The sequence below is a fragment of the Streptococcus sp. 1001283B150225_161107_H12 genome (assembly GCF_015552665.1).
Classification (GTDB): Bacteria; Bacillota; Bacilli; order Lactobacillales; family Streptococcaceae; genus Streptococcus.
This window is the reverse complement of the sequence record NZ_JADNFC010000006.1, coordinates 1-57671: the sequence shown is the minus strand read 5'-3', so window position 1 is coordinate 57671 and position 57671 is coordinate 1. Positions and strand designations below refer to the sequence as shown.

At 43.7% G+C, this 57671-nt stretch carries 57 protein-coding genes and 2 tRNA genes (1 of these 59 running past the window's edge); 8 read left to right on the top strand and 51 right to left on the bottom strand.

Going from position 1 to position 57671, the window contains the following annotated elements:
• The 7 genes from I2C87_RS08565 to I2C87_RS08535 form a co-directional block, all read right to left on the bottom strand.
• Positions 1-632: the 5' portion of a GNAT family N-acetyltransferase gene (locus tag I2C87_RS08565; RefSeq protein WP_195324634.1), read on the bottom strand. Its footprint begins 73 nt before the window's first position; only the first 632 of its 705 coding nucleotides appear in the window; its start codon is at positions 630-632; its stop codon lies off the left edge, out of view.
• Positions 629-949, bottom strand: coding sequence for a V-type ATP synthase subunit F (locus I2C87_RS08560; protein WP_023027501.1), 321 nt, complete (start codon positions 947-949; stop codon positions 629-631). The genes I2C87_RS08565 and I2C87_RS08560 overlap by 4 nt, the downstream gene beginning before the upstream one ends.
• The gene (locus tag I2C87_RS08555; RefSeq protein WP_061564592.1) at positions 939-1949 is read right to left on the bottom strand and encodes a V-type ATPase subunit; all 1011 of its coding nucleotides are present in this window, start codon (positions 1947-1949) and stop codon (positions 939-941) included. Before I2C87_RS08555 ends, I2C87_RS08560 begins: the two co-directional genes overlap by 11 nt.
• An 8-nt stretch (positions 1950-1957) precedes the next feature.
• The gene (locus I2C87_RS08550; protein ID WP_061564591.1) at positions 1958-2548 is read right to left on the bottom strand and encodes a hypothetical protein; all 591 of its coding nucleotides are present in this window, start codon (positions 2546-2548) and stop codon (positions 1958-1960) included.
• Between the two features lie 85 nt (positions 2549-2633).
• Positions 2634-3113 (bottom strand): V-type ATP synthase subunit K, encoded by a 480-nt coding sequence (locus I2C87_RS08545; RefSeq protein ID WP_023024938.1) that lies wholly within the window; start codon positions 3111-3113, stop codon positions 2634-2636.
• Between the two features lie 41 nt (positions 3114-3154).
• Positions 3155-5104, bottom strand: coding sequence for a V-type ATP synthase subunit I (locus I2C87_RS08540; protein WP_061564590.1), 1950 nt, complete (start codon positions 5102-5104; stop codon positions 3155-3157).
• Entirely contained in the window at positions 5094-5417 is a 324-nt protein-coding gene (locus tag I2C87_RS08535) for a hypothetical protein (protein WP_061564589.1), read from the bottom strand. The genes I2C87_RS08540 and I2C87_RS08535 overlap by 11 nt, the downstream gene beginning before the upstream one ends.
• 267 nt (positions 5418-5684) lie before the next feature.
• Here I2C87_RS08535 and I2C87_RS08530 point away from each other — a divergent pair, with 267 nt between their 5' ends.
• Positions 5685-6524 (top strand): MurR/RpiR family transcriptional regulator, encoded by an 840-nt coding sequence (locus I2C87_RS08530; RefSeq protein WP_048690723.1) that lies wholly within the window; start codon positions 5685-5687, stop codon positions 6522-6524.
• A gap of 256 nt (positions 6525-6780) precedes the next feature.
• Here I2C87_RS08530 and I2C87_RS08525 read toward each other — a convergent pair whose 3' ends face one another.
• The 8 genes from I2C87_RS08525 to I2C87_RS08490 all read right to left on the bottom strand — a co-directional run bounded on the left by I2C87_RS08525 (position 6781) and on the right by I2C87_RS08490 (position 14057).
• Complete coding sequence (locus tag I2C87_RS08525; protein ID WP_195324632.1) at positions 6781-7674, bottom strand: ROK family protein; 894 nt, start codon at positions 7672-7674, stop codon at positions 6781-6783.
• 30 nt (positions 7675-7704) lie between these two features.
• Complete coding sequence (locus I2C87_RS08520) at positions 7705-8622, bottom strand: dihydrodipicolinate synthase family protein (RefSeq protein ID WP_048687819.1); 918 nt, start codon at positions 8620-8622, stop codon at positions 7705-7707.
• A 45-nt stretch (positions 8623-8667) separates the two neighbouring features.
• Positions 8668-9315, bottom strand: a complete 648-nt coding sequence (locus tag I2C87_RS08515; RefSeq protein ID WP_061564587.1) for a YesL family protein — start codon at positions 9313-9315, stop codon at positions 8668-8670.
• A 21-nt stretch (positions 9316-9336) separates the two neighbouring features.
• Positions 9337-9789, bottom strand: a complete 453-nt coding sequence (locus I2C87_RS08510; RefSeq protein WP_061564586.1) for a YhcH/YjgK/YiaL family protein — start codon at positions 9787-9789, stop codon at positions 9337-9339.
• Between the two features lie 163 nt (positions 9790-9952).
• Positions 9953-10792, bottom strand: a complete 840-nt coding sequence (locus I2C87_RS08505; protein WP_048788695.1) for a carbohydrate ABC transporter permease — start codon at positions 10790-10792, stop codon at positions 9953-9955.
• A 15-nt stretch (positions 10793-10807) separates the two neighbouring features.
• On the bottom strand, positions 10808-11695 hold the full coding sequence (locus I2C87_RS08500; RefSeq protein ID WP_048788696.1) for a carbohydrate ABC transporter permease: 888 nt from the start codon (positions 11693-11695) through the stop codon (positions 10808-10810).
• A gap of 203 nt (positions 11696-11898) precedes the next feature.
• Positions 11899-13215, bottom strand: coding sequence for an extracellular solute-binding protein (locus I2C87_RS08495; protein WP_048717102.1), 1317 nt, complete (start codon positions 13213-13215; stop codon positions 11899-11901).
• A 143-nt stretch (positions 13216-13358) separates the two neighbouring features.
• Positions 13359-14057 carry an N-acetylmannosamine-6-phosphate 2-epimerase gene (locus I2C87_RS08490; RefSeq protein WP_129270548.1) on the bottom strand — a complete coding sequence of 233 codons (699 nt, stop codon included), beginning with the start codon at positions 14055-14057 and terminating at the stop codon, positions 13359-13361.
• 723 nt (positions 14058-14780) lie between these two features.
• Here I2C87_RS08490 and I2C87_RS08485 point away from each other — a divergent pair.
• Genes I2C87_RS08485 through I2C87_RS08465 form a run of 5 tightly spaced genes read left to right on the top strand, consistent with a single transcriptional unit; the run spans position 14781 to position 15676 of the window.
• Positions 14781-14954, top strand: a complete 174-nt coding sequence (locus I2C87_RS08485) for a Blp family class II bacteriocin (protein ID WP_117745137.1) — start codon at positions 14781-14783, stop codon at positions 14952-14954.
• 21 nt (positions 14955-14975) lie between these two features.
• The gene (locus I2C87_RS08480) at positions 14976-15143 is read left to right on the top strand and encodes a class IIb bacteriocin, lactobin A/cerein 7B family (protein ID WP_006595269.1); all 168 of its coding nucleotides are present in this window, start codon (positions 14976-14978) and stop codon (positions 15141-15143) included.
• 12 nt (positions 15144-15155) lie between these two features.
• On the top strand, positions 15156-15323 hold the full coding sequence (locus tag I2C87_RS08475; RefSeq protein WP_006595270.1) for a hypothetical protein: 168 nt from the start codon (positions 15156-15158) through the stop codon (positions 15321-15323).
• A gap of 11 nt (positions 15324-15334) precedes the next feature.
• Positions 15335-15502, top strand: coding sequence for an alcohol dehydrogenase (locus I2C87_RS08470; protein WP_129270552.1), 168 nt, complete (start codon positions 15335-15337; stop codon positions 15500-15502).
• A gap of 12 nt (positions 15503-15514) precedes the next feature.
• Complete coding sequence (locus I2C87_RS08465) at positions 15515-15676, top strand: hypothetical protein (protein WP_006595272.1); 162 nt, start codon at positions 15515-15517, stop codon at positions 15674-15676.
• A 315-nt stretch (positions 15677-15991) separates the two neighbouring features.
• Here I2C87_RS08465 and I2C87_RS08460 read toward each other — a convergent pair whose 3' ends face one another.
• The 14 genes from I2C87_RS08460 to I2C87_RS08395 form a co-directional block, all read right to left on the bottom strand.
• On the bottom strand, positions 15992-17041 hold the full coding sequence (locus I2C87_RS08460) for a zinc-dependent alcohol dehydrogenase family protein (protein ID WP_195324630.1): 1050 nt from the start codon (positions 17039-17041) through the stop codon (positions 15992-15994).
• A 220-nt stretch (positions 17042-17261) separates the two neighbouring features.
• Positions 17262-19913, bottom strand: a complete 2652-nt coding sequence (gene adhE, locus I2C87_RS08455; RefSeq protein ID WP_195324629.1) for a bifunctional acetaldehyde-CoA/alcohol dehydrogenase — start codon at positions 19911-19913, stop codon at positions 17262-17264.
• A 358-nt stretch (positions 19914-20271) separates the two neighbouring features.
• Complete coding sequence (locus I2C87_RS08450) at positions 20272-22089, bottom strand: acyltransferase family protein (protein ID WP_195324627.1); 1818 nt, start codon at positions 22087-22089, stop codon at positions 20272-20274.
• Positions 22079-22492 carry a hypothetical protein gene (locus I2C87_RS08445; protein ID WP_195324625.1) on the bottom strand — a complete coding sequence of 138 codons (414 nt, stop codon included), beginning with the start codon at positions 22490-22492 and terminating at the stop codon, positions 22079-22081. The genes I2C87_RS08450 and I2C87_RS08445 overlap by 11 nt, the downstream gene beginning before the upstream one ends.
• 57 nt (positions 22493-22549) lie before the next feature.
• A complete protein-coding gene (locus I2C87_RS08440; protein ID WP_129270557.1) occupies positions 22550-22972 on the bottom strand; it encodes a low molecular weight protein-tyrosine-phosphatase in 423 nt (140 codons plus the stop codon).
• Between the two features lie 118 nt (positions 22973-23090).
• The gene (locus I2C87_RS08435) at positions 23091-23657 is read right to left on the bottom strand and encodes a nucleotidyltransferase family protein (protein WP_195324623.1); all 567 of its coding nucleotides are present in this window, start codon (positions 23655-23657) and stop codon (positions 23091-23093) included.
• A 6-nt stretch (positions 23658-23663) separates the two neighbouring features.
• Positions 23664-24662 (bottom strand): Holliday junction branch migration DNA helicase RuvB, encoded by a 999-nt coding sequence (gene ruvB, locus I2C87_RS08430; RefSeq protein ID WP_045760104.1) that lies wholly within the window; start codon positions 24660-24662, stop codon positions 23664-23666.
• Between the two features lie 545 nt (positions 24663-25207).
• Entirely contained in the window at positions 25208-26248 is a 1041-nt protein-coding gene (locus I2C87_RS08425; RefSeq protein ID WP_195324621.1) for an aldose epimerase family protein, read from the bottom strand.
• Between the two features lie 27 nt (positions 26249-26275).
• Complete coding sequence (locus I2C87_RS08420) at positions 26276-27439, bottom strand: SIS domain-containing protein (RefSeq protein ID WP_195324619.1); 1164 nt, start codon at positions 27437-27439, stop codon at positions 26276-26278.
• Positions 27440-27536: 97 nt separating this feature from the next.
• Positions 27537-27941, bottom strand: a complete 405-nt coding sequence (locus I2C87_RS08415) for a PTS sugar transporter subunit IIA (protein WP_195324608.1) — start codon at positions 27939-27941, stop codon at positions 27537-27539.
• An 11-nt stretch (positions 27942-27952) separates the two neighbouring features.
• Positions 27953-28774 carry a PTS system mannose/fructose/sorbose family transporter subunit IID gene (locus I2C87_RS08410; protein ID WP_195324606.1) on the bottom strand — a complete coding sequence of 274 codons (822 nt, stop codon included), beginning with the start codon at positions 28772-28774 and terminating at the stop codon, positions 27953-27955.
• The gene (locus tag I2C87_RS08405; RefSeq protein WP_195324604.1) at positions 28761-29675 is read right to left on the bottom strand and encodes a PTS mannose/fructose/sorbose/N-acetylgalactosamine transporter subunit IIC; all 915 of its coding nucleotides are present in this window, start codon (positions 29673-29675) and stop codon (positions 28761-28763) included. The genes I2C87_RS08410 and I2C87_RS08405 overlap by 14 nt, the downstream gene beginning before the upstream one ends.
• A 39-nt stretch (positions 29676-29714) precedes the next feature.
• Positions 29715-30191: a PTS system mannose/fructose/N-acetylgalactosamine-transporter subunit IIB gene (locus tag I2C87_RS08400; RefSeq protein ID WP_023027469.1), complete on the bottom strand. Its 477-nt coding sequence runs from the start codon at positions 30189-30191 to the stop codon at positions 29715-29717.
• On the bottom strand, positions 30188-31975 hold the full coding sequence (locus I2C87_RS08395; RefSeq protein WP_195324601.1) for a glycoside hydrolase family 35 protein: 1788 nt from the start codon (positions 31973-31975) through the stop codon (positions 30188-30190). Before I2C87_RS08395 ends, I2C87_RS08400 begins: the two co-directional genes overlap by 4 nt.
• A gap of 132 nt (positions 31976-32107) precedes the next feature.
• Between I2C87_RS08395 and I2C87_RS08390 the strand changes: the two genes are divergently transcribed.
• Positions 32108-32824, top strand: a complete 717-nt coding sequence (locus I2C87_RS08390) for a GntR family transcriptional regulator (RefSeq protein ID WP_006595289.1) — start codon at positions 32108-32110, stop codon at positions 32822-32824.
• A gap of 237 nt (positions 32825-33061) precedes the next feature.
• On the opposite strand, the gene purB is transcribed toward I2C87_RS08390, so the two are convergent.
• From purB to purD, 6 genes are all read right to left on the bottom strand, one after another.
• Entirely contained in the window at positions 33062-34360 is a 1299-nt protein-coding gene (gene purB, locus I2C87_RS08385) for an adenylosuccinate lyase (protein ID WP_003002393.1), read from the bottom strand.
• A 160-nt stretch (positions 34361-34520) separates the two neighbouring features.
• Complete coding sequence (locus I2C87_RS08380) at positions 34521-34748, bottom strand: hypothetical protein (RefSeq protein ID WP_024054861.1); 228 nt, start codon at positions 34746-34748, stop codon at positions 34521-34523.
• An 8-nt stretch (positions 34749-34756) separates the two neighbouring features.
• The gene (locus I2C87_RS08375) at positions 34757-35707 is read right to left on the bottom strand and encodes a ketopantoate reductase family protein (protein ID WP_195324599.1); all 951 of its coding nucleotides are present in this window, start codon (positions 35705-35707) and stop codon (positions 34757-34759) included.
• On the bottom strand, positions 35708-36799 hold the full coding sequence (gene purK, locus I2C87_RS08370; protein ID WP_195324597.1) for a 5-(carboxyamino)imidazole ribonucleotide synthase: 1092 nt from the start codon (positions 36797-36799) through the stop codon (positions 35708-35710). It lies immediately after the preceding gene.
• Positions 36786-37274 carry a 5-(carboxyamino)imidazole ribonucleotide mutase gene (purE, locus tag I2C87_RS08365; RefSeq protein WP_195324593.1) on the bottom strand — a complete coding sequence of 163 codons (489 nt, stop codon included), beginning with the start codon at positions 37272-37274 and terminating at the stop codon, positions 36786-36788. Before purE ends, purK begins: the two co-directional genes overlap by 14 nt.
• Before the next feature lie 194 nt (positions 37275-37468).
• On the bottom strand, positions 37469-38731 hold the full coding sequence (gene purD, locus I2C87_RS08360) for a phosphoribosylamine--glycine ligase (protein ID WP_195324591.1): 1263 nt from the start codon (positions 38729-38731) through the stop codon (positions 37469-37471).
• A 185-nt stretch (positions 38732-38916) separates the two neighbouring features.
• On the opposite strand from purD, the gene I2C87_RS08355 reads away from it, so the two are divergent.
• The gene (locus I2C87_RS08355) at positions 38917-39930 is read left to right on the top strand and encodes a GBS Bsp-like repeat-containing protein (RefSeq protein WP_195324589.1); all 1014 of its coding nucleotides are present in this window, start codon (positions 38917-38919) and stop codon (positions 39928-39930) included.
• Positions 39931-39984: 54 nt separating this feature from the next.
• Here I2C87_RS08355 and purH read toward each other — a convergent pair whose 3' ends face one another.
• The 16 genes from purH to I2C87_RS08275 form a co-directional block, all read right to left on the bottom strand.
• Positions 39985-41532, bottom strand: coding sequence for a bifunctional phosphoribosylaminoimidazolecarboxamide formyltransferase/IMP cyclohydrolase (gene purH / locus I2C87_RS08350; protein ID WP_195324587.1), 1548 nt, complete (start codon positions 41530-41532; stop codon positions 39985-39987).
• Positions 41533-41607: 75 nt separating this feature from the next.
• Positions 41608-42162, bottom strand: coding sequence for a phosphoribosylglycinamide formyltransferase (gene purN, locus I2C87_RS08345; RefSeq protein ID WP_195324586.1), 555 nt, complete (start codon positions 42160-42162; stop codon positions 41608-41610).
• Entirely contained in the window at positions 42162-43184 is a 1023-nt protein-coding gene (gene purM / locus I2C87_RS08340; protein ID WP_195324584.1) for a phosphoribosylformylglycinamidine cyclo-ligase, read from the bottom strand. Before purM ends, purN begins: the two co-directional genes overlap by 1 nt.
• 245 nt (positions 43185-43429) lie before the next feature.
• Complete coding sequence (purF, locus tag I2C87_RS08335; RefSeq protein ID WP_195324581.1) at positions 43430-44869, bottom strand: amidophosphoribosyltransferase; 1440 nt, start codon at positions 44867-44869, stop codon at positions 43430-43432.
• 12 nt (positions 44870-44881) lie between these two features.
• Positions 44882-48607 (bottom strand): phosphoribosylformylglycinamidine synthase, encoded by a 3726-nt coding sequence (locus tag I2C87_RS08330; RefSeq protein WP_195324579.1) that lies wholly within the window; start codon positions 48605-48607, stop codon positions 44882-44884.
• 208 nt (positions 48608-48815) lie between these two features.
• Entirely contained in the window at positions 48816-49523 is a 708-nt protein-coding gene (gene purC, locus I2C87_RS08325) for a phosphoribosylaminoimidazolesuccinocarboxamide synthase (protein WP_195324577.1), read from the bottom strand.
• 169 nt (positions 49524-49692) lie between these two features.
• Positions 49693-49938 carry a phosphopantetheine-binding protein gene (locus tag I2C87_RS08320; RefSeq protein WP_195324575.1) on the bottom strand — a complete coding sequence of 82 codons (246 nt, stop codon included), beginning with the start codon at positions 49936-49938 and terminating at the stop codon, positions 49693-49695.
• Positions 49935-50939 carry a phosphate acyltransferase PlsX gene (gene plsX / locus I2C87_RS08315; protein WP_048687892.1) on the bottom strand — a complete coding sequence of 335 codons (1005 nt, stop codon included), beginning with the start codon at positions 50937-50939 and terminating at the stop codon, positions 49935-49937. Before plsX ends, I2C87_RS08320 begins: the two co-directional genes overlap by 4 nt.
• On the bottom strand, positions 50936-51715 hold the full coding sequence (recO, locus tag I2C87_RS08310; RefSeq protein WP_120701422.1) for a DNA repair protein RecO: 780 nt from the start codon (positions 51713-51715) through the stop codon (positions 50936-50938). Before recO ends, plsX begins: the two co-directional genes overlap by 4 nt.
• Entirely contained in the window at positions 51699-52880 is a 1182-nt protein-coding gene (locus I2C87_RS08305) for a pyridoxal phosphate-dependent aminotransferase (protein ID WP_195324573.1), read from the bottom strand. Before I2C87_RS08305 ends, recO begins: the two co-directional genes overlap by 17 nt.
• Before the next feature lie 166 nt (positions 52881-53046).
• Positions 53047-53901 (bottom strand): class B sortase, LPKTxAVK-specific, encoded by an 855-nt coding sequence (srtB, locus tag I2C87_RS08300; RefSeq protein WP_195324571.1) that lies wholly within the window; start codon positions 53899-53901, stop codon positions 53047-53049.
• Positions 53902-53994: 93 nt separating this feature from the next.
• On the bottom strand, positions 53995-54600 hold the full coding sequence (gene abpA / locus I2C87_RS08295) for an amylase-binding adhesin AbpA (protein ID WP_195324569.1): 606 nt from the start codon (positions 54598-54600) through the stop codon (positions 53995-53997).
• 380 nt (positions 54601-54980) lie between these two features.
• On the bottom strand, positions 54981-55955 hold the full coding sequence (locus I2C87_RS08290) for a ribose-phosphate diphosphokinase (RefSeq protein ID WP_048717045.1): 975 nt from the start codon (positions 55953-55955) through the stop codon (positions 54981-54983).
• Between the two features lie 160 nt (positions 55956-56115).
• Positions 56116-57363, bottom strand: coding sequence for a peptidoglycan hydrolase PcsB (gene pcsB, locus I2C87_RS08285; RefSeq protein ID WP_195324567.1), 1248 nt, complete (start codon positions 57361-57363; stop codon positions 56116-56118).
• Positions 57364-57506: 143 nt separating this feature from the next.
• Positions 57507-57594, bottom strand: a tRNA-Ser gene (locus I2C87_RS08280).
• 4 nt (positions 57595-57598) lie between these two features.
• Positions 57599-57671, bottom strand: a tRNA-Ile gene (locus I2C87_RS08275).

Below are 57671 nucleotides of genomic sequence, written 5' to 3'. Positions count from 1 at the left end.
GCTTCGAAACGCTCTTTGATAGCTGGCCATTCTTGGTCAATGATAGATAACCAATCTGTGTCTCGAGTCCGACCTTTATAGACAACAGCCTGACGGAAACACCCTTCATAGGTGAACCCCAAGCGCTCAGCTGCTTTGCGAGAAGCTTGGTTTAAGGCATCGCATTTCCACTCATAGCGGCGGTAGCCTAAATCCTCAAACACGTAGCGCGCTAACAGATACTGGGCTTCCGTAGCCATGCGAGTCTTCTGGAGCGCTGGTGAGTAGGTCACTGCTCCGACTTCGATCACCCGGTTGGCTGGATCGATCCGCATGAGAGAGAAAGTCCCCAGAGCCTTGCCGGATTCTTTGTCTACAATCGCATAGTAAAAGCGACCTTGATCTGTCATGAGATCATCCAATAAGTGGTCCCACTCCTCTTCATTGTGGGCAGGGCCTTTGAACAGATAGGTCCACATCGCTGCTGGGGAGGCTGGCCCGTAGACCTGATAAAGATCCGCCCCGTGTTTTTCTTTTGACAGGCGCTCAATTATGGTATAGCGACCCTCAATCCGCTCAATAGCTGGCAAGCGCCCCGGTGTAAAATCCGGCAGTGCATCTCCAATCGCTTGACCAAATTCATTTGTTCTCATAAAATATCCTGTCCTACTGCTTTTTCGACATTATCGCGAATGCGTTGCCGTCCCAGTCCAGTCGAGCCCTTATGAGTAGGAATCAAGATGACGGCTGGGGTTACTTGCCGATCGTAGTGGGCAATGGTATCTGGGATTTCCTGAGCCATATCCTCCGTCAGATAGATGATGCCAAAATCTTCTTGGCTCAAGTGACGTAAGGTATTGATGGTTTCCTGAGCCTCTGCTACGGGAAAGGTCTGAAAGCCAATCATCTGAAAAGGAAGGATGGCATCTCGGTTTCCTACAACGGCAATTTTTTGCGTTTTACTGGCCATAGATCGGTCTCATCCTTTCTTTTATTTTGTCAATCGGAAGCTGATTATCTAGCCCCGTTAAGACCAAACGAAGATTCTTCACCTCCAGCTCTTTTCCGAAGAGATAGCGAGCTAAAGGCAAGGGGCCATCTGTCTCAAAGGAAGCTTGTTCCAAAATTCGGTACTTGATCACATGCTCCAAGTATTCCACTGTCTCGGCAGTTACTCTACCAGCTCGCATCTGCTCTTCGTACTGTGTCAATTCCACATCATAAGGCAAGGGATTGACTTGTTGGAACCAACTGATGAGGTTGCCCTGCTCCACACACTGGATGACTTCTCTTGCTGAGAGGGTCCCTGCATCGGACAAGAGTTGCTTCATAAAGCTGTTCGGCTTTTTCAAACTGAGGGCTCGTTCAACTGTGATGACATTGTAACAATCAATGGTCAAGGTGACCAAGGATTTTAAAAGTGGATGGTCCAGGTCTTTCGCCAAGCGTTTGAGATGATCAAAGTAAGCCAGATCCATGCCGATCTCCAGAACCCGAATATCCTGATAGTCGACATATTCCTGCCAGGTCGATGCTACTTCTTGAGCCATAAATTCTGGGCAGTTCTCTGAAGAAAAGGTCTTAGCTACTTGTTCAAGAACTGCTAAGGAATAGGGACCTGCATCCAATAATAGGAAGTTCAAATCCCGCCCCGTTGCTCGCTCTTTCAAAAAGACCTTGAGATTGTGATAGGTGTACTTGAGGGCAAAGAGGTCGACTACCGCAGGGTTCGGAGCTACCTGATAAACCCAATCGTACTCTGCTAGAAGGTGCTTCATCAAGGCTTGCTCGACCACTTGGACTTGACGCAGTTGATCTGCCTCCAAGGCATAGGCCGTCCCTTGCAAGAGATTAGCACGCGCTTCTGCATCGGAGCTATTCAGAAGGGCATCAAACTGAGCCGGGCTCAAAAAACTAGCTTCACGTACACTAATCCCGGTATTTACTTGAGAATACGTCCGTTCACTCATAGCCCCTCCTAGTTTTTCTCTTCTTTAAAAATGCTGGCTGCCATATGGAAGCTTTGCTCCTCCCGCACAGCATCAACCAAATCACGGTAGAGGTAGCTGGCATCCACTTTGCCAAAGGAAAGGACAAAACCAGCCTCTTGGGCAAGTGTTTCTTTTGCTAATTGAAGCTGTGGATAGGCCTCTATCAAATCCTGAAGATCTTGATCTGTCAATTTTTCTGCCGTCACAGCACCAAACGTTAAGACCATTGCTTGATCTGCATAGCGAGAAAGAACGCGATGCAGAAATGCGAGCTCTTCTTGGCGTGACCAAGTCGCCATTTTCTGGTAGGCATCCGCAAACAACTCTTTTAAAACCCGTTGCTTAGTGACCAGTGTCGATTGGCGCTTTTGATTTTCAATTTGTTGGCTTTCACGTTGCAAGTGGCGCTCAATCGTCTGCAATTGAACCGCCCGTTGGTGTAACTTTTCTTCTACCAAACGAGCTTCCTGCAACTGGGACTCTTCTTGAACCTTGACCGTCGCTTCCGCTACTAATTTCCGGCCTTTTTCATGGGCCTGTTCAAGGATGGAATCCTTTAATTGGGAATAATCCGTCATTGTTTTTATTTCCTCCTTTGGAGTTCTTCACCACCGATAATAGACGAAGAGAAGCCTCCTCATCTTTGACTTAGGTGTGTCTAGATTAGCCGACGCGAAGAGTCAAAAGGAAGGACACAACGAAGGCCAAGATAGCATAGGTTTCAACCATGGCCGCAAGGATAACCCCTTTCATCATGTCTTCTGGGCGTTTTGCCAAGATTTGCATCCCAGCCGTTGCGACATTCCCTTGGTGTTTCGCTGAGAAATAGCCGACAATCGCTACTGGAAGGGCTGTGAAGAAGTAAGCGACTCCAGTTTCGAGAGCCATATCTGGCTTAATTTGTAACCAGATCAAGATCCCGATAACGAAACCATACAAACCTTGTGTACCTGGCAACAATTGCAAAATCAAGGCTTGGGCAAATTTTTCGGGTTGTTCTTTCAAGAGTGCGGCAGCAGCCTGACCGGTCTTACCAACACCGAGGGCTGAACCCATTCCACTAAGAGCCACTGCAATGGCTACACCAAGTGCTGCAAAGAAGGCCCCCCCATGAGTTGAGAAATATGAAGCTAAAGATTCCATGAATATACTCCTATAATATTTTTTATGATTGATTTACTAAATTATTTTTTTGTTTTGACATAGCGTTCCGAAGGTTTTAGAGGTTGGAAGGGCTTGCCACCACCCTCGTAGAACTTGCCAAAGAACTCGACAAAGATCAAACGCGCTCCATGCACATAGCCTGATAAGAAGGACAGGAACATATTGATGGCATGGAGGAGGACAAAGAGGACAAGGCCGACTGTGAACCGTCCCAGGGTTGGGAAGAGATTGACAATCAAGTTAAAGGCTGAACCGATACTGGCCCCGGACAAGCCAAGCGCCATCAAACGGGTAAAGCTCACCAAGTCTCCGACATACCCACTAACATTGTAGAGATTAAAGAGACCTGCTGCTAGTCCTGATAATTTCTTAGCACTGACAATGGACACCACCAGAATCCCAATCGCATTGAGAATGGCTAGCCACTGACCAATGGGGACTAGGTAGGATAAGCCTGGTAGGATATTTCCGACTGCTAAGAGCATCAAGCCCAATAAAATCAAGACCCAGGCAAAGCCTGCATTGTAGGCTTCGGTGTAGTCTTTCAGGCGAACTTTTTTCATCCCTCCTAGGAAAAGGCCGACCAAAACGGTGATGAAACCAAAGACAACCGATAAGATCAAGATGGTCATGGCATTGGTCGTCGTACTGATCAAAGCAAAGGGCATCTCAAAGCCGAAGAAGGAACCGTAGACGACTCCCCAAAGGGCTACCGAGATTCCTAAGAGGCAGAAGAAACGAAGGTTTTTTGCTGCGCTCGGCTGTAGCTGGAAAGCTTTTAAAGCAAAGCCAGTTGCCAGCGTTAACAAGAGGCCATAGCCGATATCTGCTACCATCATGCCGAAGAAGACAAAGTAGAAGAGAGAGACGATTGGCGTCGGATCTTTCTCATAATACTTGGGCAGGGCGTACATTTCGGTCACCAACTCGAAAGGCTCCACCAAGGCATTGTTTTTCAGTTTGATGGGTACCTGATCCCATTCATCTTGAGTGACTTCACGTGTCTGCAAGACGACTTGGTCCCCAAATTCCTTTTGAAGTTTAGCCTTTAAAGCTTCTAGTTGAGCTGTTTCGATCCATCCCTCTAGGGCAATCAGGTGGGCTGTGCTAGCAAGAGAGCCTTTGGCCTCTTCCCGCGCTCCTAGACTCAAGACATAATCGAGTTGGTACTTGAGTTGGTTGAGGTCTTCCTTGGCTTGACTGAGCGTTTCCAAAGTAGCTGTTTCGACAGCACCTTGTTCTTTGATCTCTCTCTTGAGTTGCTCCAAACGTTCTTTTGGTAGCGTCTCTCCTTGGTAGTCAAACTCTTTGAAATGCGAACTGGTCAGCGTATCTTGAAGGTCTGTTAAATCCCCAGACTTATACAAGACTACCACCCCATGCTCCGTTTCCGAGCTAAAGACCACATCGACCTCTACATCTGGATGAGCCAGCAAGGCTTGACGCGCCTGATCCTGTTCACTATTGGGAATGGTACCGATTAAGCCACGAACATAACGGAAACGCTTGAGCCGATCAGGTGTTGTCGTCAAGGCAGCCCATTTTTCTATAGAGGAGATTTCCTCTTGGGCTTGCTGGATGCGATCCCGAGCCTTTGCTAGAACAGCCAATTGTTTTTGTACTGATTGTAAAAGACGTTGCTCATCACGGATAACCCCATGAGACTCTAAATCGTGAAAAGACAAGGACAAGGGAGCTTCTTTTAGTTTTTCTAATCCCTTCTTCTGAGGAATAAAAGGCTCCAGAGCCTGTATGGCCTTTTCTAACTGCTCTTCCCGACGTCTTAGTTCATCCATCCTTAGAGATGATCCTTTGGACCCATCACTCGTCTGAAAGGCAACTTGCCAATCCTCTTGATCGCTCAAATCATAAATTTGGACCGACTCCTCTGACTGGAGCGACAAGAGAAGCTCGTCCATTAGATTTGTGGGCAAGACCAGAGAAAGGTGTTGCATTGGACTAATTGCCATAGGTTGCTACCACCTTTTCTACAATTTCGTCTACCAAAGCTGCGCGCTTATCTGTCATAGCTTGCTGCACCTTTTCGTCATTGCGTTGACTGGTCACTGCAAGGTCTGCTTCCAGGCTAGCAATCGTCGTTTTCGAATACTCTTCCCGCTCTGCGACTAGCTTAGCAGTCTCTTTGTCATAGGATGCTGCCACCTCCTGTAGGTGATCACCTAGCTGTTGGCGCAAATCTTGGACCTGATCCTCGTAACTTGCGACAACCGCTTCTGCCGCCATTTCAATCTCTTGCATCATTTCGAGAGTTGCGTTGGCCATCACTCCACCTCCTTACCTCTTCCTTTACAAGAAGGAACAAATTCTTGTGTAAATTATATCATATTTTATCAACTTTTTTCAGCGTCTTTCCTTTGTTTCCAGAGCTTATTTTTTTAACAAAGGCGATTCAAAAAAGATGTTGATTCTGTTCCTTCTTTCAGTCATTCGTCGGTCGTATTCCTTGTATATCACAGTTTTTTATGTTATACTATGAAATATATTATAGGATTTTCTCCAGGTGTAACCTCAGTTGAAAGGAGGACCGCTGTGAAACAAGATCGTGATCTCCGAAGCATTATTAAGAGCCATCAAGAAGAAATGACGGAGCTAGAGTTAGACATTGCTCACTATTTTTTATCTCCTGAAGCACAGCAACACTCTCTTTCCTCGTCTAGAGTGACGGAACTGTTGCATGTATCAAAAGCTGCTTTGACCCGTTTTTCCCAAAAGTGTGGCTTCACAGGCTACCGTGAATTTATTTATCACTTTAACGAAGAAACCAAATCTCAAAAGCAACAATCCCCGCATGACGAATTAACCCAGGATGTCTTGCGTCGCTACCAGCAGGTCCTTCAGGCTACAGAAAATCTAGCCAAAGATGACCAAATCAAAGAAGTCGCCAACTTAATCACTCAAGCAGATCGGGTTTACTTCTTTGGAAAAGGAAGCTCAGGATTGGTCGCTTCTGAGATGAAACTTCGTTTCCTCCGACTGGGCGTTGTTTGTGAGGCCTTAACCGATCAAGACGGCTTTGCATGGACGACCAGTATCTTGGATAAGTCCTGTCTGGTCATTGCCTTCTCTCTGTCGGGAACTACACGCTCGATTATCCACAGCCTCTTAGATGCTCAAGAAATGGGAGCAAAAACCGTTCTTCTTACTGCTCAACCAGACGCTATCAAGGATGACTTTACGGAAATTTTACCAGTTGCTCCCCTACCTGGAAGCACCTATATCGACCGTATTACGGCAACCCTTCCCTTCTTAACCACGATTGATTTAATCTACGCTCACTTTCTTGAAATGGATCGGGAGCGCAAAGAGAAAATTTTCAATAGCTATTGGGAAAACAAAAAACTCAATGGCTACGATTCACGTAGACGCTAATTTTCCGATTTATCACCAGGAGCTGAGGATCCTTTCCTCTGCATTCTGGTTTTTCTTTTCCACAAAAAAATGAGAGTGGGACAGAAATCGGTAATTCGTTAGAATTCGATTTCGTCGTCCCACCTCCGCACAGTTGAGTAGGGCTGTAAAAGCTGATGAAATCAGCGTAGTAGAGCCCACTCAACCACTGCGTCTTGCTCGATAATCCAAAGACAATTGAGAGGCTAGGACTTCTGTCCCAGCCTCGTTTTTTGATTTAATTGCGTCTGGCTTGCTGTTGTTTGAAATGGTAGTAAGCTCCTATCATCCCTGCTGTATTTTGATGATGCGCAAACTCCAATTGCGTCTTGTCCGCTAGACTCGGAACAAGAGAAGCCTTGAGAGCTGCTGAAATTTTTGGTTTCAAAATGGCTTCCTGTCCCATGACTCCACCACCAAGAATAACCACTTGAGGATTGACGACATAACAGATATTGGCAAGCCCCTTGCCTAGGTAGTCGACCATGCGATCGATTCCTGCCATACAGATGGTATTTCCTTGGGTTGCCTCCTTAAAAATGCGACGACCACTCCATTGTTCAACAGGATCCCCATACTGCTTGGCAACATATTCGACCAAAGCTGTCGTCGAGGCCAAATCTTGGAAGGCGCCATCTTGAAGATGAAGATAACCTACCTCGCAAGCAGAATTGCTAAAGCCATGGAAAATCTCCCCGTTGATCAAGAGACAGCCACCAATGCCAGTACCGACCGTTAAACAGACGGCAACTTGAGCACCCTGGCCATTCCCTGACATGACTTCTGCTAAACCAGCACAGTTGACGTCATTTTCAATTTCGCAGGGGATTTGATAGGTCTCTTCAATTTCTTTTTTGAACTGAGTTCCTGCATAATTAGGAATCTGAGGGCCTGCATAAAAGATTTCCCCCTTATCGGGGTCAACCATCCCAGCTGACGAAATACAGACTCCAAGGATGGTATTTTCTTCGAGGTAAGATTCTACTAAAGCTTTGGTTTTCCCTAGAATCCCCGGTCCCCCTTTTTCAGCTTCTGTCGGCATTTCATGCGACTCAATCAAATTCTCTGCTTCATCAATCAGACCATATTTGATATTGGTCCCACCGATATCAATCGCTAGGTAATAGGCCATACACCTCTCCTTTCCGATTTACACTCTTTTTTAAAGGAAACGTTCCTTGACTTCACGGATTAAGCTAGCTGCTTTTTGAACCACTTCCTGGTCTGCTTCAGTTACTGGGGTTAATGGACTCCGAACAGATCCCAGTTCTAGACCTTCATTGATACGCAAGACTTCTTTAATGACGCCATACATGTTTCCGTGAGCAGACGTCAAGACTCCGATAATACCATTGATGGCAAATTGCAAGGCACGCGCAGTTTCCAAGTCTTTCTCAGCAATCAGCTGATTGAGTTTCAAGAAGAGCTCCGGCATCGCACCATAGGTGCCCCCAATACCAGCTCCTGCTCCCATAAGACGGCCACCTAAGAATTGTTCATCTGGACCATTAAAGACGATATGGTCATCTCCTCCCAAAGAAGCAAAGGTCTGGATATCCTGAACAGGCATAGAGGAATTCTTGACCCCAATCACCCGTGGATTTTTCAACATTTCTTTATACAGACTCGGTGTCAAAGCTACCCCTGCCAATTGCGGGATATTGTAGATGACAAAGTCTGTGTTTGGTGCTGCTGCGCTGATTTCATTCCAGTAGTGGGCAACACTGTATTCTGGCAAGCGGAAATAAATTGGCGGAATGGCCGCAATGGCATCTACTCCTAGCTCTTCTGCATGTCGTGCCAATTCCACGCTGTCCTTGGTATTGTTGCAGGCCACGTGAGCGATGATGGTCAATTTTCCTTTAGCCACTGCCATGACTTCTTCTAAGACCAGCTTGCGATCGGCTACGCTCTGGTAGATACATTCTCCGGAAGATCCGTTGACATACAAGCCCTGCACACCTTTCGCGATAAAATATTCTACCAGCGCACGTACCCGCTCCGGGCTAATTTCTCCTTGGTCATCATAGCAGGCATAAAAAGCCGGGATGACTCCTTCATATTTTTTTAAATCTGACATTCTTTTCTCCTTTCACGAATGTTTACCAAATCCTATTTTTCTTTTTTATTCTTTAAAACGAGCAAATATCTTTTCCATCAATCCAACCTGTAGGAAGGTCAGGCTAGAAAAACCAATCAAGAAGAAGACCATGAGTCCTAGTAAAAAGCTTAAGACAGAAGTCACAAACACCATAGCTACTAGCAACAAGAGAGCCCCCATAACGAAGAACCATGGGAAATACAAACCGGATACAATCAGAGCTTTTTGTAGACACTCTGTCCAAGTCAATCGATAACGCGCCGCAATTGGATAGGCCGCTAGCATGACCAGAACTAGGAAGATAAAGAGCCCTAGACAAACAGCTTTTAACACCTGCATTGGCAAGGCTGTCTGGCTCCAAAAGAGGAACAAGTCAAAGAGACAGATCCCTGAAATGAGCAACTCTATCCCTCCGAGCTGAAGGCCCAACTTCCAATTTTCACGAAAGGCGCTGATGTAGGTCCGAATGACTGGTAGGCGACGCTGGTGTTTGATGGCAAAAACCGTTTGATACAAACTAATCTTTGCGATCCCGATGGTGACAATCGGCAGACAGCTCAGCACAAAAAGAAGATTGACTGTGACTAAGTCCGCTATTTTCTCGCTGATTCGCATCACCAGATTGTCAGTATTAAAAACTGTTTTGATCAATCCTGTTTCTCTTTGTGACATACCGTCTCCTTTCTGACTCTCTTAATCGATTAAAATTTTCACTAAATGTTTTCGAACGACTTCTTCTTGATCCGCATAGCCATTGGGCTGATGAGGTTCCCCTGGGAAGAAAATCGCAAAATTATGATACCCCAGATGAAGTGGATAAGACTCCTGGCAATGGACAAAACCGATGTCCGATGCTTCATCAAAGGCGAGCGCCTCACCTGTCACACGAGATCCATAACTCGAAAACTCATGTCCTTCTACCAAAAAATGCAAATCGGCATATTTTTTGTGATGCTCAAAGCGATTGCTTTCTTCTTTATTGAGGGTGTTTTCTTGAACGACGAGAAAGACCTTATCTCCATCAATGTCGTATCTCCCTAATTCAAAAGAATCCTTCCGATGCTCATAGAGAAAATCAATGGCCTGATCTAGATTGGGATGGATCCCTTTGTAAAAGGTGATGTTTTTTAAATCATCAAATATCATACACTTTTCCTTTCGACACTTCTTAGCGACAAGAAAAGAAAACAAGTGATTTCTTCCCTAGCCCCTTCTAGGGCACGATGAGGTGTGGAGCTCGCAAAATCCCACACCTCTCAGCCTAGAAAAAAGTATCTGTACACAACTATCATTTGTCCAAGCAGACGACTTATCCTTTGACCGCTCCCATGGTAATCCCTTGAGTGAAGGATTTTTGGAAAACCAGGAAGACCGTAACGATTGGCACCGCAGCCAAAGCTGCTCCAGCCATGATCAAGCCATAGTTGGTGGCCATTTCAGCCTGCATGGTCGCAACCCCTAGTGAAATAGTCAAGTTTTGACGAGAGGTCAGCATTACCAATTGCATAAAGTAGTCGTTCCAGGTGTTGATGAAGGTAAAGATGGCAAGGGCTGCAAATCCCGGCTTGACAATTGGGAAGGCAACGCTCCAGAAAGTCCGTAACTCTCCACAACCATCGATCTTAGCAGATTCTAAGAGTTCTGTTGGGATGTTTTCACTAAATTGTTTCATCAAGAAGACCCCGAATGGCCATCCGACCAGCGGTAAGATAACCGCTGCAAGGGTGTCGTGGATTCCCATAAAGTTGATAATGCGCACCAATGGAACCAAGACAACTTGTTTTGGAAGGGCCATGGCTGCGATAAAGATAGCAAAGAGAATTCGTTGCCCATAGAAACGTTTCTTAGCCAGGACATAGCCCGCCAAAGAAGACGTCATACATACCAAAAGCATGGTAGCAAGGGAAATAAAGACACTGTTCCACAACCATTGCAGGGCTGGGTTTTGAACCATCAATTGTTGGAAGTTTTCCATAGTTGGTGTCTTTGGCCACCACTGAGGTGGGATCATAATGGTATCTGGTTGAGACTTAAAGGCCCCTGTCAAAATCCAATAGAATGGGAAAATGAACAAAACTGTCAAAAGGAGCAAAACGATGGTAGAAATCACTGTAAAGGCAGTAATTGGTTTCTTTTGTGTTGATTTCATCTGAGACTCCTTTCTTTAGTATTCTACGTCGTTTCCAAGGATCTTGAATTGCGCAAAACTGATAATGGCAATCATCACCGCAAGGAAGACACCCATGGTGTTGGCATAACCGTATTCAGAGAGTTTAAAGGCTTTTTCATAGAGGTAGTACATAAGGGTACTCGTTGAGTAGTTAGGACCACCAGATGTCAACAATTGGATCAAGGCGAAACATTGGAAAGAGTTAATGGTCGTAATGATCGCAATGTACAAAGTTGTTGGCAATAAGCTTGGCCATTTGATCTTCCAGAAAACTTGAAGTTCTGTCGCACCATCCACACGCGCTGCTTCTACGAGAGAGTTATCAATATTTCCCATAGCTGCGATGTAGAGGATGATCGGTTGACCAACAGAGGTTGTCAATAAGATGACAATAATGGCCATCAAAGCCCAGTTCTTATCTCCCAACCAAGAAATATTTTGTTGGATAACATGACCAGATTTAAGGACGAAGTTCAAAATACCAGATAGTGGATCGTAGATCCATTTCCACACAACCGTTACCGCTACACTCCCTGTAACAACTGGAAGGAAGAAGACGAAACGATAGAAGGAACGCGCAATCGCATTTTGATGGTAGGTCTGAGAAGCCACAAACAAGGAGAACAATACTACGATTGGAACGGATCCGATAACGATGATGACAGTATTGATCAAGGACTTGATAAAGACCTTATCCGCAAACATGCGGGAATAATTTTCAAGACCAACAAATTTGAAGGAGGTCATCGAGTAGTTGAAGAAACTAGTGACAAACCCCATAATCATTGGTGCTAATACAAAGACAATAAAGAAGATTAAAATGGGTGCTAAGAATGCGTAGGAAACCAGCGTCTCCCTCATTCGGATTTTGTTTACCTTCACAATAAGGCACCTCCTGATGTTCTTTTTCTATTTTTTCCTTGATTCCTATGTGGAACGGATAGCACTGCCCTTTCCTACATATGATAATTAGGAGAGCGAAAACACGAAGGCCCCCTCTTTCAATCTACACATGGAGATAAGAAATCGAGGGGGCCTATGCTTTCTTATTTCTATGAAAGGATCATTTGAGTTTCATAGATGATCTATTTTTTCTTGATCGTTTCGTTTGCTTTTTCAGTAAAGGTCTTCAAAGCTGGTTCTGCTTTTTCATCCCCGTTTGAAACAGATTGCAACATTGGGAACCAAAGTGTACGCATTTCTGCAAAGCCGTCGATTGTGTTGTAGTATGGTGAGTAGTATTGAGTCCAAGTACTGATGGTTTCCATCCGTTTGTCATCATACAATTTACCAAATGAACTACGAACTGGGAAGGCACCTGTACGAACAACGTTCTTAGGACCCCATTCTTTGTCGTCTGCGATGAATTGAACAAATTTCTTAGCTGCTGCTACTTTCTTTTCATCCTTGTTGTTGAAGACTGCAAAACCATTGACAAGGTATTCCAATTTTGGTTTGCCTGTATCAGATGGGAATGGTACTTCGACTACTTCAACTTTACTTGCATCCAACAATTTAGCTTGGATACCGTTTTGTGAAGGCGCCCACAATATAGTGTAAGAAGTTTGACCGTTAGCGAAGTTTTGGATGTCTGCTCCACCATCAAATTGAGAACCGTTCATCATCAAACCGTCTTCAATCCATTTAGATGCTTTTTCCAAACCTTTGACAAATTTTGGATCATCTGTTGTATACTTGGTTACTTTTTCATCTGTTACAGAACCACCGTAAAGGTTAGCGATAAAGGCACGAGTACCTTGGTCTCCACCTTGACCGTTACTGAAGAGTGATCCTGGTGTGTAACCTTTGTCTTTCAAAGCTTTCAAGACTTTTTCAAAGTCGTCTGTTGTCCAGCCTTCTTTGACAAGGTCAAGAACTCCTGCATCTTCCAACATCTTCTTGTTCATCGCCATGTAGAATGGTGCTGAACTGATTGGGTACATGTAGGCAGTGTCGCCAGCTTTACTAGCTTGGATGATATTGTCGTTGTTGACATCTTTTACAAAATCTTCTGTAAAGAGGTCGTTCAAGTCAGCCAATTTACCATTTTTACCGTATTGAATAATCCGGCCTGGTGCGTCAAAGAGCACGTCTGGAGCAGTTCCAGCTTCGATAGCTGTCGTAATCTTTTCAGGACCAGATTTGAAGTCGATGGTTTCTAGTTTGACTTTGATATCTGGATTGGCTTTTTCAAAGGCTTCGATAATTGATTTTTCGTAGGTTCCTACACCATCATCAGCTTTTTCTTGGGTAAAGACTGGGAAGGCCCACCAAGTGATTTCTGTTTTACCAGAGTTATCGCTTGAAGATTCAGACTTAGATCCTCCTCCAGATCCACAAGCTGCAAGTGCTAGCACCGCTGCACCAGCTACCAACGAGCACAGTACTTTTTTCATTTTCATGTGATTTCTCCTCACGTTTGCGGTAAGATTTCTCTTACTTAGTATATCCTCACTGAGGACGGTGATTATTAAATATTCTCATTTCTACTGGATGATTTCTCTCTTCCTAGCTTCCTCCTTGTCTCTTTTTACTGTTCTTTTTTCTATTTTAAAGCCGCAACGAAGCGTTCTGTAATTTCTTTAGGTCGCGTAATAGCTCCCCCTACCACAAGCCCTCTGACACCCAGGTCATGAATTTCTTTGGCTTGCGCAGGATAGTGGATCTTACCTTCCGCAATTACATCGACACCCGCTTGGCAAAGTTGGCGAATCAAGTCAATGTCCGGTCCGTCTACTTTCGGGCTGTAATCTGTGTAGCCCGATAAGGTTGTTCCGACAAAGTCAACCCCTGCTTCGACAGCTGTTAAGCCTTCTTCAAAGGTGCTGACATCTGCCATCAAGAGTTGATCAGGATATTTCTCCTTCACTTGCTGGATAAAGTCGACAATCGATAGACCGTCATGACGCGGACGTTTGGTACAATCCAGGGCAATCACTGCGATATCTAATTCGGCCAATTCATCTACTTCTTTCATGGTAGCAGTAATGAATGGTTCTTCAGGAGGATAATCTCTCTTGATGATCCCGATAATCGGAAGCTTTGTCACTTCCTTGATCTCTTTGATATCGCGGACACTATTCGCCCGGATTCCAACCGCCCCTCCTTGCTCAGCTGCTTTGACCAAGAGAGGAATCACACCTCCTGCCTCTGTGTAGAGAGGTTCATGAGGAAGCGCCTGACAAGAAACGATAATGCCGTCTTTGATCTGTTGAATTAATTCTTCTTTTGTGATCTTGGACATACATTCCATCTCCTTTGTTTATTACGTCAACTCGAGTACTTGTGAGGTTATTATATAGTATTTTTAAAGCGCTTACAATATTCTGGAGCCATTTTGATAATAGTTTCATATTTTAAACTATTATTCCATTCCTCTGAAACTAGTTTCAGAGATGTAAACAATCTAAAACTTTTTTAGAAATTTTTTCCATTTCCAGATTTTTATACGAATAGTATAAGTGACCAAACAAAAAGAAAGGAGGACCTCAGATGTACTATACTCCCATTATCATCCCATGGTTTTTGTATTACTTCTTCCGTAAATAAATAAGGAAAGGGAATACCAAACATGAAAAAGAATACCAAAGCTTTTGTTTTATTGATCTTGCTTTCATTGATTTTATTTTAAACAAAAACTTGAAACGTAAGCTAAACACTGCATTGGCTATTGACCTTATCCTTGTTGCATCTAATCAGCTTAGCTGACACAAGATGAATAAAAGGCTACCCATACAAGCTAGCTCTATTGGAAAATTACCCTAGCTTTGCTTCTCAACAAAAATTAGGATTATTAAAATATGAGATGGCCTATCCACACTATAATCTTTGCAATCATCATCGCATTAACTGTTTTACATGATGCACACCTGATTGCGTTTCAACCACAGATTAATTTAGCCATTGCGGCTACAATCTATCTAGCAGTTGATGCTAGATGGCGACAAACAAGAAAGAGGAAAATTAAATGACAACAGAATTCACACAAAAATTCACACCCTTAACAGAAGAAGAATTGACACAAGTCGATGGGGGAGCTATCCCATTGATCGCTTGGATCATTGCTCATCCCTATCTATCTGGCTCTATTGCTGGTGGTGTAACAGCTGTCGGAACTGCCATTTGGGGAGCATTTAAATAATTAATTTGAAGGAGAAAAGCAATGATAGACCAAGTACAATTTAAAGATCTTACGCATGAAGAATTAAGTGATATTAATGGTGGAGGACTCCCTTTTCTGTTAGTTTTCGCTTACGGTTTTTCTTCTGCTTATATCGGGACAACAAAACTGATCGATGCATTTCATAGTAATATGACACGGAAATGGTAAAGGAGGAGACCTATGAGTCTGGTATTTATCACCCTCATCCTTTTGACAGGATACTGCATTCTTGATAAAAAAGCACCCAAACAGGTAGAAGGGTACTTTCCTAAATTTGCTATTGCCTTCATGGTCACTTTCACCATTCTGAACGAGGCAATTGATTTACTGTACACGATCTTACATTAAGGAGGACACCTATGGATACAAGCATCCATTATACTTGCCTAACGGAAGCTGAACTGGCGACCATTGATGGAGGAGTCTCCGTCTTTGACTCGGCAAAATTCATCGTTCAAACATGGAATATTTTATACAATTCCGGACGTGATTTTGGCCGTAGTATCATCAATGGCATCATGCACTAGAAAGGAGCAAGCATGAAACTCGAAGAAACACGTTTTAGAAGCTTGTCCGAGCAGGAACTCAGCCATGTAGATGGTGGATCCGTATGGATCACTGTTGGACTAATCGCAACTCCCCTACTCATGGGAACCTTCGCTGGCGCCTTTGACGAATACGCTCGCAAACGAGGCAAATAGTAACACTTCTTTATCATCTCACTTAACAGTACAAACATCCCAGCTATCATTCTATAGCTGGGATTTTCTATTGTTAAACGATCTTTTTAAGCAAAAAAATGAGGCTGGGACAAAAGTCCTAGCCTCTCAATTATTTTTTGATTGTCGAGCAATACGCAGTGGTTGAGTGGGCTCTACTACGCTGATTTGATCAGCTTTTACAGCCCTACTCAACTGTGCGGAGGTGGGACGACGAAATCGAATTCTAACGAATTACCGATTTCTGTCCCACTCTCATTTTTCTATCTTATTTAGGTGATGGATCTATCCAACTTCTTAGCTGAGGTCGTTATCAATAATGACTTTCAAGGCATTGTTTTCGCCAGCATGTTTGAAGATTTCGTATGCCTTTTCTGCTTCTGACAGTTTGAAATGATGGGTCACCAACTTCGTCGCATCAATCTTACCAGATTTCAAGACGTTAAGAAGCATTTCAGTTGTATTGGCATTAACCAAACCAGTATTGAGCGTAATGTTCTTGATCCAAAGGTCATCAAGATTGAAGCTAACTGGTTTACCATGCACTCCAACGTTGGCAATATGACCGCCGACAGAGATAATATTTTGGCAGACATCGAAGGTAGCTGAATAGCCCACACATTCCATCGAGATATCGACACCACGACCATCGGTCACTTCATTGATAAAGGCCTTGATTTCATCAATATTACTTGAACAGATGGTATGAGTGGCCCCAAACTTTTTAGAAGCTTCGAGACGTGATTCTGACAAGTCTACCATGATAATGGTTGCTGGTGAGAAGAATTGCACGGTTAATAGGGCCGCCAAACCGATTGGCCCTGCACCAACGATACAAACGTTGTCTCCAGGTTTCACGTGAGATGGGAGTACTCCAATCTCATAGGAAGTAGGCAGAATATCAGAGAGCATAACCAGGGCTTCATCATCTACAGAAGCAGGTGCATGATAGAGACTCCCGTCTGCGTGAGGGATATGGACATACTCTGCTTGGGTACCGTTGATCAAGTGACCAAGAATCCAGCCCCCATCTTCACAGTGGGAAGGCAAGCCACGTTTACAATAGTAGCAAGTGTTACAAGCTGTTACGCAAGAGATAATAACCTTGTCTCCTACCTTAAAGTTCGTAACCGCATCGCCGACTTCTTCGACAATCCCAATTCCTTCGTGACCCAGGATGGTCCCTTCTTTACAAGCTGGAACATCACCACCCAAAATATGGAGATCTGTTCCACAAATGGTCGTTTTCACTAAACGAACAATCGCATCAGTTGGTTTCTTGATCACTGGTTTTGGTTGATCAATCAACTGAAGATTTCCTGCGGATACATATGTTGCTGCTTTCATAAGCGACTCCTTTTTTGTTGGTTTTATCAAACCATTTTATTACAGTTTTTACTTTGTGAATATTATAACATACAAAGTAAGCGCTTGCAACATATTTATTAGATTTCTTTAAAAGATATTTTTTGATCACAAAAACCAATTTCTAGCGTTAAAATAAAGAAAAATCCCCCGCTCTTTTGAGCGAGGGATAGCTGATAAACATCAGTTGTTCGTTGGCGTCTTATTTACGACGTCCTGGACGTTCTTTGTAACCATAGTATGCATCTTCGATGATTTCTTGCATATGGTCTACCATTGGAAGACGTGGGTTAGCTGGTGAACATTGATCTTCGTAAGCAAGGAAGGCCAATTCACGAGAATGTTTCTTCCATTCTTTTTCATCGATTCCTTGTGCTTTGAAGTTCATTTCGATTCCTACGCGCTCACCGAGTTCGTAAACAGCTTTCGCGTAAGCTTCAACTGCTTCTTCTGGTGTAGAGCATGGAAGGCCAAGCATACGAGCGATGTCTTGATACTTCTCATCTGCACGGTAGTAGTTGTACTTAGGCCATGTTGCTGTCTTAGCTGGGCGTGTACCGTTGTAGCGGATAACGTATGGAAGCAAGATCGCATTGGTCCGTCCGTGAATGGTGTGGAATTGCGCACCAATCTTGTGAGCCATTGAGTGAGAAATACCTAGGAAGGCATTGGCGAAGGCCATACCAGCAATAGTTGAAGCGTTATGCATTTTCTCACGTGAGTGGAAGTCTGCATTCTTCACTGAGCTTTCCAAGTTTTCAAAGACAAGTTTGATGGCTTGAAGAGCAAGACCATCAGTGTAGTCGCTAGCCATTTGTGATACGTAAGCTTCAGTCGCGTGAGTCAATACGTCCATACCAGTATCTGCCGCAACAAATCCAGGAACTGTCAATACCAAGGCAGGGTCTACGATTGCCACAGTTGGTGTCAATGAGTAGTCAGCGATTGGGTATTTACGGTTGTTTGCTTTATCAGAGATAACAGCAAATGGAGTTACTTCAGATCCTGTACCAGATGTAGTTGGGATCGCGATGAATTTAGTTTTCTTACCAAGCAATGGGAATTTGAAGGCACGTTTACGGATATCCATGAATTTTTGTACAAGATCACGGAAGTCCACTTCTGGTTGTTCATAGAAGAGCCACATTACTTTAGCCGCATCCATTGGAGATCCACCACCGAGAGCGACGATAGTATCTGGTTTGAAGGCACGCATGATCTCTGTACCACGTTCAACAGTTGTGATATCTGGATCTGGTTCAACGTCTGCAAAGATTTGGTAAACTACCTTATTGCGACGAAGGTCAAGCTGTTCGATGATACGATCAAGGAAACCAAGCTCTACCATAGCGTGGTCTGTAACGATCATGACACGTTCAACGTCACGACATTTTTGTAGGTATTCAATTGAATCACGTTCAAAGTATGTTTTTGAAGGAAGTTTCATCCATTGCATGTTATTTCTCCGGCGTCCGACTTTTTTGATATTCAAGAGGTTGATTGCACTAACGTTGTCCCCAACAGAGTTACGTCCGTAAGAACCACATCCAAGTGTCAATGATGGCAAGAAGGCATTGTAAACATCCCCGATACCACCGAAAGTCGAAGGAGAGTTGCAGATCACACGAATGGCTTTAACTGCTTTACCAAATTCTTTGGTCAATTCTTCGTCAGCTGTATGGATGGCAGCTGAGTGACCAAGACCGTTGAATTCAACCATTTGGCGAGCTTTGTTAATTCCGTCTTCACGGCTTTCAGATTTCAAGACAGCGATGACTGGTGACAATTTTTCACGAGTCAAAGGCTCTTTTTCACCAACTTCTTTACATTCTGCCGCAAGGATATTGGTTCCTTCTGGAACTGAGAAGCCAGCTTGTTCTGCGATCCATGCTGCTGGTTTCCCAACGATGTCCGCATTCAATTTCGCACCCGCACAGTTTTTGCTGTTAGCTTTCACACCAAAGCAGAACTCTTCAAGAAGGGCTTTTTCTTTTTTGTTAACGAAGTAAGTGTGGTAAGATTTGAATTCTTCAACAAACTCATCGTAGATTTCTTTATCGATGATGACCGCTTGTTCAGACGCACAGACCATACCATTGTCAAATGATTTAGACATGACGATATCGTGTGCAGCTTGGCGGATATTAGCTGATTTTTCAACATAGGCAGGAACGTTTCCGGCACCTACCCCAAGAGCTGGCTTCCCACATGAGTATGCCGCTTTAACCATGGCATTCCCACCTGTTGCAAGGATAGTCGCAACTCCTTCGTGGTTCATAAGGGCACTGGTTGCTTCCATAGATGGTTGCGTGATCCATTGCACACAGTTTTCAGGTGCTCCTGCTTTAATCGCTGCATCACGGACGATTTGTGCTGCATGAGCTGATGATTCTTGAGCGGATGGGTGGAAGGCAAAAACGATAGGGTTCCGTGTCTTCAAGGAGATCAATGCTTTAAAGATTGCTGTTGAAGTTGGGTTGGTTGTAGGTGTGATCCCGCAGACAACTCCGACTGGCTCAGCAATCAAGGTCAAACCAGTGACGTCATCTTCTGAAATGACACCAACTGTTTTCGTGTGACGCATGTTATTTACTACGTGTTCACAGGCAAACAAGTTCTTAGTCGCCTTGTCTTCAAAGACTCCACGACCAGTTTCTTCATAGGCATGAAGAGCGAGCTCACCGTGAGCGTCAAGAGCCGCTACAGATGCTTTCGCCACAATGTAGTCTACTTGCTCCTGATCCAATTTGCGCATTTCTTCAAGCGCAACAAGTGCTTTTTGCACCAACTCGTCTACGTGTTTTTCAGCAGCGAGTTTCTTTTCTTCAGGTGAGAGAGTTTTTTTATCAGCCATTTGATGCTTTCCTCCAATGTTTGAAACCCTTATCCTTTTCCGGAACTTTTTCCTGTTTTCAGAAACTTTCAAGAATAGTGTAAGAAATTTCGATTTGTTAATTTTTTCACAATATTATTGTACTCTATTTTAGAAAATTTGTAAATAGTTTCACAAAGATTTTTTTAACTTTTTTCCATGAACCCTCCTTCTCCTTCTATACAGGAGTATTTTCAAGAAAAAATTGAAGGAATTTTTTGAGAACGCACTTCAATTTCACAAACAAATATTTTCACGCAATTTTTGTAAGCGTTTTCTTAATTTTACTAAAAAAAGCAATTTTCTTCAAGTGAAAATTGCTTAAATCATATAGTAAATTTTACGGTTTAACCGGCCCCTGATTGGCTTGATCAACTGCTTCTTTCACGACGTTGGCATACAGGTTTCCTCCAACATCGATGGAACCATCTGATTCTAAACCAAAATGGACATTATCCGTTCCAGCCCAAATCTCTGGATTATCGACAGCCACTTGGTACCAGTCTGCTACATAGACATAGTCATATTTTTTAGCCAATTCCAGCTGATACTGTCGAGTCTGAACGGTAACGCTATTGCTATCATTGGCTTCACGCCCATCATATGGGGTCACAAAGATTAAGCGATGTCCTTTTGGTAATTCTTGAACAAACTTATCCAACAATTCTTGATAATTATTAGAAGAGTTGGTTCCAAGTGCGATTACCACGTTCTTGAGTAAGACTCTATTGGCAATATCTGTTTCATATACTTTTAAGCCTGAGTCCAGATTGCGGCTCACCAAAGCATCTAATTGGATATCTGGCAGAACTTGTTTCAGATAATCTGATGCCCGGAGGTTTACAGAATCCCCGATCATGGTCACGCCATCTGATACATTGTAGGAAGTCGCTGAAGCATTGTCAACTTGGGCACGCGTGATCTGCATCTTGCTGTCGGATTGACGAAGCCCTTCGGTAATCAGGTTTTCATCAAAGGCTCCGACGCGTGGCGCAAAGAGTGCAATCCCAAACATGAGCAAGGTCAAGGGAATCGCGCTGTAAAAGAGTGGTTTCGTGAAACTTCTGAGATCCATCGAGATCCCAAAAATCTTCGGTTCACGTCCAGCCAAGGTTGGTTCAATAATATAGAAACTCAAGGCAGCAAGACTAAAGGATACAAGCGCTGTTAGTAGAGAAGCCCAGCCATTGGTCATTAATTGAGAAAAGATGATGTAAAATGGCCAGTGGAAGAGATAAACCCCATAACTGGTATCTGCAATAAAGGTAATCATTGCTGGTTCTTTCTGATTCGGTGTCTTTTCATGGAGGACACGCGTCATCACAATCATCACAGATGCAGCAAGAGTTGCTACTAAAAAGCCAAATAAATAGGTCCAAACACTATCAAAGGGAAGGATAAAGGTCAAGACCAACAAAACTAGAAAAGCACCCGCTAAAATCGCTAACGTCTTCTGTAGAGATAGCTTCTTCACTAATTGAGTAAGATTTGGGCTGGTCGTTGTAATCCCTGTCACTGTCGCTAAAGCACTCCCCACAAAGAAAGGAAAGACGTGAGCGATACTAGAAAAGTAGACATTGGACAAATTTTTGGTGACCAGCGCTCCGACAAAGAAGGTCAGGAAAGTCACCAAAAAGAGACCTGTCGAAGATAGGAAGATATAGCCTCTATATTGGCCAACTGATTTAGCTTTTTTACCCAAAAACCAAGCCAAGAGCGCCCAGAGGACATAGTAATGAACTTCAAGAGCCAAACTCCAAGTATGAATGAACAGATGGGGGATGAACTGACTTTCGTAACTTCCGCCACTTAACATCTCATAGAAGTTGGTCACAAATCCAAAGACGGCTGCAATCTGCGTCCCAATCCCAGCAATAAAGTCTCGTCTGACCAAGAAGGTAAAAGGCATGACCAGCAAGACCATAAAGACTAAAGGAGGGACAATCCGGTAGAAGCGTCGTCGAAGGAAGCCCTTGAGATCAATTTTTTGATGACGGGCAAACTCATCAATCAGAAGAGCCGTGATCAAAAATCCTGAGAAAGTAAAGAAGATGTCGACTCCAATAAATCCACCAGGAAAAACTTTTTGAAAGAAATGGTAGAGAAGAACGAGAAGAAGTCCCGTTATCCGTACCAATGAAAACCATTTAATTCGCATTTTGATAAATTCCTTGTTTAAACGTTCCCTTATAAACGACATTTTGTTCTGTCGTCAAGGTTCCCTGGCCTTCTGGTTGGCCATTGACAAATTCACCTTCATATTTCCAGCCAGCCTTGGCTGTAAAGGTTCCATAACCACTAAAGGTCCCATTGACAAAATTGCCCTTGTAGGTGTCCCCGTTCTCAAAAGTCACCGTCCCTTGGCCATTCATCTTGCCTCGGACGACACTTCCGTCGTAGCGAATAGCTCCCTTATCGAGGGTCAACACACCTCCGAAAGGAATGGAGGAAAGAAATACCCACAAAGCAGACAGAACAACGATCCCCAAGGACAAGCGTTCAATATTCTCTCTCGTAACATAGACCTTATAGGTCTCATATAATTCTTTTATTTTTTCCATACTCTGTTCATTCTTTTTATCTTCAGCCGGTTAGTCCTTTAAGGAGCCAGTCCGAAACTAATCTTCTAATCGTTCCAACCACTCTTGACAACCAGCTAGGACACGGCGATAGGTCTCTTCGAAATCTCCTGTGTACCATGGATCTGGAACACTTTCTCCTGCAAAGAGATGAATCTTATGCTCTGTTCCAGGCGGTGCCATTCGTTTGAGGTCAGCCACATTGTTTTCATCCATCCCTAAGATCAGGTCAAAGGTATGAAAATCTTGGTCACTGATTTGAAGGGATGTTTTAGACACATCATAGGGCACGCCATGACTGCGAAAAATCTTTTGAGTCCCTTGGTGAATAGGGTTCCCGTGCTCCCAGTTAGAAGTGGCACGGCTCTCAATCTCATACTGGTTGGTCAAATCCTTCATGACAAACTCTGCCATGGGGCTCCGACAAATATTTCCTAAACACACAAATACAATTTTCTTCATGACAGCACCTCCTTTCTATTATAACAGAATGTGAGAAAAATATAATCTGCTAAAATTATAATTTTGAGGCAAGATGAAAAAAGCCTGTCCACCATTGAGGTGGGCTGACTTTCTTTTTTTATTTAGGCAGGATGATCTGAAGGGCTGGCCATTTTCGTTTCCAATCTTTCTTCCGCATACGCTCTGTATAAACTGCCAAACGCTCGGGACTAGCTAAAAAATGTGGAGTTGGCTGAACGATGAAGTCTTCGATATCCCTTGTCCCATAGGGGAGAAAGAGCTCTAGCTGACCATCATTCCTTAAGCAAACTGCAAGAGCTGTACACTGCTCGGGGTATTTAGAAACCGCATCACAGGCACTATGATAAGGGGCCGTCCCTGGGCTATGTTGGTGCATGTAGACTTGATTTTTGACTTCCCAAGCGTACTGGGGATAGGTCTTCTTTAATTCCTGCTCGATCTGGAGAGTCTCCTCATAGCTAATCGTAGGGTCATAAAAGACCAGATCCAGATCTGTCGACGCGTCAAACCCTGGTCTGCCAGAAAGCTGGTTCCAGATAAAATTGCGCACAGCACCCGCTGCTAACCAGGCATCTGCCAGGTTGAGATCTCGAATAATAGCCAAGACTGTCATCATCTCTTGATCCGCTTGGATTTGCTCTACTATCGCTTCTTCCGTCAGCATTTTCTTCTAGTCTCCATTGTAGGGATAACCCAGGTGTTCATAAGCTTTGCGGGTCGCCACGCGCCCTGTCCGGGTCCGCATGATAAAGCCTTTTTGAATCAAGTAAGGCTCATACATATCTTCTACAGTCTCTCGCTCTTCAGCAATATTGACCGAAAGAGTCCCAAGGCCAACTGGGCCTCCTCCGTACATCTCAATCATGGTCCGCAGAATCTTTTGATCGACATAGTCCAGACCTTCATGGTCCACATCCAGCATAGAGAGGGCCTTGTCTGTAATGGTGTCGTCAATCAAGCCGTCGCCCATAATCTGGGCAAAATCACGCACCCGCTTCAGCAAACGGTTGGCAATCCGAGGAGTCCCCCGACTACGAAGAGAAAGCTCTTCGGCAGCCTCGTGGGTAATCTCCATCTCAAAGATCTCGGCGGTCCGCTCGACAATCTCTGTCAGATCATCTTGCTCATAGTATTCCATGTGCCCCGTAATCCCAAAGCGAGCGCGCAAGGGATTGGACAGCATCCCAGCTCGAGTCGTCGCCCCAATCAGAGTGAAAGGAGGAAGATCCAGGTGGACACTCCGGCTAGTCTCGCCAGCACCAATCATAATGTCGATGTAAAAATCTTCCATGGCGCTGTATAGCACTTCTTCGACTGACATAGGCAGACGGTGGATCTCATCGATAAAGAGGACATCGCCCGGCTCTAAGTCATTAAGGATGGCTACTAAGTCACCAGCCTTTTCAATGACAGGACCGGAAGTCTGCTTGAGATTGACACCCAGTTCATTGGCAATGACAAAAGCCATGGTGGTTTTCCCAAGCCCTGGAGGGCCAAAAAGAAGGACATGATCCAGCGCCTCATCCCGAAGCTTGGCTGCCTCAATAAAGATTTTTAGCTGGTCTTTAACCTTATCTTGACCAATATATTCATGTAAATATTGTGGGCGCAGCGTCCGTTCAACGGCCTCTTCATCGCCCATGATTTCATTGTCTAAAATTCTACTCATACAGTCTATTATAGCAAAAAATGATGCCTCTGATGATTTAAAATCATATTCTATCCAATATATCACTAATTATTGATTGTTGGCTGTTGGGAATCGATTCCCCTCTTAAACTACCTTGTTTCTATTTAAGGAATGTACCTAAACTCGTTGATGCTCGTAAAAAATAAGGAGCGTAGTTCTCACTACCGTTCGAACTGCGTCAATGTTCCTAAGCTCGTCTACGTCCCTATTTGACTGCTTTCACCATTATAATAAGGAACGTAGTTTTCGCTCCGCTCAAACTGCGTCAACGTACCTAAACTCGCTGATGCTCGTAAAGGTACGTAGAAAAAAAAGCCACCGGTTTTGGTGGCTCTTATAGGGAGATTATTATGAAAAAGTTTTAGGAGTTTTATCATTCAAAGTTAGGAGGTCTTTGATGATGGTATTAGTATACGACGGGAAGCTTAAAGTTTCCTTATAGTCATTTTTTAAATTTTTTTCAAAAAAAGAGGAGGTTCCAAGCAAAGATTTCACATCCTTGTTTGGCCACTCCCCTGTCCTCATTATTTCTTAGCAATGGCATGGTAGCTAGTCTTGCTGGTGAAGACTTGACCCGCTCTCAAGATAACCTTTTCAGCTTGGTCGCTATGAATGGCATCTGGTACGGTTTGGAATTCTAAGGCCAAGCCATTATGCTGAACCATTGGTTTTCCTTCCAGATAAACCGTTTCATCCACAAAGTTAGCAGAATACACCACCAAGGCGGGAGCCTCTGACTTGAAGGTCAAGAAACGTCCAGATGGCTGATGGTAAAGAAAGCCTGCATTCTCATGCCCTTCTGGCAGAGCGAAAGGATGGTCCAAGCCTTCTACCAGGCGGATTTGCGGATCCGAATCCTTAAAGAGATCCTCTAAGAGCATAGCTTGGTAGAGATGCTGAACGATCGGACTTTCTTTGTCCACAGTGTGAATAGGGACACCGTCGGGATGGATAGGGTAAAGCCCTTGATGGTTGATCTGAAAGACATGATCATTAATCGGCTGAGTGAAGTTGCCCGATAGGTTGAAATAGCTGTGGTTGGTCGGATTAACTAGAGTATCTTGGTCCGTTTCTACTCGATAGCTGATTTCCAACTCCCCTGATTCCGTCAAGCCATAGGTCACCCAGATCTTGAGATTTCCAGGGAAACCACCGGTACCATCTGCACGCTCTGTGTACAGGGTGATTTCTTGGTCTGTCACGGATTCCACGCTAAACAAGGCGCTGTCCCAGCCAGTCGATCCACTGTGGTTGCAGTTGGCACCATTATTGGCTTCTAAGTGATAGGTTTGACCATTGAGCTCAAAGCTGGCCCCTGCGATCCGACCCGCGACTGGGCCAATACCGGCTCCATACTTGGGGCTATTGCCGACATAGGCATCAAAATTGTCAAAGCCCAATACAATATTAGCGAATTGATCCTGTTTGTCAGGCGTCACATACTCTAAGATCGTCGCCCCATAGGTCATGACAGACAATTGATAACCCAGGTCATTTTCGAGGCGATAAGCTTCTACGTCTTGGCCGTCCAGTTGACCAAATAGATATTTTTGATAGTGTTTCACAAGTTGTCTCCTCCAAGATCATTCATTCTAGTGAAAAGGGTGAATCACCACTCCTTGTACAACACGGTTGACTGTTCCAGTTGGTGATGGCGTGTCTGGGCGGTTTTGAACCTTGAGCGAAGTCAAGAGAGAAATCAATTGACCGTAGATAATGTAAGGGAAGGCACGGTAGATATCTAGTGAGTCTGCAGAAGCTTCTACTAACACTTCTCGTACCTGCTCAATACCTGCAGCTTGGTCCGTCAAGAGGACGACCTGACGGGCAATCTGATCCCCTGCTACTTCTCCAACCAAATCTAGATCATACTGACGCGTATAAGGATCAATGGAGCCAAATACCAAGACGAGAGTTTGGTCATTGATAAGGGATTTCGGTCCGTGACGGAAGCCGACAGGACTCTCGTACATGGTCGCGATTTTACCGGCAGTCAATTCCAAAATCTTGAGCTGAGCTTCGTGAGCTAGCCCAAAGAAAGGTCCTGCCCCCAGATAGATGACACGCTCGAAATCTAAATCTACAACTTCCTTGACCTCACTATCTTTTTCCAAGACTTGCTCTGACAGGTGAATCAGTTCTTCTACTCGTTTTGCCTTGATTTCTTCCTCACTTGGATCAAAGACCAAGAGGGCTGTCAAAAGCATAGAGGTAAAGCTGGAGGTCATAGCAAAGCCGGCATCGTTGGTTTCTTTCGGCTGTAAGAGCCAGAGATTGCGCTCATCTCCGTGGGCTTGCTGGGCCAGTTTTCCTTCTGCTGCACAGGTAATGGTGATCTGATAAAGTTCATCGACTAAGTTTTGGGCCAGTTGCACGGTCGCAACACTTTCAGGCGAGTTGCCACTTCGTGCGAAGGAAACCAAGACAGTCGGCACTTCTTTTTTGAGGTAGGTTTGCGGATGCGCTACGATATCGGTCGTCGCAATGGATTGGAAATTCCAGTGGCGTTCATCGTGCACTTCCTGCAAATACGGAACCAAGGTGTCCCCCACATAGGCTGAAGTCCCTGCCCCTGTCAAGATGACCTTGATGTAGCCATGACGCTTCCCAATAGCCTCCAAAAACTCTTGGATTTCTTTTGCTTTCTCTTGATAGAGACGATAGGTTTCTTTCCAAACTTCTGGTTGCTGGTAAATTTCGCGCGTCGTAATCTCAGCCCCCAGTTCCAGCAGTTCTTCTTTTGTATAATCTAGCATGCTTCTCCTCTTTTCTACTCGCCTTATAAGCGGTAAGAGGCCGAGACAATTGTCCCAGCCCCATTCCGAATGTTCAAGCGGTTTTCGCTATCGTATTTTACTCATCCTCGTCGTCATCAAAGCTGGACAAGAGATCATTAACCTTCACGATGCTTTCTTGTGCACGCGCTGGATAAGCTTCTTCTCCTCCGACCAGGCTGTTATTAATAAATTCAATTACCATTGGCAAGTTCATCCCTGCATAGAGGTCAATGGCACGCCCTTCAAGAATCAGACGGCTAACCGTATTACAAGGAGTCCCTCCCAAAAGGTCCGCAAAGACGATGTAGTCCTCAAAGTCTGAAACACAGGCTTCAAACTTGGCTGTAAACTCCTCAGGACCTTCCTCTGGCAAGAGGGCCACGGCATGAATGTTGTCTTGTGGTCCCATAATCATTTCTGTACTGGCTTTGAGCTCTTCACAGAAGCGACCATGACTGACCAATACTAGGTGTTTTGCCATACCTTACTCCATTATTCCATTCCAAAGAAGAAATGACCAAAGGCAGAGAAGGAAATAGCTGCGACGATAATCAACAAGATAGCCTTGGTTGAGTTCATACCCTTACGTCCGAGCAACCAGTAGATCGCACCTGTGATGATAGCTGGAACCAAACGTGGGAAGATCAAGTTAAGCATGTCTTGGATATCGATAGCTTTGTCCCCGATGTGTGGCATCCATGATACATCGACATTGATCATAGACGCAATCAAGGCACCGACCATGAAGATACCAAGAACAGAAGCCGCTTCGATCAAAGCTGTCAAGGTACTTTGCATGTTGTTGATTAAGTTGGTACCTTCTTTATAAGCAAATTCCAACTGTTTCCAACGGAAGATATCATAGACTACCGCTACCGCAATCCAAAGGAAAATCCCCCATGGTTGACCTTGTGATGCGATTGTTGCTGCAATAGATCCCATAATGGCTGGAACCAAAGACCCAAAGATAGAGTCTCCAAGAGGGGCAAATGGTCCCATGAGACCTGTCTTGATCCCGTTCACCGCATCTTTAGAGTTGACACCATCTTTTTCTTCCAAGGCCAAATCAAAACCAGTGATAATAGTGTGGAAGAATGGTGAAGTATTGAAGAATTGCGTATGCAATTTCATCATTTCTTTCAATTCAGGAGTACCGTCTCCATACATTTTCCGCAATTGTGGAAGAAGCATGTAAAGGTAACCAGAAGCCTGCATCCGTTCGTAGTTCCAACCCAATTGGAAGGTGAAGAGGCTACGTTTGTTGATTTGTTTGAAATCCTCTTTAGTGAGTTTGTAGTTCTTAGAATTCGTCATCTTCAATTTCCCCGCTTTCTACATTGCTTGCTGGAGCAGCTACAACCGTACGTTGGCTGTTTTTAAAGTGTTGCACTGCAAGGAAGATACCAATGATGGCAACCCCGATCATAGATACAGATTTGAAGTTGTTTGTGAAGGCAACCATTTGTTCTTTTGGAAGTTTTGCAAAAGCATCTGTTCCAAGCATTGCTGAAACGGCATTACCAACACTTTGGACATTTCCATAAAGTACTGTCAACATTGCTGTCAAGCCAAAACCAAGAGCAAGATAGTGAAGGTGACGTTTCACAGGTAAGTAGTGAAGCAAGATCGCAAATCCAAGACCTGGAAGCATACGTCCTGCAAGTGTCAAACCATTCGCAATCCATTTATATTGTTCAACAAAGTCTACAATAGATTGAACATAAGCCCCACCGAACTTAAGAGCTAAGAAGACTGGAAGGGCACGAGAAAGAGCCCAAGGAAGAGCACCGAGAAGGTAGTTGCGTTCAATTCCTTTGTAGTCAAAGCGTTCAATCGCCGCATCAATACGGTGTGCAAAGGCAGTTGTACTCATCCGACCAAGGATATCTGCATAAGTCAAGAGACCTGCTACCGGAACTGCAATCGTTGCAATCGCAATTTCTGGTTTGATTCCTCCTGCTACTGAGAAGGCAGTTGCAAGAACGGCACCAGAAGTCGCGTCGATACGAGAAGCTCCACCAAAAGTACCAACACCGAGTACTGTCAATTGAAGAGCTGCTCCAATATAGAGACCTGTTCCTAAATCTCCCATGACAAGTCCTGTAATGAAACCAGCAAAGACTGGTGATCCTGCTGATGAAACGATCGTCAACTCATCACAGATTTGATAAGCTGAGTACAAAGTAAGTAGTAAAATTTGCCACCATTGTATCATGACAATTTCCTCCTAAAATTTTTCTTTTTTATTTATAAACTATTTGAGCAACTTTAAGAAGTCTTCAACTGGATCATTTGGAACCATTTGAGCAGTTAACTTAACTCCTTTTTCAGCTAGCTTGTGGAAAGCTTCCACATCGGCATCCACTACGTTGATCGAACGAGTAATCGGACGAGTCTCATCTGATTGAGACATGTTCCCTACGTTTAAGGTTTCAAGTGGTACACCTGCTTCTACCAAACCAAGGAAGCGGTCTGGCTTGCGGGCTACGATGAAGAGACGTTGGCTGTCATATTTTCCAGCCAAGATATTTTCTGCAGCCTTTGCCACTGGCAAGATACTAAGCTTAACACCAGGTGGTGTCGCTAGTTTCAAGCCACTTTTTTCGATATCATTTTGAGCGACTTCATCATCGATCACCATGATACGTGAAACATTTAGTTTGGTAGTCCAAAGGTTGGCTACCTGCCCGTGGATCAAACGTCCATCGATACGGCATCCTACAATAGTCATAAGTTTTCCCCCTTTACTTCTTTGAATGTAGGTTGTGAAACAAGTTTCAAGGTCTCCTTCCAAGTGCCCTCTGTCTCAAAGACGAGGATCTCATTTTCCCCATCTTTGAGAAAACCATGAGGGATGTAGAGGGAGAGTGTTGGACCGACTTCCCAGAAACGACCGATATGGTGGCCATTTACAAGAACGATCCCTTTTCCAAATCCAGTCAGATCAAGGAAGGTATCCTCAACCTGATCTAGATGAAAAGCAAATTGATAAAAAGCTGGTTGACCTTCTTGCCATTCTTTCGAAAAATCCAAGCGATCCAGCTGGCTAAAATCAAGCGCATATTGTTTCCAATGAAGCTTGAAATGAAGATCGATACAAACCCCTGTTCGGATTCCTTTTCGCTGGGTGTCCGCTAAGAGTTTGTGCCCATAATTGACTCTTCCCATGTTTTCGATCAAGAGTTTTAAGTTTGTAATCGTTTTCTTTTTTCCGTTTAAAAAAAGATCTTGACCGATTTCTTCTTGGTATTGAGTGGCAATCAACTGATCATTGGCATACACCTGTACCCGATCACGCGCATCAATGATACGCAAGCGCTCTTCTTCTGCATCCATTTCCACTTCTGTCTCATAGAGCAGATAGCCTAATGGGTGGTCGATTTCTTCCATGGTTTGTGGGTAAAGACTTTCTGTGACTTGAGCAATCTCGTTTAAATTGCCGAACAAACTAGTCTTTTTGGTCAACTCCAATGTTCGTTCAGATAAACTCGACTTCACAAGCGGATCCATCTGTGGATACTCTGGATAGTAGGTCGCCATCATCTGCTTGACTGCATAGTACTTAGGTGTCGGGTTGCCCTGCTCATCTAAGAGAGCGTCATAGTCGTAGGATGTTACTTGCGGGAGATCCACGGTCCCTCGTGCTGAGCAGCCGTTCATAAATCCAAAGTTGGTCCCACCATGAAACATGTAGAGATTGATAGAGCCTTCTTGTAAGACCTCATGGACTGCTTCTGCCAACTCTTCTGGATCTCGCTTGATGATGGGTTCTTTCCAACGATTGAACCAGCCATCCCAAAATTCCATACACATGAGCGGCCACTCTTTGTCATGCTCCGCAAAGAACTCTTTCATCTGAGAGAAATTATAATTTGCTCGCGAACCAAAATTACCGGTTACAAAGAGTCCATCCTCAATCAAAGTCCCTGCTCGAAGAGTCGCCCTCCAAGGTCCATCAGAAGTAAAGAGTGGACAGGTAATGTCCCGCTCAATCATTAGATCTCTGATCGCCCGAAGATAGGCTTTGTCTTCGCCGTAAGAGCCGTATTCGTTCTCGACCTGCATCATGAGGATATTGCCCCCACGATCCAATTGGTACTTGGCCACACGTGGCAGGAGATCGTCGTAATAGCGAGCCACTTCCTCGAGAAAGGCTGGATCTGATGAACGAATCCGAAGGTCTTCTTCGATTAACCAGGCTGGCAAGCCCCCAAATTCCCACTCCGAACAAATAAACGGTGATGGACGGAGAATCACATACAGATCCAACTCTTGAGCTACTTGGATAAAGTGCTCCAGGTCCAAATTCCCTTCAAAGTGAAAGTGGCCTCTTTGTGGCTCATGAGCATTCCATGGAACATAGGTTTCAACAGTATTAAAACCTAGAGCTTTTAGGTTATATAAGGAATGATACCAATCCTCACGATTGATCCGAAAATAATGAATTGCACCAGATAAAATCTTAAAAGGTTGATCATTTAAATAAAAATCTTCACGGATTTCAAATGCCCCCATACTGAGAACCTCCTTCTAAGAAACCCTTTTCATTTATTAATATAATATATTAATAAAAAAATGTCAACAACTTTTAAAAAAATATGTTAAAATAATATTAACAAGGGATATCCGAAAGAAGAGGTGAAGTACATGGCAATCCCAAAATACCAACACATCAAAGATGATTTGAAGCAACAAATTATCTCAGGCAAATTCGAAAATGGAGATAAATTTTACACAGAAGCCGAGCTGATTAAGATTTATAATGTTAGCTCGATTACTGTTGTTCGTGCTTTGAACGATTTGGCTAGCGATGGATACATCGTCCGCCAACAAGGAAAAGGAACCTTTGTTTCGCGCGCTAGAAAACACAAGCTGGTTGAGTTTTCAGACGTTGAAACCTTCCCTATCCAAAAAGCGACCGTAAAAGTTCTCTCTATTAAGCGTGGCAACGCGCTGAACATCTTGGATAAACTAGGGCTCGCTCCGACTCAATTCTATTATAAGATTGATCGGACCCGTCATATTGGTGAAGATACCTATATCTACCACCAGACCTATGTCCCAGAGCAATATATTAACCCAAATTATCCGAGCTTAGATTACTATAGTTCGATTTATGATCGCTTCAAAGAAGATTATCATATTCATATGAATGATGAACACTTTGAAGAAATCAATGATATTGTATTTCCAACACCAAGCAAAATCGCTTCTGTGTTGAATATCGATGAAAACTTCCCAACTGTCCGTCAAGTGAAGACGACAAAATTGGAAGCGACCGGTCAAATTCTCGAATATAGCGAAACCTATAAACGCGGCGACTACTATAAAATCAAATTTATCTCTTGTGATCGTGATCATTGATCATTCAAAGTCTGGGGTTTGGCCTCAGACTTTTATGATACAAATTATAGCATGAAAAAATAGTTCCTAAAACATGTAAAACGAATAATCTATAATTAGTGATAGACTTCCTATAAATAGTTTAATCAGTCAAAATTTATTATGATAAATTCAGGGTCTAGAGCACCTAATATTGGTAAAGAAAAAGACAAATATCTTCAGATATTTGTCTTTTTTTAATCAAGTCTATAAAGGGCTTTAGTCACCCAAACCGATGCGTTCGAAGATTTCATCCACCCGTTTGGTGTAGTAAGTTGGGTTAAAGATTTCGTCGATTTCTTCTTGAGTGAGGCGTGATGTCACTTCTGGATCTGCTTCAAGAAGTGGCTTGAAGTCTACTTGGTTATCCCATGATTGGGCAGTCTTCGGTTGAACAAGGTCGTAAGCTTGCTCACGCGTCATGCCTTTTTCAATCAAAGTCAGCATAGCACGTTGGCTGAAGATCAAACCAAATGTAGAGTTCATGTTGCGGATCATGTTTTCTGGGAAGACTGTCAAGTTCTTAACGATGTTTCCGAAACGATTGAGCATATAATCAATCAAGATGGTTGTGTCTGGTGCAATGATCCGCTCAGCTGATGAGTGAGAGATATCCCGTTCGTGCCAAAGGGCTACGTTTTCATAAGCTGTTACCATGTGACCACGGATCACACGCGCAAGACCTGTCATGTTTTCAGAACCGATTGGGTTACGTTTGTGAGGCATTGCTGAAGACCCTTTTTGACCTTTGGCAAAGAACTCTTCCACTTCACGTTGTTCTGATTTTTGAAGACCACGAATTTCAGTCGCCATACGCTCGATAGAAGTTGCGATGCTCGCAAGAACTGCAAAGTACTCAGCGTGAAGATCACGAGGAAGCACCTGTGTAGAGATTTCTTGAGCACGGATACCGAGTTTGTCGCAGACATATTTTTCAACGAATGGTGGGATATTGGCAAAGTTACCAACCGCACCAGAAATCTTACCAGCTTCCACACCAGCAGCCGCATGCTCGAAACGCTCGATGTTCCGTTTCATTTCGCTGTACCAAGTGGCCAATTTAAGACCAAAAGTTGTCGGTTCAGCGTGCACACCGTGGGTCCGACCCATCATGATAGTGAACTTGTGTTCTTTCGCTTTGTCAGCGATGATGTTGAGGAAGTTTTCAAGATCCTTGCGAATGATGTCGTTGGCTTGTTTGTAGAGGTAACCATAGGCAGTGTCCACCACGTCAGTAGAAGTCAAACCATAGTGAACCCACTTACGCTCTTCACCAAGAGTCTCAGAAACCGCACGTGTGAAGGCAACCACATCGTGACGAGTTTGCTGCTCGATTTCAAGAATACGGTCGATGTCAAAATCCGCTTTTTCACGAATCAAAGCCACATCTTCCTTAGGAATTTCTCCCAATTCAGCCCATGCTTCGTCAGCCAAGATTTCCACCTCAAGCCAAGCACGGTATTTATTTTCTTCAGTCCAAATGTTCGCCATTTCAGGGCGACTATATCTATCAATCATGTTTTCTTTTCCTTTCTTTTGATGTTTCACTTATGTGGGGCGGACGTCAGCAGCTTCCTGCGGAATCTCATGACTAAATCTTGAGCCTCTAGTCTCAAGATTTCCGTCGCTTACGCTTTCCCCACGGCGTGAAACATCCGTTTAACGAACAAAAGTCGTTTTATTCAAATTCTTCTTTCCCAATCCACACAGATGGATAATGATCCAGTGTGTTCAAATCCGTATCTAACGGTAGATCATAGATGGCTAAATAGTTTTCAGGATATTGTGCAACTAGCTCTTCATACTTAGCTTTCACTTTTTCATGATCACTACTAGCATACAAGACTTCGACGACTGCTCCAGTCTTTTCTTTTTCAACAAATGCGTTGACAATGAGTTGAATCATAAAACCTCCTAAAAAGAAATCCCCTTCATATTTGCTTCCAGAATAGGCATCTTCACACCTAACTCTTGATCGGTCTGATAGACACTCTGACAACAATAGAAGATGTCCTGTTTATCATTGTGCAAGGTCATGATTTTTCGGGTCAGCTCATTTTTAGCAAACATGACTTTCATGGCTTTTCCGGCAATCCAAGCGGGAATTTTATAAGGTAAGAGTTCGGCTTTGTAAAGCTTCAAATTCACCCCACACGCTTCTACGACTTTCAAAGCTTCCCGAATGGCCTTAATGGCTAATGATAATTCCGAAGAACTATTCATCAAGTTCAAAGCCAATTCTTCTGGATTTTCCAGATTCCCTGAACGTGCAGCTGTCGAAGTAACACCCGCATTAATCGCCATGTGAATCCAAATCCACTCGACCATATCATGAGGCACTTCCCACTTCAAATCTGCAGAAGTCAGCAAAGTCGTCAAATCAGAATAGTTAGAAATGTGTGCTTTTTGCTCACCTTCTAGCATTAAATGGTCGAACAAGACACCATCCAAATGGTCCTCCTGCATGTGACCTCCAGCTGTCGGAAAGGCCAGAATATAGTCATAATCTCCTGCCCACTCTTGGACATCTTTTCGTGTATTCCAGAAATTGCAGAAGAAAACGAGGGTGCCTTTGATATTATTTTTTCGCAAGGTTTCCACGGCTTCTTTGACAAAACCATGACGTACACTTAGAAAAATAAAATCATATTCCGAATCAGCTTCCGCCACATGAACCTCATAGGTGTCGTGTTTGTTTTCACCTTTGGAATGATAGCGACCATCTAGTAGATCAACCGACAACTCCTTCGGAGCAGTGCTTTTCTTACTATCTCTCAGTACGTGTTCCACTTGATGGCCTGCTTTTTGAAAGGCGTAGGCATAAGTAGTCCCGATGACTCCAAGTCCTAGAATCGCTATTTTCACTTAAAAATCAATCCCTTTCCCAAACTCAACTACATTGTCTGGTTCACTACTAAACAAGGTCACATGTCCCATTTTGCGGTTGTGCTTTGCTTCTAGTTTACCATATAAGTGGAGGTGAGCGCTTGGATTTTCTGTCACATATGTTTCAGCTGCCTCGACGTGCTGTCCAAGTACATTGAGCATAACTGCAGGCGCATGGAGGTGAATAGCAGGAAGTGGTGCTCCGAGAACGCCCAAGATATGGGTGTCAAACTGTGAGAAGTCGCAGGTTTCGATTGAGTAGTGCCCTGAATTGTGTGGACGTGGCGCGATTTCGTTGACAATGATGTCATCAGCCGTCGCAAACATTTCTACACAAAGTGTACCAGACAAGTTAAGTTGTTCTGCGATTCGCACCGCCATGGCCTTGGCTTTTTCAGCTAGACTTTCAGAAATGCGAGCAGGCACAATGGTCTTTGAAAGAATGTTGTTGCGGTGGATATTTTCCTGAACAGGGAAGACTGTCACGTCCTTACCATTACCAGACACGATGACTGAAATCTCAAGATCAAAGTTGACGAACTCTTCTAAAACGCAGTCTGCTGAATCAGCTAGTACATAGGCTTCTTCCAAATCTGCTTCTGAACGAATAACCTTTTGACCATGGCCGTCGTAACCACCGGTCGCTGTCTTGAGGACATAGTTTTTAGACAGGTCGATATCTGCCAAGTCTTTGCTAGAAGTTACGACCTTATATGGTGCTACAGTAACTTGTGCCTTGTTTGCGAGAAAGTCCTTTTCAAAGATGCGATTTTGAGAGATGCGGAGTAGATCGGTCCCTTGTGGGAGCTGTCCTTCTTTGATAACAGCATCCAAACCATCAGCATCCACATTTTCAAATTCATAAGTGAGAACATCACAGCGATCTGCCAACTGACGAAGAGCATCTACGTCGTCGTAAGGGGACACGATGATTTCCGCCACGCGAGAGGCTGGGCAATCAGCTGCTGGGTCCAGTGCGATAACCTTGTGCCCCATGTAGATAGCTGAGATTGCCATCATCTGACCGAGCTGGCCACCACCGATGACCCCAATGGTTTTAGTTGAGCTCATTTGTAGACTCCTCTGCGATTTTTCCTTGTTCTTCTGCGAAATCTGCCAAAGCTGTCGCGATAGCTTGATCCTCTACTGAAAGAAGACGGAGGGCAAAGAGGGCTGCGTTAGTCGCTCCTGCTTCACCGATCGCCATAGTTGCGACAGGCACGCCACCTGGCATCTGAACGATGGAATAAAGTGAATCCACACCGCTAAGGGCACGTGATTTGACGGGTACCCCGATAACTGGAAGGGTTGTTTTAGCTGCGACCATCCCTGGTAAGTGGGCTGCCCCACCTGCACCCGCGATGATGACCTTGATACCATGGCTACGTGCTTCTTCCGCATGTTTGAACATGAGGTCAGGCGTCCGGTGTGCGGAAACAACTTTCTTTTCGTAAGCGACGCCGAAGTTGTCGAGGACTTCAGCAGCTTTTTGCATGGTTGCCCAGTCGGATTTTGAGCCCATGATAATGGAAATTACTGGTTTCATTTCTTCTCCTTTTTTGATAATCGTCTATTGTAGTGCGGACGTAAGCGACCGCCTGGGGCGTTCCATTACTAAAACTGGAGCCCGAGTCTCCAGTTTCCCGCTCCTAGTAGCAAAGCTACTAGGAGTTCCACTACTGCGACAATTATTCTATACTAGCTCGCTTTCGCTCGCCTTTTACGACCTACGGTCGCTAATTATTTATTCGCCTTGCTACCGATATCCGTACGGTAGAACAAGCCTTCTGTGTTTTGTTTGTTGAGTTCGTTGTAGATAATGTTTTGGCCGTCTTTGACAGTATCTGCTGTTGTGACTAGCATATAAACGCGTCCTCCGTTTGAGAGGAGGTCTTGCCCGTTTTCAGCGAATTTGGCACCAGCATAGTAAGTGATGATGTCACCATCTGTCTTGGCTGGAAGCTTGACACCCTTCTCATAAGCGAGTGGGTAGCCGTTTGAGGCTACAACCACGCCCAATGTCACACCCTTGTCCGTCCAAGTGATGGCCGGCTCTTTGCCATCCAAAATGTCAGTGATGTTTTGTGCAAAGTCAGATGTCAAACGAGGCAAGATGATTTGCGTTTCAGGATCTCCAAAACGAGAGTTGAACTCGATGACTTTCGGGCCATCAGCTGTCAAGATTAGCCCCGCGTAAAGGACACCAAGGTAGGGACGTCCTTCTTTAATCATACCTTCAAGAACTGGCTTGACAATAGTGTCAACCGCTGTGTCAACCACTCTCTGTGGCAAGTGAGGAACTGGCGCATAGGCCCCCATCCCACCAGTGTTAGGACCCTTGTCACCATCGTAGGCACGTTTGTGGTCCTGAGCTGTTGGCATGATGTAGAACTTGTCCCCATTGACAAAGGCAAAGAGAGAGAACTCTTCTCCATCAAGGAATTCCTCGATGACCACACGCGCACCTGAGTCCCCAAATTTATTGTCCAAAAGCATCTCGTGAGTGGCTTCAACTGCTTGCTCAACTGTCTCCGCAACGACCACACCTTTACCAAGGGCCAAACCATCTGCCTTGACGACGATTGGAGCACCTTTCTCCTCGATATAGGCCTTGGCTTCCTCAAAATCTGAAAATGTCCCATAGGCTGCTGTCGGAACTCCGTATTTGACCATGATTTCCTTAGCAAAATCCTTAGACCACTCCAGCTCAGCCGCAGCCTTGGTCGGACCAAATGCCTTGAGTCCAGCCGCATTGAAATCATCCACGATACCAGCCGCAAGGGCATCATCTGGACCGATAAAGGTCCAAGCAATATCGTTGACTTTTACGAAGTCAATCAGCTTAGAATGTTCGGAAATTCCGATATTGATCAAATCCAGACCATCTAATCGCATCCCGTCATTACCAGGAGCCACAAAAACCTGCTCAACGTTTGTAGACTCCAACAACTTCTTGGCAATCGCATGCTCACGACCGCCAGATCCAACAACCAAAAGTTTCATCTCGAACCTCTTTTGCGAATTATTTTATTAAATTATATCATAATCGTTCGCTTTATTCTAATATTTCAAGGAATATCCGATGATTTTCATTAGAAAACAAACTTTTTTCATTATTTTTTAAATTTCTGCTCCTTTTTACGAATATTATAATTGAGACCTCTAATATTTTTTAAAAAAGGAGTTTTATGCAGAGAATAAAGAAACTACTCTTAGCAGCTTGTCTTTTCTGGGCAGGAGCTTCACAAGTTGCAAGAGCAGACCAAAACGTCAATTACATCTACAAAGAAAAGGGACAATTAGTTGTCCACCTCGGGACCATTCCAGACCGCTTCCAAAGCGTTAGCGTCCCCATTTGGTCCGAGCAAAATGGCCAGGACGACCTCATTTGGTATCCTGTCCAACGAGGAGAAAATGGGTTTGACTTGCAAGTACCTCTGACCAATCATTTGGATCAAGCTGGACTTTATCACATCCATGTCTACGGGATCAATTCTTACGGAAATATTGAAGGACTGTTTCCTCTACAGACAATCGTTGAGGAAAAAGACCTGGCTTCTTCCCAACCCAAGATTACCGTCCGACCTAGCACTGCACAGCTATTTGAGATCCAACTCCAGCTTTTTGAAGATGTGGAGGAGGTCTTCTTTCCCATCTGGTCTGAACAAGATGGCCAAGACGACCTGATCTGGTATCCCGCAAAAAGAACGGCACCTGGTCGCTACCAATTATCCTTCAATGCAGAGAAACATACAGGGAAAGGAACCTTTCATCTCCACGTCTACCAAAAAGACAAGGGGCACTTAAAAGGTTTACTTGCCACTGAATTTCAGGTCGAGCGGGCTAAACCTGCTCCACTGGTCACTCAACCGGATAATTACTATCCCGTCGGCGAATGTACCTGGGCAGCCAAAGAGCTGGCTCCTTGGTCACAAAACTGGTGGGGTAACGGTGGTATGTGGGCAGCTAGTGCACGCGTTGCGGGCTTCCGGACAGGAAACACCCCAGAGGTCGGAGCTATCGCCTGTTGGGATAATGGAGGCTATGGCCACGTTGCAGTCGTGACGGAGGTCGAACATGATCAAAAGATCCAAGTGAAGGAAGCTAATTACAATGGAAATCGGACCATCAACAATTTCCGTGGCTGGTTTGACCCCACGAATATTGTCTGGGGAACGGTCAGCTATATCTATCCAAATTAAGGAATTCCTAACCAACAAAAAAGGCGCTCATCCATCGATGAGTGCCTTTTTAGGTTAATGTCTGAAGTGACGAACACCTGTAAAGATCATGGTTAAGCCATATTTGTCAGCAGCCTCGATCGACTCTTGGTCACGGACGGAACCACCTGGTTGGATGATCGCTTTGATACCTGCTTTGGCGATTTCTTCCACGTTATCTGCAAATGGGAAGAAGGCATCTGAAGCAAGGACAGCGCCGTCAAGGCGGTCTTTAGCTTGGTCAATAGCGATGCGGACAGATGCCACACGATTGGTTTGACCTGGGCCAACGCCAAGTGTCATGTGGTCATTGGTCACGATGATCCCATTTGATTTGACGTACTTGATAGCTTTCCAAGCAAACTCAAGAGCTGTCGCTTCTGTCTCCGTTGGTTGGCGTTTGGTCACTACTTGCCAGTCAGCTGGACTTTCTTTGACAACGTCTTGGTTTTGAACGAGGAGACCACCAACAACACCAGTGTATTCTGCTTCTACTTCGCTAGCATCTTGAGCGTCAAATGGCAAGGAAAGGATCCGCAAGTTTTTCTTTTTATTGGTCAAAATGGCTAGCGCTTCATCTGTATAGCTTGGTGCAATGATGATTTCAAGGAAGACACCGTGCATTTTTTGAGCTGTCGCAGCATCCACTTCACGGTTGAGAACGACGATACCACCGAAGATAGATACTGGGTCAGACTCATAAGCGTAGTCCCAAGCCGTTTCGATATCGTCAGCTTGACCAATCCCACATGGATTCATGTGTTTCAGGGCCACAACGGTTGGACGGTCTTTGAAATCACGGATGATCCGAATCGCAGCATCCGCGTCACGGATATTGTTGAAGGACAATTCTTTCCCATTAAGCTGTTTCGCTGATGCAATCGAATAATCCGTTGGCAAGGCTTTTTGGTAGAAATCTGCGTCTTGTTGAGGGTTTTCACCGTAACGCATTGCCTGCTTGAGATCATACGTCAGAGTGAGTTTTTCAGGTTTTTCTTCACCCACTTGAGCTGTGAAGTATTCTGCGATCAAGGCATCATAGGCTGCTGTGTGGCGAAAGACTTTGGCTGCCAGATGTTGGCGAGTTTCGTAACTTGTTTCGCCGTTGGCTACCAATTCGTCAAGCACCACAGCATAATCAGCAGGGTCTACCACAACCGTTACGCTAGCGTGGTTTTTCGCTGCTGAACGAAGCATGGATGGTCCACCGATATCAATGTTCTCCACCGCGTCAGCGTAAGTCACATCTGGTTTAAGGATGGTTTCCTTAAATGGGTAAAGGTTGACCACAACAAGGTCGATGAGCTCAATCTGATTATCCTTAGCAGCCTCTAGGTGACTATCAAGGTCACGACGAGCGAGGAGACCTCCGTGGATATTTGGGTGGAGGGTCTTGACACGACCGTCCATCATTTCTGGGAAACCAGTCACATCATCGATGGCGATAGTGTCCACCCCAGCATTATCAAGGGCAACTTTGGTACCACCTGTTGAGATGATGTCCCAACCGAGTTTTTTTAGTTCTTGGGCAAATTCAACAATACCCGCTTTGTCTGAAACACTAATTAGTGCGCGTTTAGTCATTTTCTTTCTTTTCCTTTTTTAAAAAAGTTCTTCATCTGCTACAGTCAAAAATGTTTTTTCAGCTCTAGGGCTTCCTTATTTTCGTGCAACTCCCAAACTATCCAATACTTCTGGATAGAGCTTGTACTCTGTTTCGTGGATGCGCGTCTCGAAAGTATCAAGGGTATCACATTCAAGCCGTGGCACACGGACTTGTTTGATGACCTTACCAGTGTCCACACCAGAATCCACCCAGTGAATAGTCACGCCAGACTGGTCAACGCCTGCATTCCAAGCATCCTCAATACCATGAGCACCTGGAAATTCTGGAAGATAGGCTGGGTGAATATTGATGATACGACCTTCATAAGCTGCTAGCAAGGTTGGTCCGACGATTTTCATGTAACCAGCTAAACAAACTAGGTCAATCTGGTGTTCATCCAAGAGTTCGACGATGGCTCCTTCGTAGTCTGCCTTGTTTTCAAACTCTTTGAGTTCGAAGGCATAGGTTAAAACCCCAAGCTTTTCGGCACGCTCTAAGACATAGGCATCCCGGTGATCTGAAAAGACAAATTCTACTGGAAATTGTTCCGCAATCACCTGAAAGTTTGAACCATTCCCGGAAGCGAAAACAGCAATCTTTTTAGCCATTATTTAATCACCACACTTGCGCCATCTTTCTTCACAATACGACCAATTTCATAAACAGGTTCGTCAAGAAGTTCTTTGGCACGTTCCACATTTTCTGGTTTAACCGCAAGCATGAGACCAATTCCCATGTTGAAGATTTCAAACATTTCTTCATGTTTGATTTGGCCATATTTTTCAAGGGCTTTGAAAATCGGAAGAACTGGAACTTTGCTTTCGTCAATTTCAGCAGCCAAGTCATCCGCGAACATCCGTGGTACATTTTCGATGAAACCACCACCTGTGATGTGGGCAATCCCGTTGACCAATTCTTCTTTGATGAGTGGCAAAACAGCCTTGACGTAGATACGAGTTGGTTCCAAAAGAACGTCTTTAAGTTTCTTGCCTTCTAACTCAGGCAATACTTCTTCACCTGTGTAATCCGCAAAGACACGACGAACGAGTGAGTAACCATTTGAGTGGATACCGCTTGAGGCAAGTCCAAGAATCACATCACCTGCTGCTACTTTTGAACCGTCGATGATCTGAGATTTTTCTGCAACACCAACAGCAAAACCAGCCAAGTCATAGTCGTCTTCACCATACATACCAGGCATTTCAGCCGTTTCTCCACCGATGAGGGCTGCACCAGCTTGTACACACCCTTCGGCTACTCCTGCAACGACCTGTTCCAATTTAGCTGGTTCATTTTTACCAGTTGCGACGTAGTCCAAGAAGTAGAGGGGCTCCGCACCTGCAGCGATGATATCATTGACACACATAGCCACACAGTCTTGGCCAATCGTATCGTGTTTGTCATACTTGATAGCCAGCATGAGCTTGGTTCCGACACCGTCCGTCCCTGAAATCAAAACTGGCTCTTTGACACCTGTTTTTGAAAGATCAAACATACCACCGAAACCACCAAGAGCTCCCATAACACCCGCACGTTCCGTACGTGCCACGTGTTTTTTGATCCGTTCAACAACTTCATAACCCGCTTCAACGTCCACACCCGATTGAGCGTATGCATTCTTATTTGTCATTTTTTAATCCTTTTCTTTTTTTGAGAAAGAGTGCGACGTATTTTTAGATAAACAATTATTTTATCTAAAAATACTAGTCAGGTCTCTAGCTTTGGTCCCATAGGGCAAAGCGTCTACTGACAAATGCTTTAGCTTTTAGTCAGTAGTGAGACGTGGCGCATAAGCATTTTTGTTTGTCATTTGTTTATTCCTTTTTCTCTTCCTAGATCCTACTGATGATTGATCAGATTCACTTGCAAACATTCCTAATAAAAGGAGGTCTGCTCATTCAAGCTTTCCAAATAGCGTTCTTCGTAGTCATACAAAGGCGTTGGGTATTTCCCATCGAAGTAAGCCACACAAAGACCACCGTTTGGTGCATCAGTATCAATGCCAATAGAATCAATCAAGCCATCAACAGATAAATAAGTCAAGCTATCCGCACCAATAATCTCACAAGTTTCCTCTACTGTGTGGTTGGCTGCGATCAGCTCTTCACGGCTCTGAATATCAATTCCATAGAAACATGGATAAGCCAGAGCTGGACTGGCAATTGCTACATGGACTTCGGTAGCCCCTGCTTCTTTCAACAGTTTCACAATCCGACGAGAGGTTGTCCCACGCACGATGGAATCATCAATCATGACAACCCGTTTGCCTTTCACGACCCCAGATACGGCAGAGAGCTTCATTCGCACTCCTTGTTCCCGCAATTCCTGAGTCGGTTGGATAAAGGTCCGTTGGACATACTGATTCTTGATCAAGCCCATTTCATTTGGCAGACCGGATTCTTCCGCAAAGCCCATGGCCGCACTGAGAGAAGAGTTGGGCACCCCCACCACAATATCTGCCTGGTTCTTAAATTCTCTAGCCAACTGAGCTCCCATCCGCTTGCGAGCTGTATGGACGTTGACCCCTTGGATATTGGAATCAGGACGAGCAAAATAGATATACTCCATAGAACAAATTGCTAGTTGAGTATCATCCGTATAGCGATCATAGGTAATGCCATTTTCATCAAAGATCACGAGCTCACCAGGATGCACATCTCGGATCCATTCTGCCCCAATCACCTCAAAGGCACAGGTTTCCGAAGAAACAACCAAGGCACCATTGGCCATTTTCCCGATGGAAAGAGGACGGAATCCATTTGGGTCTAGAGCTGCGATCAGCTTATCTTCAAACAACATCAGATAAGCAAATCCACCTTTGACCGTATTGAGTGCTTCCTTGATTTTCCCCATAAAGGAAGGGTTGTGGCTCCGACGGATCAAGTGGGCCAGAATTTCTGAGTCAGAGGTCGAGCTAAAGATGGCTCCATTTTTTTCTAATTCCGATTTAAGCGATTGGGCATTGGTCAAATTCCCATTATGGGCCAGACCAAACTGCGTATCTTGAAAGCGGAAGAGGAAGGGTTGGATGTTATCCACAGACGCTTCCCCCGCTGTCGCATAGCGAACATGTCCAATAGCAGAAGATCCTGTCAATTTTTCCAAATTTAAAGGATTCCGAAAGACTTCTGAAAGCAGACCTGTATCCCGATGACGTCTCAAAGTTCCTTGGTCATTGGCCAGGATTCCTGCCCCTTCTTGTCCCCGGTGTTGGAGACTGTGAAGGCCAAAATAGGTGAGTTTTGCTGCGTCTGGATGTCCCCAAATCCCAAAGACTCCACACTCTTCATTAAGAGATTTTACTTCGTATGTCATGTTGTATACCTTTTATTTTTCAGTAAAGTATTGAACTGCTGATGCAAAGAGATGTTGATCTTTATTTCCTGGAATATTTTGGAAGAGACCAGCTTCGAAACGTTCTGAGTGACCCATCTTCCCAATAATTTGACCGTTCTTACTTGTAATACCTTCGATCGCATGGACAGAACCATTTGGATTGTATTTTGAATCCATGCTTGGTTGGCCCTCGAAGTCAACGTATTGGCTAAAGATTTGACCATTGTCACGAAGCTCTGCGAATTCCTCAGCTGTCACGACAAACTTCCCTTCACCGTGTGATACTGGGATGGCATGGATGTCTCCAATTTCTACTCCCGCAAGCCATGGTGAGTTGGTATTGGCAATCCGAGTTTCCACCATCTTAGCCACGTGTTGGTTGGCATCATTGTAGAAGAGGGTTGGACTGGTACTGCTTGCATCTTCAAAGTTACCGTATGGAAGAAGACCTGATTTGACAAGAGCTTGGAATCCATTACAGATACCGATGATCAAGCCTCCGCGTTCGATGAAGCTATCAATAGCCGAACGAACTTTTTCATTGAGCAAGATGTTAACGATAAATTTAGCTGATCCATCTGGTTCATCCGCTGCTGAGAAGCCACCTGCAAAGAAGATAATGTTGGCTTTTTCAATGTTGTCAACCATGGTGTCAACAGACTTGACAATCGCTTCTTCGTTGAGTGTGACAAATGGTACCAAGTTGACTTTCGCACCTTCTTTTTCAAAGGCCTTAGCGGAGTCATATTCTGAGTTGGTACCTGGGAATACTGGAATGTAAACCACTGGTGTCTCAACGGTTTCTTTAGCTTTGATCACAGCATCTGATGCTACAGCAGGTACTTCTTCCAACTCAGTTGCCTGTGCAAATTCCGTTGGGTAAACCTCTTCCAATCTACCTTGGAAGGCACTGTCAAGTTTGTGTCCATCCAGCGTTACACCGTTGACAACTAGTGTAAAGTCTGCTACTGTTTGTCCGATCTTGGCAACACCTACAATTTCTTCAGGCGATGTGAAGACGAATCCACCCAATTGGGCTGTCAAGCTAGTGTCAAGGTCTGCTAATTCGACATTTGCTCCGATATGGTTCCCAAATGTTGCAAGTGCAAGAGCTTCAACCACACCACCATATTTAACAGCTGATGCGGCTGTCACTTTGTGGTCAGCTTGGATAGCTTCAAATTGAACAAAGTTAGACTTGATGAGTTCAAAGTCAATTTCTTGTGCCAAAGCTTGACCAGGAATGTAGTAAATATTTTCACCAGCAGCTTTGAATTCTGGAGAAAGAACCTTACGGCTATCTGCAGTTGTTACCCCAAAAGCAACCAAAGTTGGTGGTACTGTCAATTCTTCAAAGGTACCAGACATAGAGTCTTTCCCACCGATAGATGGCAAACCAAGTTGAATCTGAGCTTCAATGGATCCAAGAAGAGCAGCTACTGGTTGACCAAAACGCTCTGCTTGTTTATCCATACGTTCGAAGTATTCTTGGTAAGAAAAACGTGCCTTAGACCAGTTGGCACCAGCAGCAACCAAACGAGCAGTTGCTTCGATGACCGCATAAGCCGCACCATGATATGGGGACCATTCTGCTACATAAGGGTTGAATCCTTGCGCCATGACAGAAGCAGTTGTTGTCACGCCATGTTGGACTGGCAATTTCTGTACAGAAGCTTCCGTTGGTGTGATTTGGTAGCGACCACCAAGTGGGTGATTGACTGTTGAACGACCAACTGAGCTATCAAAGATGGTTTGTAACCCTTTTTGACTGGCATGGTTCAGGTCAGCCAAGACTTCAAGAGTATCCGCTTCAAGGGTTTCAGCAGATGTTTGACGTTCTTCTGGAAGCTTGACATCCTTGTCAACCACCTTAGCATCTACGACCACACGCACACCGTTTGTATCAAGGAAACGACGTTCCAAATCAACGATGGTTTTACCATTCCAGTGCATGACAAGATTTGGTTTCTCCGTCACTGTCGCAACGACAACAGCATCAATATTTTCTTTATTACATGCTGCAACGAAGGCATCTACATCTTTTGGACGAACCACCACAGCCATCCGTTCTTGAGATTCAGAGATGGCAATTTCTGTACCATTCAAACCTTGGTATTTCAATGGTACTTTGTCTAAATCAATTTCAAGACCATCTGCTAATTCACCGATAGCCACACAGACACCACCAGCACCAAAGTCATTTGATTTCTTAATCAGACGTGTTACTTCCCCATTACGGAAAAGACGTTGAATCTTGCGTTCTTCAATGGCATTTCCTTTTTGAACCTCAGCACCAGCTGTTTCAACAGATTCAACCGTTTGAACTTTAGAAGAACCTGTCGCACCACCGACACCGTCACGTCCAGTCTTACCACCGAGTAAAATGATCACATCACCTGCTTCAGGTTTTTCACGGACCACATTTTCCTTAGGAGCCGCACCGACAACTGCACCTAGCTCCATACGCTTAGCAACGAAACCTGGGTGGAAGTATTCACGAACATAAGTTGTTGCAAGACCAATTTGGTTCCCATATGAAGAATAACCATGAGCTGCTGTTTTAGAAATCACTTGTTGTGGCAATTTACCAACACGAGTTTCAGCAATTGGAGCTGTAATATCACCAGCACCTGAGATACGCATAGCTTGGTAAACGTAGGAACGACCTGACAATGGGTCACGAATGGCACCACCGATACAAGTAGCCGCTCCACCAAATGGTTCGATTTCCGTTGGGTGGTTGTGGGTTTCATTCTTGAACATAAGAAGCCATGGTTCTTTCACACCATTGACATCCACTTCAATTTCAACTGAGCAGGCATTGATTTCATCAGACACTTCCATGTCATCCAAACGACCATTAGCACGCTCATAGCGACCAAAAATAGTTGCCATATCCATCAAAGTTTGAGGTTTTTCTGTACGTCCCAACTCATCACGCATGGCAATATACTTGTCATAAGTCGCTTGCAATTGTTTTTGGAATTTAGAAGCTGAGAAGTCGATGTTTTTCAACTCAGTCTCGAAAGTGGTGTGACGGCAGTGGTCAGACCAGTAAGTATCCAAGACCTTCAACTCAGTCTCAGTTGGCACCCGTCCAATAGACTTAAAGTAATCTTGAATGAAGAGAAGGTCGTCCACTTCCATGGCCAATCCTTGCTCTGCCTTATACTGTGCAAAATCTTCTGCTGTATAAGTTTCAAAGAAAGTTAATTTTGGAATGGTCTTGTCTGACTCAGAGAAATCCTGTTTCGCAATGCCAAGAGTGATATCTTTGAAGCGAGAATCCACTGGGTTCAAGAGGTAGTTTTTGACAGCTTCCAACTCATTCGCATCAATATCCTTGTTAACCAAGTAAAGTTGCGCTGTGTTCACTGTTACATCATTTGAACTACCAAGCAAAAGCAAAGCTTCTTGTGAAGATGCCGCCCGTTGATCAAATTGACCAGGCAAACTTTCGATAGCAAAGAAAGCATACTTCTCAAAATCAGCCTTAATCGCAGCTTCATCCAATACAGTATCGGTCACTTGCTCAGAAAAGATATGTTTTTCCGCACGCGCAAACAAATCCTCTGCCAAATTAAAAACATCGTAAACCTGAACAATCCGAAGATCCTTCAAAGTTTTCAACTGAAGATTCTGCTGTAATTCTTTTACTAAAGAGTCAGATTTCACACGAAAATCAGCTTTTTTCTCAACGAAAATACGTTTATCCATTTTATTTCCTTTATTTCTATTCAAACATGCTATTGAAGACGAAGGTTTTTCGTTTCAAGAAGATTACTTCAAGCCCTGTAATTTCTCCAACACAACCTGATAGACATCTGTCAGACTACCCAAATCCCTACGGAGTGAAAAGGTCTAGTAGACCTTTTCAGCCTGAGTCCTTTTACTTGAAAGACGAAGATTTTCTGTTTCAAAAAGATCACTTCAAACCTTGCAATTTTTCCAAGACAACCTTGTAAACATCTGTTAAACTACCCAAATCCCTACGGAAAACATCCTTGTCCATATGGTGCCCTTCCGCATCCCATAGGCGGCAATTATCTGGTGAGAATTCATCTGCCAAGATGATCTTGCCATCCTTATCAAAACCAAATTCCAATTTGAAGTCAATCAAACGAAGACCAATTTGTGCAAACCAATCTTTCAACAATTCATTGATACGACGCGTTTCTTCCTTGATATAAGCAATTTGCTCATCGTTGGCAATATTCAAGAACTTGACATGCTCATCATTGATGAATGGATCATCCAAATCATCGTTCTTGTAGTAAAATTCAACGATTGGAGTCTCCAAGTCCAAACCTTCTTCAACGCCAAACCGTTTAGAAAAAGAACCCGCAGTCACATTTCGAAGAACAACCTCCAAAGGAATGATGGTCACCTTCTTGTTCAATTGTTCGGTATCAGAGATACGTTCGATAAAGTGCGTCGCTACACCCGCAGCATTCAATTTTTCAAAAATAAGAGACGAAATCTGATTGTTCAGCACACCTTTCCCCTCAATGGTCTCTTTGCGAGCTCCATTCAGCATGGTGGCCTGGTCCTTATAAACGGACTTAATCACATGTTCGTCTTCTGTACTATAAATATCTTTTGCTTTCCCCGTATAAATTAATTGATCGGACATCTTCTTGTTCGCCTTTCATCTTTTGTCCCTTTCAGTGTATCACAGAGAGGTTGTTTTTTCAAGTTAAATCCGTATCTTGTTCGCTTGTAACAAAAAAATAATAAGAGATTGAATCAAAAAGATTCAACCTCTTATTTTTAGATGCTTCTTTGTTCGTAAAATCCGAACTTTATTTGCTTGTTTTCTTCAAAACGTAGTCTACCATATCTCCAACAGTTGCCATGGCATCAATGTCTTTATCTGGGATATTAATTTGATAGGCTTCTTCCAAATAAATAATGTATTCCATGAGATCAACGGAATCCACTTCCAAGTCTTTTCGTAAATCCAAATCCAAAGAGACCTCATAGTCAGATCCCTTATGATCTTTAATCAACCCTTCAACTAGTTTAAAAATTTCTTGATGACGACTCATTTCTCTTCCTCCAATTCTGATAATTCAACCACAGATTTACGGATAACATCTGTTTCTAACATGGTCCGGATCTGGCGAATCGTGCTATAGACTGCCTTGGCATCACTAGAACCATGGGTTTTCACGACAGGGGCTTGCAAGCCAAACAAGACCGCACCTCCAACATCTGAATAATCCAAGGTCTTTTTCAAACCTCGTAGATCATTCTTTAAGAGAAAGGCTCCAATCTTAGCTTTCAAGCCACCACCACTAAGGACCGTTTTCAACTGTTTAAAGAGGCCCAGAGCAGTTCCTTCCATAGTCTTAAGGACAGCATTTCCTGTAAATCCATCTGTGACAATGACGTCAGCAACTCCATCCATCAAGTCACGCGCTTCCACATTTCCTACAAAATTAAGAGAAGGATCTGCTGCTAATAATTGATAGGTCTCCTTGCGTAGGGGATCCCCTTTGCTTTCCTCTGTTCCGTTATTTAAGAGACCGATACGAGGTCGCTTAATGCCACGGACATTCTCTGCATAATAGGCGCCCATAATCGCATATTGGTGCAAGTGAGTTGGCGTATTTTCAGCATTTGCCCCCAGATCCAACATATCATAGCCCTTCCCATCAAGGGTAGGAAGAGTCGACATCAAACCTGGACGATCGATGACCTTGATCCGACCGACGATGAAGTAACCAGAGGCAAGAAGAGCTCCTGTATTTCCTGCAGAAAGCATCGCATCCGCTTCCCCATTCTTAACTGCATGCGCTGCTAAGACCATACTGGCTTGCTTTTTCCGACGAATCGCACGAGTTGGCTCATCATCTGAGTTGATTTTCTCATCCGTATGAACGATGGATACCCGTTCAGTTGCCGTCAGGTATTGCTTAATTTTAGCCTCATCCCCATACAAAATGACTTCAATATCCTTAAATTCTTGTATGGCTTGATTAACCCCTTCTACCAGGGCCTGTGGAGCATGATCTCCACCCATTGCATCAACTGCAATTTTTTTCATTTCTTACCTCCAGACTGATCTTTTAAGATCTCTCCCCAGCTTCCCAGGGAATCAATAAATTTCTTAGCTTTTAAATGAATGCCTACATATTCATCATAGAGTTGGTCTAGGCACTTTCTCAACTCTTTCTTCATCGCATCATGGATGGAAATCGTCTCTAACTCACCAAATTTCACAGCTTGAAAACGATCCAGCAAATAGAGGGCGTTTGGATCCCAGTGGGCTCGTCTTTCGTCACGATCATAATGATCTGGGCAAAGGACACCACCCAAGCGGAATGAAAAATCAAAAGGCAACCCCACTCGATGACAGACACAACACTCATGGACGTTTAAGGCAACACCAAATCGGGATAAAATCTGCATTTCAAAAATATTGGTCAAGATTTCATAATCCAAGCCCCGATCCATCAATTGCAAGGTCTGCTCTAAAAAAGCAAATAAAGCTGGATCAGGTTGACGGTCCTGGATACTAGCATCTGCCAAGGCCAGTATATAGCTTGCGTAGGAAAGACGAAAAAGGTCTTGGTTAATCCCTTGGAAACTTTGAACCTCATGAATATCTTCGATATAGCTGAGTCCGTCATCATTGATTTTCAGATACATATCCGCTAAAGTCAAAGGTTGGATCATAGAATTCAACCGAGAACGATTGGCATGTTTCACGAAAAACATCAACTTGCCAGCTTGCTCTGTAAAGATTTTAACCAGCTTATCGTCCTCTCGGTAATCCCTATGGTAGAGGACGATGCCACGACTCTCAATGCTCTCCAGCATGTTCTTTCATAAACTCCTTCAACCGACTCATCGCTTCTTGGATTACTTCCATACTTGCTGCATAAGACAAGCGCACATATCCTTCGCCGTATGGACCAAAAGCCATTCCTGGGATAAAGGCAACAGCTTTTTCTTGGGCTAGGAGCTTCAAAAAATCGAAAGAGTCTTGGTTATATCCTTGTGGGATCTTAGCAAAGATATAGAAGGCACCATCCGGGCGGATAATATCAAAGCCCATGGCAGACATTTCTTTGATGATATAATCTCGACGCTCTATGTATTCCCGTTTCATCGGCTCTGCGTCGTTTTTACCAACCGTTAAGGCTTCAATAGCTGCATACTGGTTCATGGTCCCCGCTGCAGTCACCAAGTACTGATGACTCTTGATTAATTGAGCTGTCAAGGAAGCCGGCGCAAAGATAAAACCGAGTCTCCAGCCTGTCATCGCATGAGACTTTGATAAACCATTGATAATAATAGCTTGGTCCCGTAGATAGGATCCCAAAGAAACGTGAGGCTGTCCTGTATAGGTTAGCTCTGAATAAACTTCGTCACAAACGACAAAGACTTCATATTTCTTCAAGACTCTAGCCAAATCCTGCATCTGCTCCTTAGAGTAGGTGACACCAGTCGGATTAGCTGGGTAGTTGAGAATAACCGCCTTGACGCGATCCCCTTGCTCTTCTAGGGCCTTTTCTAAAGCCTCTGGGCTGAGGATAAAGCGATTATCTGTCGTATCGATTTCGACGACACTAGCCCCCATCAGTTTAATAATGGGTTCGTAACCAGGATAAGCAGGTGCTGGTAAGAGCACCACATCTCCAGGTTCCAATATAGCCGTCAAGGTCGCAGAAAGGGCCTCCGTTGCCCCAATCGTAACCAAAATTTCATCCTCTGGTCGATACTGTAGGTTATATTTTTCAGCTACAAACTGACTAGCAGCTTCTCGCAAAGCTAGCAAGCCACTCATCCCCGTATAATGACTCTGGTTGGCATCAATAGCTGCTTTTGCCGCTTCCTTTACATGATCCGGTGTCGTAAAATCTGGCTCACCCAAGGTCAAGCGTAAAATACCTGGAATAGAAGAAATGGCTTGGTCAAACTGACGAATCAAAGAAATCTCGATTCGATTCAAATTTTGATTAAACCGTTTTGTTAAATCCATAGCCACCTCCAAAAAAAAGTTCTATCACCATTATACTATAAATAGAAAACCATCGCAAAAAAGGGGCTAGTCCCAATCAAAATGATACAAAAATGACCTTTCTCATCAAAAAAAGGACCTAGCACATGCTAAATCCTCTCATTGAATAAATTTTACCAAATCTTTTCTATTCTTGACCACGTGTTGCCACATAATTTAACTGGTCACCATGTTTCGCCAAGAAATCCTTCATTTCCGAATCCGGAATTTGACGAAGGTAGAGATTGGAACGAATAGTATCATCTTCTTCGCGACAAGTAGACAAGACTAGGTACTTATCAGAAGCATTGATTTTAATATTTGGATTTTTTGTACGCGCTGACTCATAGATGTTTTTCAACTGGGTAGTGAAATCTTCATCATCTGAAAAGCTGGTACGATAGAAAGCTGTTGTTTCAGGAACAATGACCAAGCCCATTGCTTCATAATAATACTTGCGCTCAGGTGTTTCAATAACTACGTAAGGGTGCTGATTAAAGTACTCTTGGTTATCATAGAAATTAACATCATTAAACATGCGATGATCTTCAACCTGGCTCCCGCGAGCATGTCCAAACAACCAGGTCAAACGATCACTAAAGTCTTTCTTGTTATCCATATCCATGAAGACCGTTCCCAATAAAGGTTGGTTTCCACCCTCAAACGTCTTATCCAAATAAGTAGCATTGTCCCCTGTTTGAACAACAGGCTCATCTAACTCAGTTCCTGGAGCATAAACATAGGCAATCGCTTCTGGATTGACAGAAGTTAATTGAGCAAAGCGGTTGGCTAAATACTCTTTTTCTTCTTGACTTGGCTCATACTTGACCTCTTTGCTACTTGCACTAGATGATGAGCTCGTGTCCTTTTTAACAGATGAAGTCTGTTTCCCAAATGGATTAAAGAGGACAAAACCACCTACAAGGGCAATAAGAGCAAGCAAAGCAAGAATAAGCGAAATACCCTTTCTCTTAGAACTAGAATGTTTATCTGTACGATTCATAAAAATAAAATCCCCTATATACCGTTTAATCTAAAAAATAACACCGAGCCCGAAGGCTCAGTGATATTTAATTTAAGAGCTAATTAATAAAAATTATTTAACTGCGCTTGTTTTTGGAAGAGCTTTGTCAGCTTGTTTAGATCCAGCTTTACCAGTTGCTGCTGCTTTAGCTGCTTCTTCTGATTTAGCTGCTTCTTCTTTAGCTTTTTCTTGTTCAGCTTTAGCTTGTTCTGGATTGATTCCATGTTCTTTCAAGTAACGAGCATTCTTTTGTTCTGGAGTTTCGTTCAAGATGTAGTAAGAACCTTGATTCTTGTCAGCAGTGTTGTATGTTTTTTGGAATTGTTGTACATATTTGTTACGTACGTTCAAGAATGCAGTGTTGAAAGCTGCATCATAAGCTGCTTTCTTTTCACCGTAAAGGTGTGAACCACCTTCAACAGCATCCAATTCAGCTTTAGCTGCAACTACAGCAGGATCTTGAGCTGCTTCAGCCATGATGTCTTCCATATGACCGTTAAGGTACTCTTCAACTCTACGACCATTTACAAATTCTGTTTGGTTTTCGTATGCTTCACGTGAATCAAAAGCACCTGGAGTGTTAGCTCCACCGTTAATAGGGTTTTCATTCGCAAATGCTGGTGCTGCTGCTGCAAAAAGTGCAAGAGCTGCTACTGATGATAATAAAACTTTTTTCATTGTTTTATCTCCTTTTTTCATTTTAAAAAATAATTCGTTACTTCGTAACTATTACTAGTTTACTACGATATATTTTATTTGTCAATAAAATCTGACCTATTTTTTTAAATTAATTTTATATTTTTTTAGGTAAGAGAAGATTTGACTTTTAAAGTTGAAATCTTTTATTTTGTAAGTGTTTTACTTCTTTTATTTGATTGCACCACTTTTTGGCAAGGTCTTTTTTGGTAGACAAAGATCCATTCTATCCTCATTTTTTTGTGCTTCTTTCAGCAACTCCTCCCTCTGATTTTTTATCTTACTTTCTTTTTTTAGCCAGTTGAAAAACATATCTTTCCTTTCTTAAAAAAGAGGCTCTCTACAACCTCTTTTTTACATTTTTAAGATTTTTTCGCATTTCCAATTTCAAATAGTGGAGACAGAGGACGTTTTTCATGGATGCGGATAATCGCTTCTGCCAATAGTTTTGCGATGGAGATTTGTTCAATTTTATCGATTAAGCGCTCTTCAGGTAGGTAAATGGTATCCAACACCACCAACTTCTTAATCGCTGATTTCTGAATATTGTCCATAGCTGGACCTGACAATACAGGGTGCGTACAACTTGCATAGACTTCTACAGCTCCTGCTTCAGCAAGTGCATCCGCAGCGTGGCAAATTGTTCCCGCAGTATCGATCATATCATCGATCAGGATACAAGTTTTCCCTTCGACATTCCCAATGATGTTCATGACTTCACTGGTGTTCATTTTATCGACACTCCGACGTTTATCAATAATAGCAATTGGTGTTTTCAAAAATTCAGCTAGCTTACGAGCACGCGTCACACCACCGTGGTCCGGACTGACTACCACATAGTCAGAGCCAACCATGCCACGACGTTCAAAGTAGTCTGCAATCAATGGAGCCCCCATCAAATGATCCACTGGAATATCAAAGAACCCTTGAATCTGAGCTGCATGCAAATCAATGGTTAAGAGGCGATCAACACCAGCAATCTCTAACATATTGGCAACCAATTTGGACGTAATTGGCTCACGAGCACGAGCTTTACGGTCTTGACGGGCATAACCATAATAGGGCATCACTACATTAATGGTTTGAGCACTGGCACGTTTTAAAGCATCTACCATGATCAAAATTTCCATTAGATTATCATTTACAGGAGAGCTCGTAGATTGAAGAATATACACCTCTTTACCACGAATAGACTCCTCAATATTAACCTGGATTTCCCCATCTGAAAATTGACGTACGGTCGACTTACCAAGTGGCAATCCCATCTCCTTAGAGACACGTTCAGCCAAATCTTGGTTAGAAGATAAAGCAAACAGCATTAAATCCGAAAACGACATGATTTCCTCCACATAAATTTAACCACAATGTACAAATTGTACAAATCTTCTCTTTACCCATTGTAACGCTTTTTACATGATTTTTCAATCCATAATCCATCAAAAATTAAAATAGTAACTATAGTAAAAAACACCCACTAAAAGTGGGTGTTTTGAATTCTTAGTTTGGATAGATATAAGTAAGTGATCCTTGTGCATTCACTGGGTTAAACCATCCACGGTAGTTCCCAATGCTACGGATACCTAAGTAGTTAGATTCAGATACTTGGATACTTGTAGTAGATTGAACAGCCGTAACAACCGCTACGTGTCCATATCCACCGTCATTCCAACATGCAATAGCTCCAACTTGTGGTTGGCTACCAGTACGGAATCCAGCAGCTGCGGCACTTGCAGCCCACTGTGCTCCATTACCCCAGTAATCGCCAGCCCAAGGAGCCAATACTTTCGCACCCCAAGTACATTCACCTACTGGGTATGAACTTGCAGAAGAGCTGTATGTTGGACGACTAGTTGCTGCTGGTGTAGCAACTGTTTGAGTTAGAACTGCTGGTGCTGCAGCAGGAGTTGCAACAGTTGCTTGAGGTTGTGCACCTTCAGCTGCAGGTGTTTGAGTAGCAGCTTGCACTTGTGCTTGCAAGTTAGTATTAGCAGATGCTTCTACAGCCTTACGCTGTTCTTCTTGTTGAGCACGGTAAGCTGCTTCAGCTGCTGCGGCTTCAGCTGCGGCTTTCTCAGCTGCCGCTTTTTCCGCAAGCAAAGCATTCTTTTCGTTTTCTGCAGTTGATTTTTCAGCTGCCAAATTCAATTGTGCAACCTTCAACTCAGCTTCTTTAGTTGTCAACGCTTGCGCATCTTCATCTAATTTTTGTTGGTTGGCAATAACAGTGTTGATTGCTTCATTGTTTTCTTTTTGCTTGGCATCAATTGCTTCTTTATCGCTTTTTTGCTCTTCAAGCATCTTGTTGTTGGCACTAGCAATTTCATTCATTGCAGAAACACGAGAAATAGCTTCAGTCAAAGAACCAGAACTTACAATGGCGTTAATGTAACTTGTAGCAGTTCCTGTTGTTTGAGCACTACGTGCTTGGTTTGCCAATGATTCTTGACGAGCAACAATATTTTTTGAAAGCTCTTCAATCTCTGCTGAAAGTTTAGCAGACTCTTCGTTCAAACGATCATTTTCAGCTTTAAGAGTTTCTTGTTGTTTTTTGATTTCAGAAACTTGAGATTGAATTTGATCAACTTCTGCTTGTGCGCTTTGTTCTTTTGAACTCAAATCAGCAATCTTACTATCTTGTGCAGCGATTTTATCATCAGTAGAATCAGCTCCTACGGAAATAACTGTACCTACTTGTGATAAAGCAACTGTACTAAGTAAAATAGTCGTTAATAATTTTTTCTTCATAAAATAAAAGACTCCTTCATATAAGACACTAACTAGTATAACAGAAAATGAAAGATTTTATGTTACGCCTTTGTTACATTTTTATTTCTATTGATGTATTAAAGTAACAAAAAAGTTAGCTAGAAAGCTAACTTGATTCTCTACGGAGAATGGGGGATTCGAACCCCCGCGCCAGTTACCCGACCTAACGATTTAGCAAACCGTCCTCTTCAGCCTCTTGAGTAATTCTCCAAAATGGGCACGAGTGGACTCGAACCACCGACCTCACGCTTATCAGGCGTGCGCTCTAACCACCTGAGCTACGCGCC

Bases quoted from the DNA above. Each gene is read 5' to 3' on its own strand.
- I2C87_RS08560 (WP_023027501.1), bottom strand. From the start codon at position 949: ATGGCCAGTAAAACGCAAAAAATTGCCGTTGTAGGAAACCGAGATGCC.
- I2C87_RS08555 (WP_061564592.1), bottom strand. From the start codon at position 1,949: ATGAGTGAACGGACGTATTCTCAAGTAAATACCGGGATTAGTGTACGT.
- I2C87_RS08550 (WP_061564591.1), bottom strand. From the start codon at position 2,548: ATGACGGATTATTCCCAATTAAAGGATTCCATCCTTGAACAGGCCCAT.
- I2C87_RS08545 (WP_023024938.1), bottom strand. From the start codon at position 3,113: ATGGAATCTTTAGCTTCATATTTCTCAACTCATGGGGGGGCCTTCTTT.
- I2C87_RS08540 (WP_061564590.1), bottom strand. From the start codon at position 5,104: ATGGCAATTAGTCCAATGCAACACCTTTCTCTGGTCTTGCCCACAAAT.
- I2C87_RS08535 (WP_061564589.1), bottom strand. From the start codon at position 5,417: ATGGCCAACGCAACTCTCGAAATGATGCAAGAGATTGAAATGGCGGCA.
- I2C87_RS08525 (WP_195324632.1), bottom strand. From the start codon at position 7,674: ATGGCCTATTACCTAGCGATTGATATCGGTGGGACCAATATCAAATAT.
- I2C87_RS08520 (WP_048687819.1), bottom strand. From the start codon at position 8,622: ATGTCAGATTTAAAAAAATATGAAGGAGTCATCCCGGCTTTTTATGCC.
- I2C87_RS08515 (WP_061564587.1), bottom strand. From the start codon at position 9,315: ATGTCACAAAGAGAAACAGGATTGATCAAAACAGTTTTTAATACTGAC.
- I2C87_RS08510 (WP_061564586.1), bottom strand. From the start codon at position 9,789: ATGATATTTGATGATTTAAAAAACATCACCTTTTACAAAGGGATCCAT.
- I2C87_RS08505 (WP_048788695.1), bottom strand. From the start codon at position 10,792: ATGAAATCAACACAAAAGAAACCAATTACTGCCTTTACAGTGATTTCT.
- I2C87_RS08495 (WP_048717102.1), bottom strand. From the start codon at position 13,215: ATGAAAATGAAAAAAGTACTGTGCTCGTTGGTAGCTGGTGCAGCGGTG.
- I2C87_RS08490 (WP_129270548.1), bottom strand. From the start codon at position 14,057: ATGTCCAAGATCACAAAAGAAGAATTAATTCAACAGATCAAAGACGGC.
- I2C87_RS08485 (WP_117745137.1), top strand. From the start codon at position 14,781: ATGACAACAGAATTCACACAAAAATTCACACCCTTAACAGAAGAAGAA.
- I2C87_RS08480 (WP_006595269.1), top strand. From the start codon at position 14,976: ATGATAGACCAAGTACAATTTAAAGATCTTACGCATGAAGAATTAAGT.
- I2C87_RS08475 (WP_006595270.1), top strand. From the start codon at position 15,156: ATGAGTCTGGTATTTATCACCCTCATCCTTTTGACAGGATACTGCATT.
- I2C87_RS08470 (WP_129270552.1), top strand. From the start codon at position 15,335: ATGGATACAAGCATCCATTATACTTGCCTAACGGAAGCTGAACTGGCG.
- I2C87_RS08465 (WP_006595272.1), top strand. From the start codon at position 15,515: ATGAAACTCGAAGAAACACGTTTTAGAAGCTTGTCCGAGCAGGAACTC.
- I2C87_RS08460 (WP_195324630.1), bottom strand. From the start codon at position 17,041: ATGAAAGCAGCAACATATGTATCCGCAGGAAATCTTCAGTTGATTGAT.
- adhE (WP_195324629.1), bottom strand. From the start codon at position 19,913: ATGGCTGATAAAAAAACTCTCTCACCTGAAGAAAAGAAACTCGCTGCT.
- I2C87_RS08450 (WP_195324627.1), bottom strand. From the start codon at position 22,089: ATGCGAATTAAATGGTTTTCATTGGTACGGATAACGGGACTTCTTCTC.
- I2C87_RS08445 (WP_195324625.1), bottom strand. From the start codon at position 22,492: ATGGAAAAAATAAAAGAATTATATGAGACCTATAAGGTCTATGTTACG.
- I2C87_RS08440 (WP_129270557.1), bottom strand. From the start codon at position 22,972: ATGAAGAAAATTGTATTTGTGTGTTTAGGAAATATTTGTCGGAGCCCC.
- I2C87_RS08435 (WP_195324623.1), bottom strand. From the start codon at position 23,657: ATGCTGACGGAAGAAGCGATAGTAGAGCAAATCCAAGCGGATCAAGAG.
- ruvB (WP_045760104.1), bottom strand. From the start codon at position 24,662: ATGAGTAGAATTTTAGACAATGAAATCATGGGCGATGAAGAGGCCGTT.
- I2C87_RS08420 (WP_195324619.1), bottom strand. From the start codon at position 27,439: ATGCTAGATTATACAAAAGAAGAACTGCTGGAACTGGGGGCTGAGATT.
- I2C87_RS08415 (WP_195324608.1), bottom strand. From the start codon at position 27,941: ATGGCAAAACACCTAGTATTGGTCAGTCATGGTCGCTTCTGTGAAGAG.
- I2C87_RS08410 (WP_195324606.1), bottom strand. From the start codon at position 28,774: ATGACGAATTCTAAGAACTACAAACTCACTAAAGAGGATTTCAAACAA.
- I2C87_RS08405 (WP_195324604.1), bottom strand. From the start codon at position 29,675: ATGATACAATGGTGGCAAATTTTACTACTTACTTTGTACTCAGCTTAT.
- I2C87_RS08400 (WP_023027469.1), bottom strand. From the start codon at position 30,191: ATGACTATTGTAGGATGCCGTATCGATGGACGTTTGATCCACGGGCAG.
- I2C87_RS08395 (WP_195324601.1), bottom strand. From the start codon at position 31,975: ATGGGGGCATTTGAAATCCGTGAAGATTTTTATTTAAATGATCAACCT.
- I2C87_RS08390 (WP_006595289.1), top strand. From the start codon at position 32,108: ATGGCAATCCCAAAATACCAACACATCAAAGATGATTTGAAGCAACAA.
- purB (WP_003002393.1), bottom strand. From the start codon at position 34,360: ATGATTGATAGATATAGTCGCCCTGAAATGGCGAACATTTGGACTGAA.
- I2C87_RS08380 (WP_024054861.1), bottom strand. From the start codon at position 34,748: ATGATTCAACTCATTGTCAACGCATTTGTTGAAAAAGAAAAGACTGGA.
- purK (WP_195324597.1), bottom strand. From the start codon at position 36,799: ATGAGCTCAACTAAAACCATTGGGGTCATCGGTGGTGGCCAGCTCGGT.
- purE (WP_195324593.1), bottom strand. From the start codon at position 37,274: ATGAAACCAGTAATTTCCATTATCATGGGCTCAAAATCCGACTGGGCA.
- purD (WP_195324591.1), bottom strand. From the start codon at position 38,731: ATGAAACTTTTGGTTGTTGGATCTGGCGGTCGTGAGCATGCGATTGCC.
- I2C87_RS08355 (WP_195324589.1), top strand. From the start codon at position 38,917: ATGCAGAGAATAAAGAAACTACTCTTAGCAGCTTGTCTTTTCTGGGCA.
- purH (WP_195324587.1), bottom strand. From the start codon at position 41,532: ATGACTAAACGCGCACTAATTAGTGTTTCAGACAAAGCGGGTATTGTT.
- purN (WP_195324586.1), bottom strand. From the start codon at position 42,162: ATGGCTAAAAAGATTGCTGTTTTCGCTTCCGGGAATGGTTCAAACTTT.
- purM (WP_195324584.1), bottom strand. From the start codon at position 43,184: ATGACAAATAAGAATGCATACGCTCAATCGGGTGTGGACGTTGAAGCG.
- purF (WP_195324581.1), bottom strand. From the start codon at position 44,869: ATGACATACGAAGTAAAATCTCTTAATGAAGAGTGTGGAGTCTTTGGG.
- I2C87_RS08330 (WP_195324579.1), bottom strand. From the start codon at position 48,607: ATGGATAAACGTATTTTCGTTGAGAAAAAAGCTGATTTTCGTGTGAAA.
- purC (WP_195324577.1), bottom strand. From the start codon at position 49,523: ATGTCCGATCAATTAATTTATACGGGGAAAGCAAAAGATATTTATAGT.
- I2C87_RS08320 (WP_195324575.1), bottom strand. From the start codon at position 49,938: ATGAGTCGTCATCAAGAAATTTTTAAACTAGTTGAAGGGTTGATTAAA.
- plsX (WP_048687892.1), bottom strand. From the start codon at position 50,939: ATGAAAAAAATTGCAGTTGATGCAATGGGTGGAGATCATGCTCCACAG.
- recO (WP_120701422.1), bottom strand. From the start codon at position 51,715: ATGCTGGAGAGCATTGAGAGTCGTGGCATCGTCCTCTACCATAGGGAT.
- I2C87_RS08305 (WP_195324573.1), bottom strand. From the start codon at position 52,880: ATGGATTTAACAAAACGGTTTAATCAAAATTTGAATCGAATCGAGATT.
- srtB (WP_195324571.1), bottom strand. From the start codon at position 53,901: ATGAATCGTACAGATAAACATTCTAGTTCTAAGAGAAAGGGTATTTCG.
- abpA (WP_195324569.1), bottom strand. From the start codon at position 54,600: ATGAAAAAAGTTTTATTATCATCAGTAGCAGCTCTTGCACTTTTTGCA.
- I2C87_RS08290 (WP_048717045.1), bottom strand. From the start codon at position 55,955: ATGTCGTTTTCGGATTTAATGCTGTTTGCTTTATCTTCTAACCAAGAT.
- pcsB (WP_195324567.1), bottom strand. From the start codon at position 57,363: ATGAAGAAAAAATTATTAACGACTATTTTACTTAGTACAGTTGCTTTA.